The organism is Fructilactobacillus sp. X8R2C1 (assembly GCF_059900955.1).
The window spans coordinates 288,358-346,028 of the sequence record NZ_JBWXVI010000001.1; the positions used below are offsets into that span (position 1 = coordinate 288,358).

The 57,671-nt window shown below is 40.6% G+C and carries 52 protein-coding genes and 2 other annotated features (2 of these 54 only partly in view); of the genes, 23 read left to right on the plus strand and 29 right to left on the minus strand.

All coding sequences use genetic code 11. The annotated features are described in order from the left end of the window. Positions 1 to 644 carry the 5' portion of an LCP family protein gene (locus tag AC6UD6_RS01550; protein WP_500693330.1) on the minus strand. It extends 334 nt beyond the left edge of the window, so only the first 644 of its 978 coding nucleotides appear in the window; it begins with the start codon at positions 642 to 644; the stop codon falls past the left edge of the window. Positions 645 to 838: 194 nt separating this feature from the next. Between AC6UD6_RS01550 and AC6UD6_RS01555 the strand changes: the two genes are divergently transcribed. From AC6UD6_RS01555 to AC6UD6_RS01585, 7 genes are all read left to right on the plus strand, one after another. Next, positions 839 to 1,306, plus strand: coding sequence for a GreA/GreB family elongation factor (locus AC6UD6_RS01555; protein WP_500695416.1), 468 nt, complete (start codon positions 839 to 841; stop codon positions 1,304 to 1,306). A 162-nt stretch (positions 1,307 to 1,468) separates the two neighbouring features. Further along, the gene (locus tag AC6UD6_RS01560) at positions 1,469 to 3,610 is read left to right on the plus strand and encodes an ATP-dependent Clp protease ATP-binding subunit (RefSeq protein WP_500693328.1); all 2,142 of its coding nucleotides are present in this window, start codon (positions 1,469 to 1,471) and stop codon (positions 3,608 to 3,610) included. A gap of 157 nt (positions 3,611 to 3,767) precedes the next feature. Further along, positions 3,768 to 5,684, plus strand: a complete 1,917-nt coding sequence (locus AC6UD6_RS01565; protein ID WP_500695417.1) for an acyltransferase family protein — start codon at positions 3,768 to 3,770, stop codon at positions 5,682 to 5,684. 133 nt (positions 5,685 to 5,817) lie between these two features. Beyond that, entirely contained in the window at positions 5,818 to 6,477 is a 660-nt protein-coding gene (locus AC6UD6_RS01570) for a TVP38/TMEM64 family protein (RefSeq protein WP_500695418.1), read from the plus strand. 80 nt (positions 6,478 to 6,557) lie between these two features. Then, positions 6,558 to 7,646 (plus strand): baeRF3 domain-containing protein, encoded by a 1,089-nt coding sequence (locus tag AC6UD6_RS01575; RefSeq protein WP_500695419.1) that lies wholly within the window; start codon positions 6,558 to 6,560, stop codon positions 7,644 to 7,646. Between the two features lie 87 nt (positions 7,647 to 7,733). Then, the gene (locus AC6UD6_RS01580) at positions 7,734 to 8,402 is read left to right on the plus strand and encodes a type II toxin-antitoxin system death-on-curing family toxin (RefSeq protein ID WP_500695420.1); all 669 of its coding nucleotides are present in this window, start codon (positions 7,734 to 7,736) and stop codon (positions 8,400 to 8,402) included. A 68-nt stretch (positions 8,403 to 8,470) separates the two neighbouring features. Then, complete coding sequence (locus AC6UD6_RS01585) at positions 8,471 to 8,617, plus strand: hypothetical protein (RefSeq protein ID WP_500695421.1); 147 nt, start codon at positions 8,471 to 8,473, stop codon at positions 8,615 to 8,617. Between the two features lie 92 nt (positions 8,618 to 8,709). Here AC6UD6_RS01585 and AC6UD6_RS01590 read toward each other — a convergent pair whose 3' ends face one another. Both AC6UD6_RS01590 and AC6UD6_RS01595 read right to left on the minus strand, forming a co-directional pair. Further along, positions 8,710 to 10,107: an SLC13 family permease gene (locus AC6UD6_RS01590; protein WP_500695422.1), complete on the minus strand. Its 1,398-nt coding sequence runs from the start codon at positions 10,105 to 10,107 to the stop codon at positions 8,710 to 8,712. Positions 10,108 to 10,126: 19 nt separating this feature from the next. Continuing rightward, positions 10,127 to 11,107, minus strand: a complete 981-nt coding sequence (locus AC6UD6_RS01595) for a hydroxyacid dehydrogenase (RefSeq protein WP_500695423.1) — start codon at positions 11,105 to 11,107, stop codon at positions 10,127 to 10,129. 346 nt (positions 11,108 to 11,453) lie between these two features. On the opposite strand from AC6UD6_RS01595, the gene AC6UD6_RS01600 reads away from it, so the two are divergent. Beyond that, the gene (locus AC6UD6_RS01600) at positions 11,454 to 12,671 is read left to right on the plus strand and encodes a mandelate racemase/muconate lactonizing enzyme family protein (RefSeq protein ID WP_500695424.1); all 1,218 of its coding nucleotides are present in this window, start codon (positions 11,454 to 11,456) and stop codon (positions 12,669 to 12,671) included. Between the two features lie 18 nt (positions 12,672 to 12,689). Further along, complete coding sequence (locus AC6UD6_RS01605) at positions 12,690 to 13,817, plus strand: lactonase family protein (protein ID WP_500695425.1); 1,128 nt, start codon at positions 12,690 to 12,692, stop codon at positions 13,815 to 13,817. A 38-nt stretch (positions 13,818 to 13,855) separates the two neighbouring features. Here AC6UD6_RS01605 and AC6UD6_RS01610 read toward each other — a convergent pair whose 3' ends face one another. Then, positions 13,856 to 14,746: a LysR family transcriptional regulator gene (locus AC6UD6_RS01610; RefSeq protein ID WP_500695426.1), complete on the minus strand. Its 891-nt coding sequence runs from the start codon at positions 14,744 to 14,746 to the stop codon at positions 13,856 to 13,858. Positions 14,747 to 14,917: 171 nt separating this feature from the next. Between AC6UD6_RS01610 and AC6UD6_RS01615 the strand changes: the two genes are divergently transcribed. After that, entirely contained in the window at positions 14,918 to 16,246 is a 1,329-nt protein-coding gene (locus tag AC6UD6_RS01615; protein WP_500695427.1) for an enolase C-terminal domain-like protein, read from the plus strand. Between the two features lie 128 nt (positions 16,247 to 16,374). Here the strand turns inward: AC6UD6_RS01615 and AC6UD6_RS01620 are convergent, their stop codons facing one another. The 5 genes from AC6UD6_RS01620 to AC6UD6_RS01640 all read right to left on the minus strand — a co-directional run bounded on the left by AC6UD6_RS01620 (position 16,375) and on the right by AC6UD6_RS01640 (position 21,898). Next, positions 16,375 to 17,520, minus strand: coding sequence for an ArgE/DapE family deacylase (locus AC6UD6_RS01620; RefSeq protein ID WP_500695428.1), 1,146 nt, complete (start codon positions 17,518 to 17,520; stop codon positions 16,375 to 16,377). 31 nt (positions 17,521 to 17,551) lie between these two features. Next, positions 17,552 to 18,256, minus strand: coding sequence for a methionine ABC transporter permease (locus AC6UD6_RS01625; protein ID WP_500695429.1), 705 nt, complete (start codon positions 18,254 to 18,256; stop codon positions 17,552 to 17,554). After that, a complete protein-coding gene (locus tag AC6UD6_RS01630; protein ID WP_500695430.1) occupies positions 18,256 to 19,311 on the minus strand; it encodes a methionine ABC transporter ATP-binding protein in 1,056 nt (351 codons plus the stop codon). The genes AC6UD6_RS01625 and AC6UD6_RS01630 overlap by 1 nt, the downstream gene beginning before the upstream one ends. 9 nt (positions 19,312 to 19,320) lie before the next feature. After that, entirely contained in the window at positions 19,321 to 20,160 is an 840-nt protein-coding gene (locus tag AC6UD6_RS01635) for a MetQ/NlpA family ABC transporter substrate-binding protein (RefSeq protein ID WP_500695431.1), read from the minus strand. A gap of 74 nt (positions 20,161 to 20,234) precedes the next feature. Then, positions 20,235 to 20,491, minus strand: a binding site (T-box leader). A gap of 57 nt (positions 20,492 to 20,548) precedes the next feature. Next, on the minus strand, positions 20,549 to 21,898 hold the full coding sequence (locus tag AC6UD6_RS01640) for a C1 family peptidase (protein WP_500695432.1): 1,350 nt from the start codon (positions 21,896 to 21,898) through the stop codon (positions 20,549 to 20,551). 366 nt (positions 21,899 to 22,264) lie between these two features. Here AC6UD6_RS01640 and AC6UD6_RS01645 point away from each other — a divergent pair, with 366 nt between their 5' ends. The 7 genes from AC6UD6_RS01645 to AC6UD6_RS01675 all read left to right on the plus strand — a co-directional run bounded on the left by AC6UD6_RS01645 (position 22,265) and on the right by AC6UD6_RS01675 (position 29,066). Next, positions 22,265 to 23,905, plus strand: coding sequence for a peptide ABC transporter substrate-binding protein (locus AC6UD6_RS01645; RefSeq protein ID WP_500695512.1), 1,641 nt, complete (start codon positions 22,265 to 22,267; stop codon positions 23,903 to 23,905). A gap of 16 nt (positions 23,906 to 23,921) precedes the next feature. Then, a complete protein-coding gene (gene opp3b / locus AC6UD6_RS01650; protein WP_500693318.1) occupies positions 23,922 to 24,854 on the plus strand; it encodes an oligopeptide ABC transporter permease in 933 nt (310 codons plus the stop codon). Next, positions 24,854 to 25,882, plus strand: coding sequence for an ABC transporter permease (locus tag AC6UD6_RS01655; RefSeq protein ID WP_500693317.1), 1,029 nt, complete (start codon positions 24,854 to 24,856; stop codon positions 25,880 to 25,882). The genes opp3b and AC6UD6_RS01655 overlap by 1 nt, the downstream gene beginning before the upstream one ends. Positions 25,883 to 25,896: 14 nt before the next feature. Beyond that, positions 25,897 to 26,946, plus strand: coding sequence for an ABC transporter ATP-binding protein (locus tag AC6UD6_RS01660; protein ID WP_500695433.1), 1,050 nt, complete (start codon positions 25,897 to 25,899; stop codon positions 26,944 to 26,946). Further along, a complete protein-coding gene (locus AC6UD6_RS01665) occupies positions 26,939 to 27,853 on the plus strand; it encodes an ABC transporter ATP-binding protein (protein ID WP_500695434.1) in 915 nt (304 codons plus the stop codon). Before AC6UD6_RS01660 ends, AC6UD6_RS01665 begins: the two co-directional genes overlap by 8 nt. Positions 27,854 to 27,997: 144 nt before the next feature. Further along, positions 27,998 to 28,390: a zinc-ribbon domain-containing protein gene (locus AC6UD6_RS01670; RefSeq protein ID WP_500695435.1), complete on the plus strand. Its 393-nt coding sequence runs from the start codon at positions 27,998 to 28,000 to the stop codon at positions 28,388 to 28,390. Between the two features lie 169 nt (positions 28,391 to 28,559). After that, on the plus strand, positions 28,560 to 29,066 hold the full coding sequence (locus AC6UD6_RS01675; protein WP_500695436.1) for a hypothetical protein: 507 nt from the start codon (positions 28,560 to 28,562) through the stop codon (positions 29,064 to 29,066). A 45-nt stretch (positions 29,067 to 29,111) separates the two neighbouring features. Here AC6UD6_RS01675 and AC6UD6_RS01680 read toward each other — a convergent pair whose 3' ends face one another. The 11 genes from AC6UD6_RS01680 to AC6UD6_RS01730 all read right to left on the minus strand — a co-directional run bounded on the left by AC6UD6_RS01680 (position 29,112) and on the right by AC6UD6_RS01730 (position 39,814). Further along, positions 29,112 to 29,744, minus strand: coding sequence for a DUF805 domain-containing protein (locus AC6UD6_RS01680; RefSeq protein ID WP_500695437.1), 633 nt, complete (start codon positions 29,742 to 29,744; stop codon positions 29,112 to 29,114). 52 nt (positions 29,745 to 29,796) lie between these two features. After that, positions 29,797 to 30,246, minus strand: a complete 450-nt coding sequence (locus AC6UD6_RS01685; protein WP_500695438.1) for a zinc ribbon domain-containing protein — start codon at positions 30,244 to 30,246, stop codon at positions 29,797 to 29,799. Positions 30,247 to 30,307: 61 nt separating this feature from the next. Beyond that, positions 30,308 to 31,081, minus strand: a complete 774-nt coding sequence (locus AC6UD6_RS01690; protein WP_500695439.1) for a (S)-acetoin forming diacetyl reductase — start codon at positions 31,079 to 31,081, stop codon at positions 30,308 to 30,310. Between the two features lie 181 nt (positions 31,082 to 31,262). After that, positions 31,263 to 32,102, minus strand: coding sequence for a glycosyltransferase family 8 protein (locus tag AC6UD6_RS01695; RefSeq protein ID WP_500695440.1), 840 nt, complete (start codon positions 32,100 to 32,102; stop codon positions 31,263 to 31,265). 107 nt (positions 32,103 to 32,209) lie between these two features. Next, positions 32,210 to 33,613, minus strand: coding sequence for an APC family permease (locus tag AC6UD6_RS01700; RefSeq protein ID WP_500695441.1), 1,404 nt, complete (start codon positions 33,611 to 33,613; stop codon positions 32,210 to 32,212). 133 nt (positions 33,614 to 33,746) lie between these two features. Beyond that, entirely contained in the window at positions 33,747 to 34,682 is a 936-nt protein-coding gene (locus tag AC6UD6_RS01705) for a phosphoglycerate dehydrogenase (protein WP_500695442.1), read from the minus strand. A gap of 19 nt (positions 34,683 to 34,701) precedes the next feature. Beyond that, complete coding sequence (locus AC6UD6_RS01710; protein WP_500695443.1) at positions 34,702 to 35,667, minus strand: sugar kinase; 966 nt, start codon at positions 35,665 to 35,667, stop codon at positions 34,702 to 34,704. 23 nt (positions 35,668 to 35,690) lie between these two features. After that, a complete protein-coding gene (locus tag AC6UD6_RS01715) occupies positions 35,691 to 36,977 on the minus strand; it encodes a Na+/H+ antiporter NhaC family protein (RefSeq protein ID WP_500695444.1) in 1,287 nt (428 codons plus the stop codon). Further along, positions 36,978 to 37,724, minus strand: coding sequence for a sugar phosphate isomerase/epimerase family protein (locus tag AC6UD6_RS01720; RefSeq protein WP_500695445.1), 747 nt, complete (start codon positions 37,722 to 37,724; stop codon positions 36,978 to 36,980). 167 nt (positions 37,725 to 37,891) lie between these two features. Continuing rightward, entirely contained in the window at positions 37,892 to 38,872 is a 981-nt protein-coding gene (locus tag AC6UD6_RS01725) for a LacI family DNA-binding transcriptional regulator (RefSeq protein WP_500695446.1), read from the minus strand. Between the two features lie 99 nt (positions 38,873 to 38,971). Beyond that, the gene (locus AC6UD6_RS01730; protein ID WP_500695447.1) at positions 38,972 to 39,814 is read right to left on the minus strand and encodes a MetQ/NlpA family ABC transporter substrate-binding protein; all 843 of its coding nucleotides are present in this window, start codon (positions 39,812 to 39,814) and stop codon (positions 38,972 to 38,974) included. Between the two features lie 47 nt (positions 39,815 to 39,861). Further along, positions 39,862 to 40,095 (minus strand) — a binding site (T-box leader). A 168-nt stretch (positions 40,096 to 40,263) separates the two neighbouring features. On the opposite strand from AC6UD6_RS01730, the gene AC6UD6_RS01735 reads away from it, so the two are divergent. Beyond that, positions 40,264 to 41,889, plus strand: a complete 1,626-nt coding sequence (locus AC6UD6_RS01735; RefSeq protein ID WP_500695448.1) for a putative glycosyltransferase family protein — start codon at positions 40,264 to 40,266, stop codon at positions 41,887 to 41,889. Positions 41,890 to 41,985: 96 nt separating this feature from the next. Here AC6UD6_RS01735 and AC6UD6_RS01740 read toward each other — a convergent pair whose 3' ends face one another. Next, complete coding sequence (locus AC6UD6_RS01740; RefSeq protein WP_500693299.1) at positions 41,986 to 42,336, minus strand: iron-sulfur cluster biosynthesis family protein; 351 nt, start codon at positions 42,334 to 42,336, stop codon at positions 41,986 to 41,988. Between the two features lie 226 nt (positions 42,337 to 42,562). On the opposite strand from AC6UD6_RS01740, the gene AC6UD6_RS01745 reads away from it, so the two are divergent. Then, on the plus strand, positions 42,563 to 43,348 hold the full coding sequence (locus AC6UD6_RS01745; RefSeq protein WP_500695449.1) for a glucose 1-dehydrogenase: 786 nt from the start codon (positions 42,563 to 42,565) through the stop codon (positions 43,346 to 43,348). 298 nt (positions 43,349 to 43,646) lie between these two features. On the opposite strand, the gene AC6UD6_RS01750 is transcribed toward AC6UD6_RS01745, so the two are convergent. The 4 genes from AC6UD6_RS01750 to AC6UD6_RS01765 all read right to left on the minus strand — a co-directional run bounded on the left by AC6UD6_RS01750 (position 43,647) and on the right by AC6UD6_RS01765 (position 46,748). Beyond that, positions 43,647 to 44,564, minus strand: a complete 918-nt coding sequence (locus AC6UD6_RS01750; protein WP_500695450.1) for an alpha/beta hydrolase — start codon at positions 44,562 to 44,564, stop codon at positions 43,647 to 43,649. 186 nt (positions 44,565 to 44,750) lie between these two features. Continuing rightward, positions 44,751 to 45,470 carry a Panacea domain-containing protein gene (locus AC6UD6_RS01755; protein WP_500695451.1) on the minus strand — a complete coding sequence of 240 codons (720 nt, stop codon included), beginning with the start codon at positions 45,468 to 45,470 and terminating at the stop codon, positions 44,751 to 44,753. 23 nt (positions 45,471 to 45,493) lie between these two features. Beyond that, entirely contained in the window at positions 45,494 to 46,132 is a 639-nt protein-coding gene (locus tag AC6UD6_RS01760; protein ID WP_500695452.1) for a nucleotidyltransferase family protein, read from the minus strand. Between the two features lie 142 nt (positions 46,133 to 46,274). Then, complete coding sequence (locus tag AC6UD6_RS01765) at positions 46,275 to 46,748, minus strand: hypothetical protein (protein ID WP_500695453.1); 474 nt, start codon at positions 46,746 to 46,748, stop codon at positions 46,275 to 46,277. Positions 46,749 to 46,851: 103 nt separating this feature from the next. Between AC6UD6_RS01765 and AC6UD6_RS01770 the strand changes: the two genes are divergently transcribed. After that, on the plus strand, positions 46,852 to 48,408 hold the full coding sequence (locus AC6UD6_RS01770; RefSeq protein WP_500695513.1) for a ClC family H(+)/Cl(-) exchange transporter: 1,557 nt from the start codon (positions 46,852 to 46,854) through the stop codon (positions 48,406 to 48,408). Positions 48,409 to 48,451: 43 nt separating this feature from the next. Here the strand turns inward: AC6UD6_RS01770 and AC6UD6_RS01775 are convergent, their stop codons facing one another. After that, positions 48,452 to 49,813, minus strand: a complete 1,362-nt coding sequence (locus AC6UD6_RS01775; protein WP_500695454.1) for an AbiH family protein — start codon at positions 49,811 to 49,813, stop codon at positions 48,452 to 48,454. Positions 49,814 to 49,988: 175 nt separating this feature from the next. On the opposite strand from AC6UD6_RS01775, the gene xylB reads away from it, so the two are divergent. After that, positions 49,989 to 51,485 carry a xylulokinase gene (xylB, locus tag AC6UD6_RS01780; protein WP_500695514.1) on the plus strand — a complete coding sequence of 499 codons (1,497 nt, stop codon included), beginning with the start codon at positions 49,989 to 49,991 and terminating at the stop codon, positions 51,483 to 51,485. 28 nt (positions 51,486 to 51,513) lie between these two features. Here xylB and AC6UD6_RS01785 read toward each other — a convergent pair whose 3' ends face one another. The 3 genes from AC6UD6_RS01785 to hisS form a co-directional block, all read right to left on the minus strand. Next, positions 51,514 to 52,167 carry a VTT domain-containing protein gene (locus tag AC6UD6_RS01785; protein ID WP_500695455.1) on the minus strand — a complete coding sequence of 218 codons (654 nt, stop codon included), beginning with the start codon at positions 52,165 to 52,167 and terminating at the stop codon, positions 51,514 to 51,516. Between the two features lie 170 nt (positions 52,168 to 52,337). Further along, positions 52,338 to 53,798, minus strand: a complete 1,461-nt coding sequence (locus AC6UD6_RS01790) for an amino acid permease (RefSeq protein ID WP_500695456.1) — start codon at positions 53,796 to 53,798, stop codon at positions 52,338 to 52,340. A 63-nt stretch (positions 53,799 to 53,861) separates the two neighbouring features. After that, on the minus strand, positions 53,862 to 55,052 hold the full coding sequence (hisS, locus tag AC6UD6_RS01795; protein ID WP_500695457.1) for a histidine--tRNA ligase: 1,191 nt from the start codon (positions 55,050 to 55,052) through the stop codon (positions 53,862 to 53,864). A gap of 234 nt (positions 55,053 to 55,286) precedes the next feature. On the opposite strand from hisS, the gene guaB reads away from it, so the two are divergent. Beyond that, a complete protein-coding gene (gene guaB / locus AC6UD6_RS01800) occupies positions 55,287 to 56,429 on the plus strand; it encodes an IMP dehydrogenase (RefSeq protein WP_500693290.1) in 1,143 nt (380 codons plus the stop codon). 10 nt (positions 56,430 to 56,439) lie between these two features. Then, a protein-coding gene (gene guaA / locus AC6UD6_RS01805; protein ID WP_500695458.1) for a glutamine-hydrolyzing GMP synthase crosses the window boundary here: on the plus strand, positions 56,440 to 57,671 show its 5' portion. Its footprint extends 328 nt past the window's final position; 1,232 of the gene's 1,560 nt are visible here — the first part of the coding sequence; its start codon is at positions 56,440 to 56,442; its stop codon lies off the right edge, out of view.

A 57,671-nucleotide genomic window follows, 5' to 3' on the forward strand; every position in this document is an offset into this window, starting at 1 on the left:
GCTGGGTCAGAATATCTCATTCTTGAATAAGAAAGTGCTTCTTTTCCGTCCATCTTAGTTGGTTGACCTTTCTTGAAGTTATAGCCTTCATAACTAAAGGACAACGTTGGTGTGATAGTAACTCCACCTACTTGGTCAACGATTTCCTTTAAGCCACCCATGTTAATTAAGACATAGAAATCAATTGGAACGTTTAACAGTTTTTCAACGGTCTTAATGGCAGTCCCAGCACTTCCGTAAGTGTAAGCAGCATTAATCTTAGATGGTGAATACTGTGGGTATCCGGGAATATTAACGGCAGTATCACGTGGGATACTTGTGAGCGTCATTTTCTTGGTCTCTGGATTAAGGGTGGCAACCATTAAAGTATCGGTTCGACCTTTATAATCACGATCAAGAGCACCCGTATCAGTCCCAAGTAATAGGATTGAAATTGGTTTTTTATGATTTAACAGCGCGTCAGTATCTCGTTGTTTCTTGATTCCTGCACTCTTATAAGCTTTGTTAATTTCATTTGATGCAGATTTATACTTGTAAGCACCATATCCTAAAAACGCTAAAACAATCGCTACGATCACGATCACAACTAGAATAATGATGTTACGAGTCTTATGAGATTTCTTCTCCATGTGACGGCTTCTCATATTATTTCTCCTTAGAATAAAATCGATTTTGAATTAATCATAGTGTAATAATATCATAAGCTGCTAACGATGAAAACTTTATAAGGCAATAAGTTACCTTTTGTTACCATTATTTAAACTACATTATGTTAAAATTTGGGCGAAAAAAAGAAAAAAGACTGAGGTGAACTAAGTTGGCGACATACTTTAATAAAATGACACGCAACGGCTACAAGCAGATTCAAGATGAAATCAAAAAGCTGCAAAAAAATCGTCCGGGAAAAATCCAAGCCTTACACGACGCCGCTGCTCTGGGTGACCGTTCTGAAAACGCGGAGTACAGTACGTCTAAAAGAGAACTCCATCGATTAGAAAGTCGCTTGCGTTATTTTAGAAAACAGGAACAATTTGCTGAGATTGTTAGAAAACCTGATAATGACCGAATCGGCATTGGTAGCGAGGTCAAAGTGCAATTTTTAGAAGACGGTGATTTAGATTCCTTCCTTATTGTGGGGAAACAAGAAGCTGAATTCTCTAAATTAGATGAAAACAAAATTTTTTACGATTCTCCACTTGGAAAATCATTACTAGGTCATCATCTTAATGAAACGATTTCAGTAAAAGCCCCTGAAGTAAACTATAAATTAAAAATCTTGCAAATCGGCACCAGTCAAGGGAAATAGTTTGACCAACGTTGACCAAACCCGGTAGATATGAGCTAATTACTATGCATTCGATTCAAAACTGGTATAATTAGAATTGGAACTTGAGATATGTTCCTATTGTTTATCTTATGTAGTTATAAACTCACCAAGTGGTGAAAATAGGAAAGAGGGAAATTGCACATGGCAGACAATTTTGGAAATGATCCATTCGGAAACGGAATGGACGATTTATTTAATAGTCTAATGAATGGAGGAATGGGTCAAAACCCTAATGCTCGTTACGTTGTTAACGGTCACGAGCTTACTCCTGAAGAAGTTGAAGCAATGAGAAAATCAGGTCAAATTCCTGGTCGTCGTGGTAGAAACGGCGGAGGCAACAACGCCAAGCAACAAAAGAAAGCTGAAAGTTACTTGGATAAAGTTGGTCGAAACCTAACTGATGAAGCTAAACAAGGTTTACTTGACCCAGTTATTGGACGTGACAAAGAAATCCAAGAAACCGCTGAAATTTTGAGTCGTCGTATCAAAAACAACCCAATTTTAGTTGGTGACGCTGGTGTTGGTAAGACTGCCATCGTTGAAGGTTTAGCTCAAAAGATCGTTAAGGGTGATGTCCCTGGCGCAATCAAAGACAAGCAAATCATTTCAATCGATTTATCTTCTCTTGAAGCCGGTACTCAATACCGTGGTTCATACGAAGAAAATATTCAAAAATTAATCAAAGAAGTTGAAGAACGTAAAAACGTTATCCTATTCTTTGATGAAATTCATCAAATCGTCGGTGCCGGTGCTTCTGGTGACGAATCTGGAAGCAAAGGGTTAGCTGACATGATCAAACCAGCTTTGAGCCGTGGTGAAATCTCAGTTATTGGTGCCACTACTCAAGACGAATACAGAAACACCATTATGAAAGACTCTGCACTTGCACGTCGTTTCAATGACGTTACTGTTGACGCTCCAAGTAAAGCTACTACCCTTGAAATCTTGAAGGGCATCAAGAAAGCTTACGAAGACCATCACCAAGTTACCTTACCTGACGATGTTTTAAAAGCTGCCGTTGACTACTCAGTTCAATACATCCCTCAACGTTCATTACCTGACAAGGCCATTGACTTGATCGATATGACCGCTGCTCACTTAGCCGCAAAGCACCCTGTTACTGACAAGGTTACCCTTGAAAGTGAATTAAAGGACGCTAAGAAGGAAAAAGAAGACGCAGCTAAAGCCGAAAAGTACGAAGATGCAGCTAAAGCAAAGACTAAGATCGAAGATATCGAAAAGAAACTTAAGAGTGACGACACTAACACTGACCGTCCTGTTGCAAAGGTATCAGACATTGCTGACTCAGTTGAAAGATTAACTGGTATTCCAGTTTCACAAATGAGTGCTAACGACCTTGAAAGATTGAAAGGTATGGATACTCGTCTTAAGGGCCGTGTCATTGGTCAAGACCAAGCTGTTGACCTAGTTGTTAACGCTATCCGTAGAAACCGTGCCGGTTTTGACGAGGGTAACCGTCCAATTGGTTCATTCTTATTCGTTGGACCTACTGGTGTTGGTAAAACTGAATTAGTTAAGCAATTGGCTAAAGACATGTTCAACGATGAAAACTCAATCATCAGACTTGATATGTCAGAATACCAAGATGTAACTGCTGTATCCAAGATGATTGGTACTTCAGCTGGTTACGTTGGTTACGGTGACAATGGTAATACCCTTACTGAACAAGTAAGAAGAAACCCATACTCAATCGTATTGCTTGATGAAATTGAAAAGGCTAACCCACAAGTAATTACCCTATTACTTCAAGTTATGGACGATGGTCGTTTGACTGATGGTCAAGGTAACGTAGTTGACTTTAAGAACACCGTTATCATTGCTACTTCAAATGCCGGATTCGGAAACGATTCAATGAGCAAGAACAACAAGAAGGACATGTCAATTATGGACCGTTTGGCTCCATACTTCAGACCTGAATTCTTGAACCGATTCAATGCCATTGTTGAGTTCTCACACTTGACTAAGGAAGACTTAAGCAAGATTGTTGATCTTATGATCGGTAACTTAAACGATACCTTAGCTCAAAAAGACATGGAACTTTACGTAACTCCAGATGCTAAGAAATGGTTGATGGACCAAGGTTACGACGAAGCCATGGGTGCTCGTCCATTACGTCGAGTAATCGAACAACAATTAAGAGATAAGATTGCGATGTACTACTTGGATCACCAAGATGTTAAACATCTTAAGGCTGACCTTAGAAAAGACACCATCGAAATCACTAAGAATACTGACAAGACTAAACTTGCTAGTGGTGACTAATTAAGTTAGTTATATTTTTAAAAACATCTACCAATTATGGTAGATGTTTTTTTGTGCCCAAAATCTTTTTCTTAAGATTTGCTGAAAGCCGTATACAGTGCGGTTTTTGCGTGCTAGACTTGCTATTATACAAACTAATAATTAGGGATCCAATAATATGAATAATAAAACTACAAAACGTCGGTTTATTACCGGCTTCACCGGCTTACGGGCACTTGCCGTTATCTGTGTCATCTTATATCACCTGTCACCTAGCGTATTTACTGGAGGATACCTAGGGGTTCCGGTGTTTTTGACGTTGTCAGGATATTTGGTTACCGACCATCTGATTACCGAATACCATGAAACGAACCATTTCCGCTACGGCTACTTTTGGTCAAAACGATTAAAGCGGCTGTATCCCACCCTCATTACGATGTTATTTGCGACCGCTGCATACATAACATTGTTTCAACGTAATCTACTCGCGAATCTATGGCAGAGCGTCGTATCTAACTTAGCTTACGTATATAACTGGTGGGAAATCATGAATGGTCAATCGTACTTCCAGAACTTTGCTGGAAGTGCTTCTCCATTTACCCACCTTTGGACCCTTGCAATTGAAGGACAATTCTACCTAATTTGGCCCCTCATTGCCTACTTCTTACTTAAAAAATTCCACGGGAACAAACACCCCATCTTCTACACTGCCATTTTATTATCAGTTCTTTCAGTCCTTTTAATGGCCGTTCTGTATCATCCCGGTAGTGATCCTAGTCGAGTTTACTACGGGACTGACACCCGAATGTTCTCAATTCTTTTTGGCGCTGCCTTGGCCGTCTTCTGGCCGAGTACCCAGAAACGCGATAATGACAACCAAAAGTCATTTCTACTGGACGTTTTTGGTCTAATCGGAATGGTAGGAATGGGCTGGATCATCGTTACCACTGGTTCACAGTCACCATTTTTGTATCGTGGTGGCATGGCACTGTTCTCGATCTTTACCATAATGGCCATGATGGCGGTTGTTCATCCTAATAGTCACTGGAACCGCATCCTAACCAACAAGTTATTTGATTGGATTGGTTCTAGAAGTTATGAAATCTATGTTTATCAGTTCCCTGTTTTTGTTTTCTTTGCCGACAAATTTAAAGATGTAGCTGATCATCAATGGTTGTACGCTCTTATCGAAATTGCGATTATCATCGTTATCTCAGAATTATCGTACCGCTTCATTGAGGTTCCGCTCGCTAAATACGATTACCATCGGGTCCCTGAGTTTTTCAAGACCCTCTTCAACGTTTACAAGATGAGTCTTGACCAGATTAAAGATTGGCTGACATCGTGCTTTAAAAATCACATGGTCCTAAAGGTCCTAGCAATTATTGTATTAACCATTGGCACGGTTGGTATCTTCCAATCAACCACGGTTAATCCGAAGGCCGCCAATCACACGCAACTGGCCAACCGAATTCAAAAGAACTCTAAGGCGCAAGATAAGCACAACGAAAAACTAGCCAAAGAAATCAAATCCGGTAAAAAATCAAAGAACACGAAAGTCAATAAGAAGCTGGAAAAAGACGGCCTAACCAAGCAACAACTCCAAGAAGCTCAGAACCTCTCTGGAAGTGCCATTGGTGACTCAGTCATGCTGTCTGGACGCGATAATCTGCAAAAGATCTTTCCAAAACTATACATTGACGCTGCCACCTCGCGTCACCCTCAAGATGGAGTTGCCATCATGAAGAGTATGCAACAACAAGGTTTGTTGGGTAAAAACGTCATTATCGGCCTTGGAACTAACGGTGCCATTAGTGATGAGACAATGAAACAGTATATGGAAATTGCGGGAAAGAACCGGCACGTCTTCTGGATTAACACCTACGTTCCGACCCAGCCATGGCAGAACCAGGTTAATTCGTTTCTAAAGAAGGCTCAAAAGAAGTATAAGAACCTGTATGTGATCGACTGGTATGATTATGCTAAGTCACATCCACAGTACCTCTATCAAGACCAGACGCACCCTAACGTGCAAGGAACGCCAAAGTACGCTTCCTTCATTGCCCAAAACGTTTTGAAACACGCCGAAAAATAATCAATAAACCAACCCCTAAACGGTTGGCTTATTTTTTTCGAAAGAATAGACGTGGCTAAGATTTTCTTATAAGATATAGCTATAACATTTGGAGGAGTCTTTTATCATCGTAGAATTCATTAAAGAACATCGCATGGACATTTTAAAATACCTTGGCATTGTCATCGCCGTCCTCTTCTTTTACATCCTATTCATGGATTATTGGCCAGAGATTAAAATGATGTTCAATCCAGCTACCCGCGGCACGGCGATTCAAGAAATCCGTGACCACGGTCTAATTGATGCTGTCTTATTGATCTTCTTGTTGTACATCTTGACCATGATTCCAGGGGCACCAGTCGCAGTTGTCGGCGTTATCACTGGAATTTGTTTTGGAAAATGGCTTGGCATTATCATCAACGTGATTGGACTTTCAGCCGGAAACTTTGGGACGACTAAGATTGTTTCATCATTTAGGGGGATTGCTAGAAAATACGAGAACAATAAGTATGCCAAACACTTTAAACACTTAAAGCATCCCCTCCTCGGTCTGATTATCGGATATTCGATCCCCTTTATCCCGACGTTTCTAGTCAGTTTTCAGGCCAATCAGGATAAGAAACGGTTTCCAGACAAGAAAGTGAAGATTGCGACGATTCTGGGAAGCATTCCCATTTCAATCATCTATTCGCTTGGTGGTGACACGATCTTGCAAGGGAGTTTCAAGAAACTGATGGTGTTAATCGGTATCATCGTCGTTTTTGCCCTCATCGTGTTCTTTTTAATTAAACGACTGGTAACCGATAAACTCTAATCGAGGTACCCGTTTCCAATTGTTTTTAAAAATGGTAATATAGTAGAGTATAGTAACAATTTATTAATGGAGGTTTTACCATGGCTAAGCATGACAAAAAAGATCAAATTAAAAACTTGCTTGACTTGGAATCCGATAACGGTCCAGTTTTAACAATCACTGTACCCTTGGATCCTAAGGAAGACAATACTCGTAGAGACAACACCCAAATCAATAGTTTGGTTGACACTGCTAAAAAAGCATTTCAAAAGCAATATAAACCAGAACTTTGGAACGCCTATGATTTTCAAATTAAGAACTACTTAAAGACTTTACAACCTAAGGCAACCATTGCTAAGGGGATCATCATGTACGTAACTAACGATTCCATCGAAGTTGCTCAATTGAACTACGCCCCACAAACAGCATTCTCATTCTCAGACAGACTCCAAATCTTACCAATCGTAAGACAATACCAATTCGTTCCTGACTTTGACATGTTGTTCTTACAACGTGACGACTTCAAAGTATTCCACGTTAACGACTTGAGCGTTGTTGATGACGATACCGATACTCCAGATCCATTTGACTCAGACAAGACCGAGACTGAGACTCAAGACGATCCTAGAAAGAACGGAGCTAAGTGGGACACTCACGAATACTACGAATTGGTTGACAAATATGTTCAAAAGCATGTTTCAAACAAGGACCACAATCCATTAGTAGTTGTTGCAAACGCTGAAGACGAAGGTCGTTTCAACCGTGCTACTCACAACCCATACGTGGTTGAAGACAAACACGTTGAAATGGATGCTGCCGTTAAAAACGCTGGCGAAAACGTTCAAGAAGTTGCTCAAACCATCCATGATAACTTCGTTTCAGATGGTGAGAAATCAATGAAAGACGTCTATGACAAAGCCGACGGTGCTAAGAAGACCACTGATGACTACGATGAAATCTTGAAGGCTGCCATTGACGACCGAATTGCTAACCTAATTATCCAACAAGATGCTTACGTTCAAAGCAAGGACAACGGTGAGGACGTTGAAGTTAACGCCGAAGGTTCACGTCCATCTAATGAATTAAACTCATTAGCATTGACGGTTCTTGGCCTTGATGGTGATGTTACTGTATTGCCTGCTGACGATATGCCAACTGACAAGAAAGTTGCAGCTATTTTAAGATGGTAATTTTAAAAAAGAGCTTGGTAACCAAGCTCTTTTTTTATGCGCAAATTTAATATATTTTTAGCGTATGTATATTAAGGGAATTTAAATATGTCAATAGATAAACAGCTAAATAGGGAATTACCTCAAGCCTTAATAATCACAAACTATCAAAACAGTAAAACAGAACAGATTAATGAGTATAAAAAATTACTCAAAAAAACACTTAATATAAAAGAAATAATAAAAATTAATCTCCATTTTTACAAATCAATAACCAATGAAAAAAACGCACTTAAATTATCAGTTTTTAACGTCCATAATCATTTAACTGACAGATTAGTCTTAACTTTGCCACAATTTAATTTATGTGTACCTGAAATGAAAAATATCAATAAACAAGCCGAAATCCTAATTAAAGAAAAAACTATCTACGGTTTAAAGGATCAGGCAGGTTTAGAACGAATTTTGGGCCAAATTAACCAATATTTATTTAACAAAGACCTTCATCCTACCATTATTGATAAGGCAACTTATATTTGGTATTCCATAGCAAGCTACCAATTTTTTACGAATGGTAACAAAAGAACAGCCATGTTAGCTGCTCTCACCTTTCTTAGTAATAATTATTATACATTTGATATATATGATGACATGGCTCTCTATACGATTTCCGTTGCAATTGCTCAAAAAAGCATGTCACAAGCTGAATTAAAAGAGTATGTTACCTTTCATTGTTATTTAGACTTAGATTTAATGCAATCTACACTTGGCGTTTGACAAAACTAAATTTATAAAATAGCATGTATTGAAAGCATAGATAGTGGTTTAAGAAAGGAGAAATTAATATGAATATAACCGATAAAGAGCTGAACCAATTATTCGATAAATTAATGGATCCCAAAAACCGTAAAAGAATTAATGAAGAAGCTAATAAGAAAGTAACAGATAACCCTAAGGTAATAAAAGCACTCAAGATGCTTTCTAAGATATAAAATTGGTAATAGTTTTTAATAATAAAAAGAAGTCTCGAAGGAGGCTTCTTTTTTATGCTTTCATGCTATCATTTTTAACTTACAAATTTAATTTACACTAATCCCATGAATTGCCAAACTGGAACACAAGCAAGCATTCCAATAATATTAATAACCATGTATCCAAGTGAAGATTTGGCTAAAGAAGATCGAGATGCCATTCCATCTTGAACAGCAGCCGAACCAGTCAAAAATGGCGCATTCATATAACTAAGTAACCATACATTGACACTTGTTGTAACAATAATAACAATCAGAGCTGGACTAAAACCCATCTGTGTAACAAAGGGAAGCAATGCAAGTGTAACAAGGGTCCCTGTTGAAATTAGAGAAACAACTACAAACTTGATCAGATAAATCACGATTGGCAAAATAATGACGGCAATCCAAATATTACCAATGATCGGCCCAATAACTGGCTTTAAAATGTATCTTAACCAAGTAGTCAGTCCAACAGTTTGCATAACATTCCCTAAAGCCATAACTGTACCAATAAAAATAATAGTAGACCAATCTAATCTTGTCTTAAAATCTTTGGGGGTTAATACCCCCATAGCAACTAATAAACTGACCCAGATTATAGCAGTAACCGCAGATGGAATACCTATAACTGGCTCAAAGATCCACATGATGATGGCAAGTAAGATAGAAATTGCAGTAATTTTTTCTGCTTTCGACATTGGTCCTAATTTTGTTAATCGAGAATTAATGAATTCTTTGGATATTGGAGTATCATTTTTTGGTTTAAATAGAAATGTCAATAAAAAATAACCTACTACCAATATAATAATGGTCCAAGGAATCATCATAACAAACCAATTTCCCCATGAAAGAACAGATTGATATTTTGTTGGCAAAAGCCCCTTAAAAGCATAATTTTGGGCAGTTGCGCTTAAAAAACTACCTTCAGTTACGAAAAATCCCCACATTGCTGCCAAAAAAAGACCAGAACTTGCAGCACTTTTAGGTTTATATCCTAAAGCATCACTAATCCCCTTAGCAATTGGCGTACTCATTGCTGCCTTTGGATGAGCACTCGGAATCATCGGAGCAACAATTGTTCCCGAAAGAAACAACGCCACCGTTTGACCCCTAAAGTTCGCTGGGAAATAAGACATAATCTTATAAGCGATTCGTGTTATTAAACCTGTCTTAGTTGCTGCGGCTCCTAATGCAAGTCCACCAATAATGATCCACATCGTGGTCGATGAGAATATAGCAAACGAAGTTTCAAACGGCACCGCTTTAAAAACTACCCAAGCAGATAACATTAGTAACCCAGTTGCAAAACTAGGAATAACATTAAAAATCCAAAAAATATTAGCCGTTACAAGGGTGGCCAAAACAACCATTGCAGCATGAGTTAATCCGTGTGGCACCGGAATAAAGAATGCAATAATAATTCCTAATACTAAACCGATAATACCTGCAACTAACTTTCCATACTTCATCACTCAACACCTCCTCTAATTAACGTTTAAAAACTCCTGGATTTACAGTAAACTCGGGCATTTTTCCATTTGCAAAATCAATAATTGCTTGTGCTGCCCCTTTCCCAAGTGCACGGTTAGCTTCTACTGTTGTCCCTGCCATATGAGAAGTCATGAATACATTCTTTGCATTATATAAAGGGTTATCAGGCTTTGGAGGTTCTGGCAAAAACGAATCCAAGGCTGCCCCAGCAATTTCTCCATTGTTTAACGCTCGGGCCAAATCCGCTTCATTAATAATTCCACCTCGAGCTGAATTAATGATAAACGCTGATTTTTTCATTATTTTTAATTGTTTATACCCAATAGTATTGGCAGTTTCTTTAGTGTATGGCATATGAATAGAAACAAAATCAGCTTTTGGTAAAACATCTTCCAAACTTTTGTACATCGTTATTGGATCATCTTTAATGTGTGGATCATATCCAATAATATTCATTTCAAATGCTTCTGCGAATTTGGCTAACTGACGTCCAATTCTTCCAACACCAAGAATCGCCAATGTCTTTCCACGTAATTCGTTTCCATTAAGTCCCATTTCATTAGAAAAATTAGGCATGGATCCGTATCTACTTAATTTATCCTTATTATCGTGAACCGCTTTATCATCAGCTACAATCTTTCGGGTTAACATCAGCATGGTAGCAATAGCATATTCAGCAACTGCAAAAGCATTGGCACCATTTACTTTTGCCACCAAAACACCGTGTTTGGTAGCACTTGCCACGTCCACGTTATTAATTCCAGTTCCATTTCTTGAAATGATTTTTAATTTTTTGCCCGCTGCGATCATTTCACCTGACAAACGTGATGAACGCATTATAACAGCATAAGCATCTTTAATTTCTTCTTTCATCGTATCTAAATCAGTATCTGGTGAAATTACCACTCGAAAGCCATTGTCTCTAAGTAATTTGATACCCGCATCATCAATTTTTTCACTTATGAGTACTTTCTTCATAAAAGTAACCTCCTAATAAATAATCAGTTTAAAATAACAATTTGTTACTTTAAACTGATTATAAGTGACATAATTCACTATTATAAAGGTACCAACACGTCTCCAGGCGAACTAATAGTAGCTGTAGTAATAATTAGACCAAATTAAAATAGCAAAAAATATCACAACCAATTACGCTGAATCCTTTTTGCTGATTGATTTCAAATGTATGTATTCTGATTTTTTACAAAATTCTTTCATAATAAACGTGAATCATAAGTAAGTGATTGGAACCAAAAGTATCTGTTAGCCAAATAAAAATATAACTATTATCAGCATAGGAATTATATTTTTAAGGAGGTTAATTATGAAAATCACTAGTATTGATATTATGCAAATCCCTAGTAAAGACCCAAGTTTTAGTGGAAATGGATCTGGTAGTCAAGAGGCTTGGAGTCCCTTGGTAATTCGCATCAACACCGATAAAGGCATTTCGGGATTTGGTGAAGCTGGGCTAGCATACGGAAAAGGATATCGTGGTGGATTTGGAATGCTACAAGACTTTAGTCACGTTATTCTTGGAGAAAATCCTCTAAACATTGAAAAGATTTGGAATAAACTCCTAACAACCACCTATTGGGGGATTGCTGGAGGAGTTATTGTTGATGCCGCAATTAGTGCTATTGATATTGCTCTGTGGGATATCAAAGGCAAATATTATCACACTCCTGTTTATCAATTGTTGGGTGGCAAAACGAATGATCACTTACGTTCTTATGCTAGCCAATTACAATACAACTGGGGTGAAAATATCAAAAAACTAAAACTTTATACTCCAGATGAATATGCTGAGGTTACAAAACGAGTTATGGCAGAAGGTTACGATGCCATGAAATTCGATCCAATTCTACTTAGTAATGATCCTAGTGGACGTGAAGATTTTAATACTCGCGGGACCATTTCTAGGCATGTATTGAATGTTGCTTATAACCGGGTTAAAGCAGTAAGAAAAGCTGGTGGAAATAATTTGGGCATAATAATTGATATGCATGCTAATTCTGATACCACCTCAGCAATAAAAATCGGTCAAGCCATCGAAGACCTAGATATCTTATATTATGAAGAACCCGTTCAAACATTAAATCCTGACAACACAAAGGAAGTCTCAGAAAAAGTTAATATTCCAATTGCAACTGGAGAACGACTCTTTACTCGATTTGGATTTAAACCATTCTTTGAAAATCGGTCAATCAAAATTGCTCAGCCTGACATATGCCTTTGTGGTGGTATCACTGAAGCTAAAAAAATTTGTGATATGGCTTATACGTACGATGTTAATGCCCAAGTACACGTTTGTGGAAGTCCAATTGCAGTTGCGGCTGCCCTTCAAGTTGAGGCAGTTATTCCTAACTTTTTAATTCACGAAGTTTATCAACGCGCTAGAAACATTAAAGACCGTTCAACCTGTAAGTACGACGACTTTCAAGCAGTCGATGGTCGCATAAACATCCCCAATCGTCCAGGAATTGGTCAAGAATTAACTGATGAAACAATTGCTTCAAGCAAAATGATAACCGTTAAATAACGAGGAGGGTGAACCAACATGATCGATAAATTTATTTTAGGTGGATACACAAGTGATAATTACACTAAGAACAACCAGTCAAAGGGACTTTACGTAGCAACTTTGGATACTGATAAAGAAAAAATAACTGACATTTCACTATTTGCTAAAGTTGAAAATCCAGCCTTTTTTAACTTTTCCAACAAAGATCAAAAAATCGCTACCGTTTTAACAAAAAACGAAAATGAAGGTGGGGTCGCCATTATTGATGCTTTAACAGGTCAAATCACTTCTGAGAACTATTTACCAAAACAACATGGATCTTATGAAGCGTATGATGCTACAAAAAACTTATACTTTTGGAATGAACTGACATATACCGTTCCATCCTATATTTCAATTGATACTAATCACAAGATCTTATTTGCAGCAAACTACAATACCAATGCTATTCACACTTATAAAATGGATAATAATTATCAAATCCTATCTCGTAATACCTATCCAATCAAGGGAAACGGGCCCAAAGTCGAACAGGATCACGCCCATATTCACTATGCTCGACTACTACCAGACGGTCGATTAATCGTTTGTGGTTTGGGATGTGACAAGCTGTTCGTTTTTGACGTTGATACTAGAAACGCCAAGCTTAAACTAGTTTACGAATTAAAAATGCAACCAGGATTTGGTCCTAGACAAATCGCTATGTCTAGCAAAACCAACTATATTTATGTATTAGGAGAATTAGCTAGTAAAGTTGCTGTCGTCGAATACGATACCAAAACTGGTAAACTAGCTTTTATCGAAGACTATTCCAATATTCCAGAAGGGTACGACGGCCATAATGGATCTGCTGCAATTCGCCTCTCTTCTGATGAAAATCATTTGTATATTTCCAACAGAGGCCACAATTCTTTGACAATGTATCGCGTTCTAGATAGCGGAAGACGTCTAGAAAAAAACCAACAAATTAAAACTGAGGGTGTTTTTCCACGAGATTTCGGAATAAGCAAAGATGGCAATTTTATTCTTTGTGCAAACCAAAATACTAATGATTTAATTTTATTTAAACGTGATATAGAAAGTGGATTTCTACACGTAGTTCAACACCATATTAAACATGATGCTTGTGTTCGAGTGGTAGAGGCCACGGATTTCCTAGCTTAAAAATCAAAACGTGAAGCTTTAAAAAGCTTCACGTTTTTTTATTTAATATATTTTAAAAAATCACGAACTACAGGATTTTCTTCTTTTTTGTTATAAAGTAGTACAGAAGCATAATAAGAGCTTTCCTTAGCACTTATTTTTAAGAAATTAATCATTGGATTTCGTACATTTTCAACTGATATCAATGGTTCTGGATAAAACCCAATTCCTTTATTAGTAGCGACCATCATATCACGTTGCTCAATTGAAGACACTCGTATAATATTGCCCCTGGGAAAAATCTTATTATATTTTGAGAAGAAAATATCTCTCAAATACGTTGATTGAACATTACTATAATAAAATACATATCTATTACTTAGATTACTCAAATCAATTGTTGCCTGGTTAGACAATGGATCCAATCGACTAATTCCAACAACCATATTGCCAACTATAAGTCGTTTTACCCCAATATTGTCTCCATAAGTCAAATTCGGATAATATTCAGGAGTGACAGCTAGGTGAATTTGACCGTCTTTAACCAGACTAAGCAACTGTTGCCCACTTTCTTCTCGAAGTTCGAGTTGGATATCATCTTTTTTCGCCAAAACATTAGAAAATTTTCTTTGCATAATAGTAGCTTGATTAGGTGACGAAAATCCCACAATGACTTTGCGATCATCATGCGTATTTTCTAACTGAATTTTATTATATGCATCCATGTAACTATTAAAAATATCAGTCGCTGTGACAATAAATTCACGCCCGATTGTCGTTAAACTAGTGTTATTCTTCTGTCGGGTAAAAAGTTTAACCTTCAACTCATTTTCAATTTGATCCATTTGTTTAGATACTGCACGTGGTGACAAGTAAAGTTTCTCAGCTGCCGCTCTAAAACTCCCGTACTTAGCAATCGTCAAAAAAGTATGCAATTTATTAATATCCATTAGCTAAACCTCCACTTTATCATTGTAGCTCATGTGACATTATTAACTAATATAATACATATGTACTTTTGGTTCCCATACTGACATTTTTGTGACTGTTTCATCATTATTATGACTATTACAATACAATTATGTGAATGATAAATAAATAACAAAGGAAGCATATTTAAAATGAAAACACCAATAATTGTAAAAATGGAGATATATCCAGTAGCAGGTTATGACAGCATGCTATTGAATTTAAGCGGCGCTCATGGTCCTTACTTTACTCGTAACTTAGTTATTTTAACAACTAATAATGGACTTACTGGTGTAAGCGAAGTGCCAGGAGGTCATTCAATTACCAACACTTTAAATGACACAAAAGATATTGTTTTAGGTAGTTCTATTGGAAACTATAAACATGTGCTTCAAGAAATACAAAAAAAGTATGGTTACCGCGATGCAAGTGGTCGTGGAACACAAACTTTTGATTTACGTACGACGATTCATGTTATTACTGCTGTAGAAACTGCCTTTTTAGACATAATGGGTAAATACCTTCACGTTCCCGTTGCTGCATTATTAGGTGACGGCCAACAACGTGAAAATGTTGGTATTTTAGGTTATTTATTTTTTATTGGTGATCCTTCAAAGACAGATTTACCCTATATTAAAGACGATGATAATTCTGATGAATGGGGTAAATTACGTCGTAAACCTGCTATGGATGCTAAATCAATAGTTAAATTAGCAAGAGCTGCAAAGGATCGCTATGGTTTTAAAACCTTTAAATTAAAGGGTGGAGTTATGGACGGTGAAAAAGAAGTTGAAGTAATGAAGGCTCTCCATAAAGCATTCCCCACTGCAAAACTCGATCTAGATCCAAATGGCAGCTGGTCATTGAAAGAAGCTTTAAAGTATGCTGGTGAACTTAAAGGTGTTCTGCATTATATTGAAGATCCTTGTGGTGCTGAAGATGGATTTTCTGGACGTGAAATTCTTTCAGAATTCTTGAAAAAAACTCATATGCCAACCGCAACTAATATGGTGGATACGGACTGGCGTCAAATGTCTCATGCCATTGCATTAAACGCAGTTTCAATCCCACTAGCCGATCCTCATTTCTGGACAATGGAAGGTGCTGTTCGAGTTGCACAATTATGTGAAGCATTCGATTTAAATTGGGGCATTCATTCCAACAATCATTTCGATATCTCGTTAGCAATGGCCGTTAATACTGCAGCAGCTGCACCGGGAAATGTCTACGATATCGATACTCATTGGATTTGGCAAGATGGTCAAAACTTAACTAAGAATCCATATAAAATTGAAAATGGGAAAATCACTGTGCCACACACAAACGAAGGCCTTGGAATAGAACTTGATATGGATGCTGTTAAAGCCGCAAATAAACTTTACATTGACAAAGGACTTGGTGCACGTGACGATGCAAAGGCAATGCAATATCTGATCCCAGGTTGGAAGTTTGATCCAAAACGACCTGCCTTAGTTCGTTAATATAAACAATTCACGCAAAGCAACAAATTACTGTATTCAACAATTGTAGATATATTAAAATGCTTTCTAAAATATAACTAACCACACAAAAAGGCCTTGAACTCCACAGTTCAAGGCCTTTATTTTTACTACTTTTCAAAGAAATCGTTCGCAATATCCTGATAAGCATTAATCGTATCGAGATAACTCGATAGTGTCGTGTACTCGTTAATCTGGTGTGACGTGTTGTTCTTATCGGGACCTAACAAGATCACGGCCATTTTGTCGTTTTCCTGAACGTAAACACTCGCATCAGTTGCACCGTTATTGACAATCAACTCTGGTTTACGATTTTGATAATCCTTTTTAGTAACCTCGTAAGCATCCTGGACGAACTGATTGTCCTTATCGGTTTCAATTGGATAAAAGTTGTGAACCAACTTAAATTCGAGGTGATATGGCGTCTCGTCGTTCACTTTATCAACGATTGATTGAATCAATTCAATCACGTTGTCGTTATTAAATGAAGGGGTCGGACGGACATTTCCAAGCAAACTAGCCGAACCAGGAATGATATTAACCTGTTCTCCACCGTTAATGACGGTGATACTGTGCTGGACTTTGCCAAGCACTGGATCAACTGGTAAATCGTTGAAGAAATCCGGCTCAGCCTGAATGTATTTAACCAAACCAGTAATGGCGTTCAATCCCAAGTCAGGAGTCGAACTGTGCGCTGGTTTTCCGGTACTCGTGATCTGATAGTTCAAACTTCCAGAGTGGGCATAGGTGACATCCCCATCAGAGGGTTCACCGACAATCATAGCGTCCACATCGTCAATATACTTTGGTTCAATCTTATAAGCACCAGGAGCACCGAATTCTTCTCCTGAAGTCGCAATCAAACGAATCTTCCCATCAGGAACTTCGCCCTTATCAGCTAACTCACAGAGCGCAATCACCTCGGCCGCTAGCCCACTCTTCATGTCAGCGGCACCACGACCGTAGATCTTGTCACCCACGATTTCACCCTTAAACGGATCATGCTTCCAATTTTCCGGATGAGCAACTGCCACCGTGTCTTGGTGTCCCTCTAAAGCCAGTACTTTCCCAGATTCACCAGTTCCAAGTTCAGCAATCAAGTTGGCGCGGCCGTCGCCAAACGGAAAAATCTTACTGTCAATGCCGTGCTTTTTCAGCAGCTTCGACAAGTACTCTGAGATCTCAATTTCATTACCGTTGACGGACTTAATCTGAATTAGATCCTGTAAAATTTTGATTTTCTCTGCTTTTTCCATTCTTAAACACCCTTCTTTAAATTCTTATTTATTAACCGCGATCGGCGTGGTTAGCAAACTTGGCCCAGACGTCACCAACAACTTGAATAATCAGAACCATGATGACAACTAGGATCGTTGCGACCAAGGTCGTGTCGTTTGCGAAGCGGTTGTACCCGTATGAGATGGCCATGTTACCAAGACCACCAGCACCAATGGCACCGGCCATAGCGGTTAAACCAACTAAACTAATCAAAGTTACGGTTGATACTCGAATCAACTCTGAACGCGCTTCACTGAGGTACACACCGAAAATCAAGTCCCAGTTCGTGGCCCCTAGTGATTCCGCCGATTCAATGATGCCATGATCGACACTCTCCAGGGCGACTTGGACCTGCCGCGCATAAAACGGAAAGACTCCGACTGATAGAGGTACTAAAGCGGCCGTCGTTCCGATTTGGGTTCCAACGATCTTCTGCGTAACTGGGGCAATGAAGGCCAGCAAGATGATAAATGGAACGGCTCGGAATAGCGAAACAACTTTGTCGATGATCCAGAACAGTGGATGACATGGCATAATCCCGTTATCCGCAAAAATCACTAAACAAACTCCAAAAATGATTCCTGCAATCCCACCAAAGATTGCGGACCAAAACGTCATGTAAATTGTCTGATTAACGGCTGTGATCCAGCCTTCTTCACCATTTAATCCCTGTGAAACCACGTTGGGAAAATGAGTTGCAAACCAAGCTCCCATTATTCTGCCTCCTTCAATTCAGTGACCTTGATGTCTTGACCATTAAGGTACTTAACCGCTGCTTCTTGATCCTCTTGACTTCCAAGTAAATCAACAATCAACGTTCCAACGACCTGCTCACCCAATTTTTCAATATTACTGTAGATGATACTTGCCGAAATATGGAACTTCTCGTACAAGCTCACGATGATTGGATCGCTAATGTCATCTGATAGATACGTCAACTGAACTAGATTTCGCTTGTTAACGTCAATGTTCATCGACTTCAAGATTTCAAGTGCGTTGAAACTGTTTCCAACAATCTTTCTGGTAGTTGGATTCTTCGAATCAACGAAGATATCAAGTAGATTACCAACATCAACCACTTTTCCTTGACTCATGATGGCAACTTCCTGACAAATCCGTTTGATGGCTTCCATTTCATGGGTGATCAGAATAATCGTTAAGCCATATTTCTCGTTCAATTCTTTCAGTAAATCCAAGATTTGATCGGTATTTTTAGGGTCAAGTGCGGAAGTAGCTTCGTCAGAAATCAAAATCTTAGGGTCGTTAGCGAGCGCTCTAGCAATCGCAACTCGTTGCTGTTGACCACCAGAGAGTTGGGATGGATAGGCTTTTAAGTAATCACCCAAACCAACAATGTCGAGCATCTTCTTGGCTTTCGCTTCACGTTCCTTTTCCTTTAGACCACTGTGTTTTAATCCGAACTCAACGTTGCGTTGGACGTTTTGTTCTTCTAGCAGATTAAAATGCTGAAAAATCATTCCAATTTGGCGCCGTTCGTCACGCAACTCTTTCGTATTAATTGAAGAAACTTGGTCGCCTTCTTTTTTATAGAAGGTTTTCCCAAACACATCGACTTCCCCGTCGGTTGGTTTTTGTAGCAGGTTAATGGTTCGAACTAACGTCGATTTACCGGCACCGGAGTAGCCAGCAATTCCGAAGATTTCACCTTTGGGAATTTTCAACGATACGTCTGAAACGGCGTGAATCACATTCTTTTTTTGTTTGAACGTAACTGAGACGTCCTTGAATTGCACAATATTATTACTCATTAGTTCCTCCTAAAATTTACGATTCCAAGCAGGAATTTCGGTGTTTCCATAATATTTCTTGACCAGTTGCTCGGTCTTCTTGGTCTGGAATGATTTTACAACGTCTTTGTAGTTCTTGTTATTCTTCTGGTCCTTGTTAGCAGCAATCAAATTGATCCACTGTTTCGAATCATTGTTGAGTGGTTCGGTAAAGATCGTTTCCTTATCACCTAAGTGAGCGGGAACGGCGTAAGTGTTATTAATAACGGCACCATCGACACTGTTTAGTACTCGTGGGGTTTGTGATGCGTCCACTTCCTTGAAATTCAAGTGCTTGGGATTACTCTGAATGGCGTTTAATCCTAAAAAGCCCTTCTGGTTTTTCAAAGTGATAAGTCCCGCGTTCTTAAGGAGGTAAAGCGAACGACTCTCATTGGAAGTATCGTTTGGAACGGCAATCGTCCCACCATCCGGAATGTCCTTAACGTTCTTGTACTTCTTTGAATAAAGTCTGATAGGAGCGATATAGGTGTTACCAACGGAAACAATGTCAGAATGATTTTGCTTATTCCAGTTATCTAAGAAGGCATAATGTTGAAATGAGTTCAAATCAATCTCGTGTTGAGTCAAAGCCTTGTTCGGTTGCGTGTAATCAGTGAAGTGGGTGAACTTAATGTTAACCCCATACTTCTTCTTAGCAGTCTCAGCGACTGACTTCCAAATCTCATCGTCTGATTTAGAGCCGCTCATTAGACCGACGTTAACGGTCTTTTTACTTTCAGCAGAGTGTCTGGCAAAACTAAACCAACCTAACCCAACGATCACAACCACAATGATAATTCCAATAATCCACTTAATACTTCTCCTCATGATGTCCACTTCCTAATTTTTATTTGATTGCTTAATTCATTAAATTAAATAAAAAAAGCATCCGCCCTTTAATTAAAAAGGACGAATGCTTTCGTGTTACCACCTTAGTTTACAGTTACCCTTTCAAGTAACTGCCTCAAAGACTACTCTAGTCGACGTCTGAACTAGAAGAGCCTTGCGATGATATCGGTAGCAACCCCGTCGCTGGTTCGAAATTCTTGCCAGTAAATGATTAAAAGTCCATATTCCCCGAATTCATCTCATCCCTTCACACCGACCAGAGACTCTCTTAGAAAATTCAACGGGTACTCAGCTTTTCCATCTCGTTTATTTAATTTGTTGTAAGTATACTAATCCGTCGACCAATATCTGTCAACAAAAATTTTAATTATTTTTTAAAACTAGCTAGTGAACCCATTGGGTCCCAAGGTTCAAGCATCTTAGGTGCCTGTTTTTGTTCCTCAAGTTGCTTGTCAGACATGTACTTCTTGTTGATAACGGTCTGGTAAACAAATTCGTTGAACCAGTCGTCACTCATGACGAAGTAACCTTTTTCACCGACCTTTTCACCCCAGCTGTTTTCAACCTTCCACTTGGTTGGTTGATCATCAACTAGGTCAACGCCAGTAATTACCATGGCGTGGGTCATCATGCTTTCCTTGTAGTCAAGTCTTGCACCCTTACTCATCTTCAGGTCAGTGCTGAACAAAGCATCCTTGTGGTACAAGTGCGTATCCATGATGCCCTTTTTACGGTCAGAATCTTGGACAACGTCACAGCCGAACCAAACGGCCTCGCCGTTCTTTAGCTGTTTTACAGCTAAGTCTTTCAATTCATCAATCTTCAGGTTTAAATGCTTAACCTGTCTGCCACAAACCACGTTGCCTAACATTTCAATCGTGTAGGTCTGGTCAAAGGGCTTGTCACCAGTTGGTGAGTTAATCAATGAAACGTAGTCTTCCAGGTTGATGTTGACGTACTTATCAAAGAACTCTTTCGGAGTCAGGTCTTTATCAATGTGGTACTTATTGTCAGTATCACGGTATTCAAAATCAAAGCGCTTCGTTGGGCGACCCAGAGAATATGCCAAGATGCGGTAAACATCGTTTAACATCTCACTCTTAGTTGATTCAAGTTTTTCTTCGGTCGCACCGTCCTTCACCATTTGACGCAAAACTTCGGCATCACGTCTTAGTTTCAGGTTTAAAGTCTGATTCAATTCGTCAGAACGATTACTATTGTAAGTTTCAACCATGGTTGAACTTGGAACAACTCCGTACTTTTCAATGATGGCGCACAACATGTCCCACTGGCCCCCATCTTGTTGTGGGGTTTCCATTAAGAAGTCGATCTTGCGTGAACCTAATGGTTGATCAGCGGTTTTAATCACGTTTTCTAAGAAATAGTTGGACTTTTCAAACTTATCCCAGAAGTTAACGTAGTTTTGTGATAATTCAAATTTTGGTGAAACCTTGTAGTTTTCGGCAATCTTAAAACGCATGGTGTTAAGTGCTGAAAACATCCAGCACCTTCCACTTTGCTTCTGATCAGCAACGTGTTGTTCGGGAACTTCGACCGAGAAAACTCGTTTCATTTTTTCATCAGCCTTGTAATCAGCAGCACTGTTGTTAATGCCATTATGAGAGACGGCCCGTTCTAAGACCAGACTGTCGTCTTTGTCTTCATAACTTTTTTCATACCATTCCAGGTCTTGCGGATTAATTGCTTTCTTATCCAAAATGATCACTCCTTAATATTTTTCTTGTCAGTATTGTATCACTTGTCCTCTCCTTTGAGACACTTTTAACTTGACCAATCCTAATCAAATCTCAATTTCAATCGTTAATCAAAAACTTGCATAACTAAACCCCTTCACAAAGGGATTCTCATCCGCTAAAAGTTACATAATCAAAGATGTGTATCATTTTCATTATTTAGCTCCCATTACCCATGTCACAAGTTTTGTAACGTCAAGTAAAAACGTTGATATAACGTCACTTGCTTTAAAAATTTATTAAGATTCTTAAGAAAAATATAAAAAACGTATTTACTTTTGTGAAACACGCGCGTATATTCGACAAAAAGCAAAACAGCAAACATGGAGGTGTTTCATTTGAACCATAAGAAGATATTTTCAGTAGCATTCATTGGTGCCGCTTTAGCACTGATGCTTACTGGTTGTTCTTCTGGAAGTAGTAAATCGGGGAGTAAGGACATGGCAGTCAACTCCAGCGATATTATTTCTACGATGGACTCAAGTATGGTAACGGATAGTATTGGAGCGCAAAACCTAAACAACACGATGGAAGGTCTTTATCGCTACAATAACCGCAAGATTGAACCTGGCATTGCGACCAAAGTCGTTACCCCAACCAAGGGTGGAACTCAGTATAATTTCGATCTGAGAAACGCCAAATGGTCAAATGGAGACCCCGTGACCGCGTATGACTTTGTCTACGCATGGAGAAGAATCGTTGATCCAAAGACGGCTTCTCAATACTCCTACATTTTCGAGGGAGTTAAAAACGCTGACAAAATTACCAACGGGAAGGCTTCACCAACGACTTTAGGAGTTAAGGCCATTGGTCCCCATAAGTTACAAGTTAATCTGTCGCAACCAATTCCCTACTTCAATTCTCTCTTAACTGGTGCGTCATACTTGCCACTTAATCAGAAGGTCGTTGAAAAAGCGGGAAGTCAGTATGGATTAAACAGTAAGGACATGGTATTCGATGGACCATTCAAGTTAGATAAATGGCAGGTTGGAAACACCGCCTGGACCGAGAGTAAGAACCACTCGTACTGGAACCAAAAGAACATTAGATTGAACGCCGTTAAATACTACGTTGTTAAAGATCCCAATACCGGACTTAACTTGTACTCTAGTCACGTAATTGACCAGTACAACGGCCTAACCGGCGATTCAGCTAACCAACTGAAAAACGAAAAAGACTTCTCAACGAAACCAACTTCAAGTACTTTCTACATTGAGATGAACGAGAAGAAGGATCCGTTCTTCAAGAACACCAAGATTAGACAGGCCATTGGGCATTCAATCAATCGGCAACTCCTCTCTAACCAAGTGTTAGGTAAGACTGCTACACCGGATTCAAGTGTCGTTCCAGCTAAGATGAGTTGGAACAAACAAACGGGAGTCGACTTTAAAGACGAAAGTCAAAGTAAACAGGATGCAAATTATAACGACTACAATCCTAAGTTAGCTAAAAAGCTTTGGACTGAGGGTCTAAAGGAGACCGGAAAGAAAAATCTCAACTTAACCTTATTAGGTGACGATACCGATTCTTCCTTAAAACAATCCGAATTCTTGCAGGCTGAACTCCAGAAATTGCCTGGACTAAAAGTGACCCTTTCAAACGTGCCATTTAAGAACCGACTTCAACGTTCTTCTAGTGGGGACTTCGACATGGTTGTCTCAGCTTGGAACGCCGACTTCCCAGATCCAGTGACCTTCTTGAACCTCTTTGAAACCGGTGGCGCTATGAACGATGGTCACTGGTCCAATAAAGAGTTTGACCAACAAATCAAACAAGCATCTGATAAAAACGCCGGCAACTATCAAGCCCGCTGGCAGAACCTCCTGAACGCTCAGACCATCTTGACTAAGCAAGAAGGAGTCGTTCCACTTTACCAGCAAAACACCGCTGCTCTTACCAGAAGCGACGTTCACAATTACAACCTGTCACCAAACGGGAATTTCAATCTCGCGGCTACCTACAAGAAATAAAGAGAGGTAAATTAAAATGACTAAATACATCATCCGTCGAATTTTCTACCTAGTCCTCACTTTATTCATTGTTGCTTCGGTTACCTTCTTCCTGATGAAATTTTTACCCGGTACGCCTTACTCAAACCAGGCAAAACTCCAGCCAAGTCAAATCGCAATAATGAACCAAAAGTACGGATTAAACAAATCACTTTGGGATCAGTACTTAATCTACATGGGAAATTTACTCCACGGAAATCTAGGTACTTCATTTCAATTTAACAACCAACCAGTTACTCAATTGATTGCCCATGACATTGGTCCTTCAATGCAGATTGGTACCCAAGCCATGGTTGTTGGTTCTGTTCTTGGAATCATCCTTGGTGCCGTTGCCGCCATCAAGAAAAATACCTGGGTTGATTCAAGTGCCACCTTCATCTCAATCCTTGGAATCTCAATCCCAAGTTTCGTTTTAGCCGTTCTGCTTCAGTACTACTTCGGCTACAAACTGCAATGGTTCCCAGTTGCCCTCTGGCAGAACTTCAGTTCCAGTATCCTACCGACGCTAGCGTTAGCCGCATTTCCACTTGCAAACGTCGCCCGGTTCATGAGAACTGAAATGGTTGATGTCTTAGACAGTGACTACATTGAACTGGCAAAAGCCAAGGGTGATTCGGAAAGAAAGACGATTACGCATCATGCGCTAAGAAACTCACTGATTCCCGTTATCACCATCGTTGGTCCCATGGCCGTTTCAATCATGACCGGTTCACTGGTGGTTGAAAACATCTTCTCAATTCCTGGAATTGGTAATCAATTCGTTCAGTCCATTCTGACGAACGATTACCCCACCATCATGGGACTCACAATTTTCTACTCATTCTTATTAGTTGTCATTATCTTAGTTGTCGATATTCTCTATGGAATCATCGATCCACGAATCAGACTAGGAAACGGAGGTAAAGAATAATGGCCGAAAACTTACCACCACTTGAAGATCAGTTCCAGTTCGCAAGTGACGATCTTTCAAACTTGGACACTGAATCGGAATCAATTAACACCCCATCTTTAACGTACTTTCAAGACGTTAAACGAAGACTAGTTCGAAATAAAGTTGCCATGACTTCTTTGATTCTATTAGTCATTATCGCCCTAGTCGCAATCTTCGCCCCGATTCTTTCACCACACGATCCAAACGCTCAAAACGTCCTGTATGCGAACTTACCACCAAAGTGGGGTTCACTTAACATCCCCGGTCTAAATGGGATTCACGAAGCCGGTGGCCACATGGTCAACGCATATCAAGCAGAACACGTTCCAAAGGGAACCTACTACATCATGGGGACCGACTACCTTGGTCGTGACCTCTTCTCAAGAATTCTCTACGGGACCCGGTTATCACTGTTTATCGCGGTCGTTGCGACAGCCGTCGACCTCTTAGTCGGTGTTCCTTACGGTTTAATCTCGGGTTGGGTCGGTGGTGCCGTTGACACCTTCATGCAGAGAATCGTTGAAATCCTTTCATCAATTCCTAACCTAATCGTCGTTGTTTTATTACTACTAATCCTTAAACCCGGAATCACTTCAATCATCATCGCCATTGCCTTTACCGGATGGATCACCATGTCACGTTTAGTTCGTGCTCAGACCTTTAAACTAAAGGAATCCGAATACGTCCTAGCCGCCAGAACCCTTGGTGAATCACCATTCAAGATTGCGATGAAACACCTGATTCCAAACCTCAGTTCTACTATCATTATTCAAACCATGTTTACCATTCCATCGGCCATCTTCTTTGAAGCCTTCCTAAGTTTCATTGGAATCGGGATTCCAGCACCAAACGCATCCCTTGGTACACTTCTAAACGATGGTCAGAAGGCCTTTCATTTCTTGCCATATCAAATGTGGGTTCCAGCAATCGTACTGTCTGTCATTATGATTACGACCAACCTGCTTGGAGATGGATTAAGAGATGCGTTCGATCCAAAATCTAAGTAAAGGAGACAGATAAGATGGCTCAAAAAGTTTTAGACGTTAAAAACCTGTCAATTGATTTTGCTACCCTAAACGGAACTGTGAAGGCCATTCGTGACGTTAGCTTCCACCTTGATAAGGGAGAAACGCTCGCCCTTGTTGGTGAATCTGGTTCAGGGAAATCAATCACCGTGAGAACTATCATGCGTCTTCTAGCTGATAACGAAACCATCACCAACGGTACAATTGATTTTGAAGGCAAAGATATTTTAAAAGAATCCAAAAAACAAATGGACAAGATTCGTGGTGGCAAGATTGCCATGATTTCTCAGGATCCCATGACCTCACTGGACCCCACCATGAACATCGGTAATCAAGTGGCTGAACCACTCCGAGTTCACGAGGGAATGTCCAAAGGAAAAGCCTTAAAGCGGGCGGCCGAGGTACTAGAAGAAGTCGGCATTCCCAACGCGAGAGAACGGATGCGCGACTATCCCCACCAATTTTCTGGTGGTCAAAGACAAAGAATCGTGATTGCGATGGCTATTATTGACCATCCTGATGTTCTAATCGCCGACGAACCGACTACCGCATTGGACGTTACGGTTCAAGCTCAAATCATTAAGCTACTAAGAGAGTTAAAGGACAGAATTGGAACGTCGATTATCTTCATCACTCATGACTTAGGAGTGGTTGCCAACATCGCCGATCGAGTAGCCGTCATGTACGCCGGTAAGATTGTCGAGTATGGAACCGTTGACGACATTTTCTACAATCCACAACATCCCTACACGTGGGGACTACTTGATTCCATGCCAACTTTATCCATGAAGAGTGATCGATTAAACACGATTCCGGGTACCCCACCCAACTTGATTAACCCACCAAAGGGTGACGCTTTCTACGCTCGAAACAAGTACGCTTTAAAGATTGACCATGAACAACAACCACCCTTCTTCAAGGTAAGTGACAGCCATTACGCCGCCACCTGGTTGTTAGACAAGCGAGCTCCAAAGGTTACCCCACCGGAATCAATTCAAAAGCGTCAGGCTGAATTTAAGAAACGAGGTGAAAACGACCATGACTAAAAAGGACCCAATTGTTTCAGTTAAACATTTAAAACAATACTTTAACGTCGGAAAGCCCGACGAAGTTAAGGCCGTTGACGACATCTCATTCAACATTTATCCCGGTGAAACGCTGGGACTGGTTGGTGAATCTGGTTCTGGTAAAAGTACGACTGGAAGAGACATCATTCGTTTATACGACCCAACTGATGGTGAAATTGACTTTGAGGGGCAAAACATCTCGAAGCTAAAACGCAAACAGATGAAAAACCTCCGAAGTCAGATGCAGATGATCTTTCAGGATCCGTATGCCTCACTGAACCCACGAATGAAAGTGGAGGACATCATCGCCGAAGGCCTTGATATCAATCATTTGGTTAAAAATTCCGATGAACGAGATAACCGAGTTCGAGAGCTCCTTCACCTTGTTAACCTAAACGAAGAACATGCCAGTCGTTACCCTTACGAGTTCTCCGGTGGCCAGAGACAACGAATTGGAATCGCAAGAGCCCTAGCGGTTAAGCCTAAGTTCATCATCGCTGATGAACCAATTTCCGCCCTGGACGTTTCCGTTCAGGCTCAGGTCGTAAACCTAATGCAGGACATTCAAGAAAAAGAGGGTCTAACGTACCTATTCATCGCTCATGACCTTTCAATGGTGAAGTACATTAGTGACCGAATCGCCGTTATGTACGCTGGTAAAATCGTGGAAATGGCTGATACCGATGAGTTATACAACCATCCACTTCACAAGTACACCCAGAGCTTGTTGTCAGCAGTGCCAGTCCCTGACCCTCACTCAGAGAAACAGCACAAGATTATCAAGTTCGACCACAGTCAACCATTTAAAGAAGACCAATACCTTCAGGAAGTCCGTCCTGGTCACTGGCTGTACTGCAGTGATGAGGAAGCCCAACAATACAAATAACCGTTTCAAAAACGTTCGATTGAAAATAAATTCAGTCGAACGTTTTTTATTTCTCTCAATTCACCCTTCAATTGCGGGAGTGACAAGGGAATGGTACTATTAGTGTGAATAATGAATTCAATCACAAGATGGAGGTTTATCTCAATGAATAACACTAACGAAAAATTCTGCGTTAAATGCGGCAAGAAGATTCCCAAAGAAACGAAGTTTTGTCAATATTGTGGTGCCAAACAGCCAGAAATCAATTCGACCCCGCATAATGAGTCACAACCAAGTCCAGCAAGTATGCAACCTAAGACTACTAGCAATCAGGGCAATCCCGAAACCATCAGTACCCTTCTACTGGTGTTCGGTTGGATTTCCGCCGTTTTATCGACCCTCTTTATCCCCATCGTGTTTGGAATTATCGGAATTGTCCTTGGCGCAATCGAACTTAAGTATCACCAAAACGCTGGAATTATTTTGATAATTGCGTCGGTCGTTTTGATGATCATTGGAATTATTTTCGGGATGGTCATGGGTTCACAAGTATTTTGAAAGTAGGATGAAATCTAATGAATAATACAAAGTTTTGTGTCAACTGTGGTAAAAGATCAAAAAAGACGCGAGCTTTTGTCCGTATTGTGGAGTTGAGCAGCCACAGACAACCAAGCAACAACCCAAAACCAGTCCGACTGAAAATCATCCCCAAAACAATAAAAGTAACTTGAAGAAACTGCTAGGTGGGATTGGAACCATTGTCCTTGCCGTTATTTTCGGTTTGAACTTCTACTTTAGGGCACGTCATGTTTTCCCTAATCAGGATACGAATGCTAGTAGCGTGATTAAGTCGATTAATCATACAGCACGTCCTGATAATGATGCACCTAATGGAGCTTCATTAAGTGATGAGCTTAGTGAAGCACATGCCACGTTAATGTACAATACGAAAGACAAATCATATAAATTTTACATAAAGCATCCAAACGATAAAAAGAATGCAAATTATGGTAGCTTCTACTTGATCAAGGCCAAATTACCACACCAAAATCAGTCATTTTACATGTATAAAGTTCTAAACAATGACGATTCTAACGAAGATCCTAAAAAACTCCCCTTACAATTAGCTAGTAGTCTCACTGATACTTTCCACCTAACTAAAACCGCTATTAATATAAATTGGGGAAATAATATGAAATCGGGAAAACACTTTGTTATGGGTCCACAACAATAATAGTTAGTAAAAAAACACTGCCCATTAAGCAGTGTTTTTTACTAACTATTTTAATTTCTTCAAGTAGCTAACATCTGGTCCACCAAAGCGATTGCCTTCGTCCACAGAACTAAACAGCATGAAAATGAAAACGATGATACTTCCAACAAATGGAATCAGTTGTAACCACCAGAAACCAGCTGAATAATTGATGTCATGAAATCTACGACAGGTAGAAGTGATTTGTGCAATACCCGCGGCAACACCAAAAACAAGAAATGCAATTTCAATCAATATTGTAATCGCGTATGCCACCGAAGAATCTATACTACCGAACACAAACATCAAGAAATAAAAAGCAACTGTAATTAAACATACATCTAAGTATGACCACCAATACGACGCCCTGCTCATTCTTCCAGAAATATGAAACATGTTCCCAAATAAATCCTTAAACGATGTAATCATGTTAGGTGATGAATATTCAGAACGAATATCCACTCCATTATCAGATTCTGGACGATAAGTCTGCTGCTCATTATTAGTTTCTTGATAACCATAATTAGCCTGTTGATTATCAGTGCTTTGATTACTTTGGGCATCAGCCATCTCGGGTTGAGCTTGACCGCAATAAGGACAGAATTTAACATCCGCCTTTAACAACTTGCCACAATTGGGACAGTGCTTGGTGTCATCCATCGTAAAACCTCCATAGTATGTATTTAAATCGATGCTAATGTAACATCTACTTTTATTTTACACTATTTGCCATGTCAAAATAGGCGAAAATGAACATTTTTGAACTATCTCCGTCAATTTGAGTCTGAATTGCCAAGTTAAAGGCACCATCACAATTATTTTCTTTCACAATATCTCTAATTTTATTAAAAGCTTCCTGTTGAAAATCCCGCAAAATCTGATCATCATCTGGAATATAGTGGTCACTTAATGCCACTGACCCGTTTTGATTGAATTCATATCCCTCAGGAATCGCACCAGCTGAAACAGGAATCACAATTTCAGGTTGACCATCGTCTTGTTTTTCATTTGAGCCAACTTCAACCGTAGTTGTCTCCTCTTCCTGATTCATTTCTTCCAACTCATCAATAGTAGGTTGTTTGTACCCACATTTCGTACAGAACTTCACGTCAACTGGAATTTCAGCTCCACAGTTAGGACAAAATCTTGTTTTTAAAGTCATTTTAATCTCTCCTTTTAATATGTACTAAAAGAACTCTGACACCTTGCCAGAGTCCCATTATTTAGTTAAATACCATTCCACCATCAATCAAAAGTGACTGACCAGTCATGTAGTTAGAGTCAGGACCAGCTAAAAATGAAACACAGCCAGCCACGTCTTCAGGTTTTGAAAGTCGTTTCAAGGCAATGTTTTTTGCAAACTGTTCCATTCCCCATTCAAATGGTTTCCCGGCTTCATCAGCCACATTTTGGGCAATATCATTCATCATGGGAGTGACCACGATGCCAGGGCAGTATGCATTAACGGTAATCCCGTCATCGGCAAGTTCCTTGGCGGTTGTTTCAGTAATTCCTCTGATAGCGAACTTAGTTGAACCATAAACGGTCAAGTTCTCATTACCGGTCATCCCAGCTTGAGATGAAGCATTAATAATCTTACCGCCATGCCCAAGTTCTTTGAACTTCTTAGCGGCAGCCTGGATTCCCCAAATAGTACCACCCACGTTAATTTTTTCGGCTTGTTCCAGGACCTCTGGAGTAACGGCCTGGATTGGTGTGGTTGGCGCAATTCCAGCGTTGTTCACAATCACGTTGAAGTCACCAAAATGTTTGGCAGCCTTTTCAACGGCTGCAAAAACTTCGTCACGATTGGCAACATCGGTTTTAATGGCAATGGCGTCCCCATTGTCACTTTGAATCCCTTTAGCAACCTCTTCCATCTTATCCAAATGACGACCAACCAGTGCCACGGAAAAGCCATCTTTACTCAATCGTTTGGTAATAGCCTCTCCGATTCCTTGTCCAGCACCTGTCACTAGAGCCACTTTCTTATCCATCGTTCAATTTCCTCACTTACTATAATAATCAATCTTTATGTTAATTTTATCACAGCTAAATGCTTCTAAGATATAAAAAACGGAAAACTATTCTTAGTTTTCCATTCTTACTTATTTAATTTAAATGCCAGTTCAAAAATAAATCATGATTAACCAGTATATAATCTATATATTTTGTATTTTAATTTAATTGATTGGTAACAATTTGTTGGTAATTAAGCCAAAGTGCTGTATATGGAGAATTACTATTAAGCTGCCATGGTTTGGGTTTACCACAGAAATGAATTATAACCGTATTTTTCATAACCCAATCAAGGTCTTCTTTTCCCCCACTACGAGTTAAATAATTTAAGGATTGACGCGCATCAAAATTCCAGATATCTTCAGAGATTTCCTTGGTATCATTGCCATATAAATAATTTAGAATATCTTGATCTGGTAAAATTAGATAATCATTGTACTTTTTAATAGTATCAATAATGTCTTGAAGCCTAATTTTTTTACGCATTTGATCCAAATCCATTACCATAACTCCTGAATTATAATAACCCCCATCGGTATCAAGACGTAGATTATTAATAGATCTCATAATGTCAGTAAGCCCTTTATGAACTGCAGCCGCAAACATTTTTCCATCTAGGGGGAGATTCCAAAGAGGTTGAATGTCGTTAATAGCTAAAAGATCAGGATCCAAATAAATTACTTTTTTTAAATCTTTTGGTAGAACATTACCACATAATAATCTAAAATACATTTCTTTTGGATAATGATAAACACTTAAAAAAGAATCTGGAATTTTTAAATTTTGACCCGTTTGGATTGATTGAAGTTCCATATGCAGTTCACCAGCATAATTAATAAGTTGTTGATCATTTTCTGGTGTAAAATCAGCTTGTAAAACCCAAATTCTAAAATTAACATCTGGATTGTTAAGTTTAAGTGAATATAACATAATTTTTAATGGATTAATGTACCCTTGATTGATAGTTACAAGAATTTCAATTGGTTGTTTTGTAGTCATATTTTACTCCCATAATTTATTTGATATTATTTCACCACATTTGAATATATTTCTCAACAATTATGTATAAATAATGGGAAGCCATCTCACGGCTTCCCATTTATCAATTATTCTTCATTTTGCAGTCTAGAATGATGAATCCCGTAAACAAAGTAGATCACAATTCCCAGTGCTAACCAACCAATTACCGCAATCTTGGTCACGTTCGGTAACATGATGATGAAGTAGATACTCATCAGTCCGGCTAGGATTGGCAGGTAGGGGTAAAGTGGCATCTTGTAACCAGTATTCTTGATGTCCTTTCTTCGTCTCAATGGAATAATTCCAAATGAGATAAAGGCAAACGCAACCAAAGTTCCAGCGTTAATCAATGAAACTAGTTGGGTCAAAGGAACGACCCCGGCAAAGATGGCCTGAATGATGACGGCTAACCAAACCGCGTAGGTTGGAATTCCAGTCTTGTGGTTAATCTTCCCCATTTTCTTAGAAATTAGTCCATCACGTCCAAGCGAGTAAACCAGTCGGGAACTCCCGATGACCATGGTAACCATAGCGGTGAAAATCCCAAACAGTGCTCCAATCGTGATGGCCTTGTTCATAAAGTTCAGGTGCACCATGGAGAATGCCAAAGCGGCCGGATCGTCAACGTTTAGTAGTGAGTAATGAACCATTCCGGTCAGGACCAAAGAGAACCCGACGTATAGGACGGCCGCAATCAGAACGGTTCCAAGGATTCCCTTGGCCATATTCTTATTAGGATTAATGGTTTCAGCCGAATTTGATGCCAACGCGTCAAAGCCCATGAAAGCAAAAAAGACGGTGGCAGCGGCGGTTGAGATTCCCCCTAAACCAAACGGTGGAGTGTGAAATTGTTTCGGGTAAAACGGAACGTAGTTGCTTGACTTGATGTAAAAAACACCCACAACGATAAACAAAACAATGATGCCAATCTTGACCAGCACGGCAACGTTCTCAATCTTCTTGGAAAAATTAGTTCCCATTAAAGCGAGTAATCCAACTAACAGGGTAATGACAACGGCACTGATGTTGACAATTCCACCTTCCATCGGTCCACTTTGAAGAAACTTCGGAATGTTAATCCCAATGGCGGCTAAAATATTGTTATTAAAGTACGAAGCAAATCCAGTGGCCTCAGCGGAGACTGCCAAGAAGTACTCTAAGATTAGTCCCCAACCAAGAATCCACCCGATGATCTCGCCGTAAACGACGCTTCCAAAGGAGTATGCTGAACCAGCAACGGGCATTGCCGACGAAAACTCGGCATACGCCATGCCCACGACCCCAGCTAAGATGGCAGCAAGCAAGAATGCCAGTGCGACTGCTGGTCCTGCGTGTAAAGCTGCTTCGTGTCCTGGAAGAATAAAGATCCCAGTTCCGACAACGGCTCCGACGCCCAGACCGATTAGATCTTTAGCGGTCAGTGTTCGCTTTAAGCCGGCATCGGCTTTGACGAAACTAGCAACCGATTCTCTCTTGAACATATTATGCATATGCATCACTCCTTTTCATTTGTATTGCATTGAATTGTACCGTGAAAAAAAGATGATGACAATTACTTTTTAAAGATTTTCTTAAATAAAAAAAGAACTGGGATGCAATGGTCTCAGTTCTTAGTTAATTTTTTTACTTTTTAACCGCCCACTGTGGTTGTTCACCATTTAGGACTTTTACAATTTCACTGGCAGCGTCATGCGCCATCCGGTTCATGCATTCCACCGTGTTAGAGGCAATGTGCGGTGTTAACAAGACGTTATCCAGCTTGTAGAGTGGACTGTCCATTGGTAGCGGTTCAGAATCAAACACGTCCAGGGCAGCGGCCTTAATTTCGTGACTCTTTAAAGCGTCGATTAGATCATCTGTATTAATGAGTGCTCCACGAGCCAAATTAATGAGAACCGCCGAGTTGTCCATCATCTCAAATTCACGTTTACCAACGCTTTGTTTAGTAGAGGGTAGCACTGGCATGTGTAAAGTGACGATATCTGAATCAGTAAAGATGGCATCGCGATTAACCGCTTTCCCGTATTCAGAGTCTTCAGCATGGGGTGAATTGTAGATGACATTCATCCCCAGTCCACTCACCTTCTTAGCGACCATCTTACCAATCCGGCCGTAACCGAGAATTCCGAGGACTTTGCCCTCTAAATCAAAACCCATATGATCTTTCTTGTAGTTCCAGTTCCCCTTACGCATCTCGTGCGAATCATTGGTAACGTTCTTTGATACGTCAAAGATTTCGGCTAACGTCGTCTCCGCAACCGTTGAGGCATTGGCGAGTGGCGTAATTGTTACATATATGCCATGTTGTACCATAAAGGGAACGTCGATGTTGTCATAACCCACACCGTTTCTAGCAATGATCTTTAAGTTTGGCATCTTTTCAATGGTGTCATTTGGAAACGGGGTCGTGCCAATCAGGATGCCATAAGCATCGGCGGCCATATCAAGCAACGTTGAAATCTTCTTGTCAGGTAATTCCACAACATCAAAGCCACTGTCTTTCAGTAGCTGTTTTCCATCTGAAGCCAAACTTGCTTGTACTGCAACTTTTTTAGCCATCATAATCTCTCCCATCTACTTACGATTCACTAACGTGTTCTTTTTTATAAAATTCATTTAATTCACTTGGAGTAGGATAGCCGTCGTTATCACCGGGCGTCTGAACCTGAAGCGCCCCAACGGCATTTCCACGCATGACCGCACTCTTTAGATTTTTGCCCTCTAATAGTGCGGTAATTACCCCGAGTGCAAACCCATCACCGGCACCAACCGTATCAACAACGTGGTCAACCTTGAAACCAGCTACCGTATACGAATCACCGTTTTTGATCTTCACATACGCACCATCCGATCCCAACTTAATGAGCACCGCGTTCGTGCGTTCACCATTTTGGAGGTAAAAGTCAGCAATTTTTTCTGGGTCATCACTTCCCATGAGGACCTTGCCTTCGTTTACACCTGGCATCACAATGTCAGCGTTTTTAGCCAATTCGTTAATCGTTTTAATCATTCGATCATGATCACCCCACAGTCTGGGACGCAGGTTTGGATCAAACGTTATCTTGATTTCATTATTAATCAATCGGTCCATTAATGCACGATATGAGCCTTCCGCTTCAGCTGACAAAGCCGGGAAGATCCCCGTTAGATGAGCCATTTTGACGTCGTCAAGATTAATCTCGTCAATGACTCCCCGTTTTAAATGCGAAGCAGCCGATCCCGTGCGATAGTTGAACGTCTGGGGATCACCGTGAGTCACCATCTGTTTTAATTGATGACCCGTCCAATGATTGGGATCGTCTTTAACATAGTCAATGCCAACGCCGTGGTCGATAATCACGTCTTTGGCGTATTTACCCAGCGGATCGGTTCCTACTTGAGACACATACTCAGCGGAATGTCCCAGTCGTTTAGCACCAATGGCCACGTTTAGTTCTGCCCCTCCGAGGATTTTTAGATAGTGGGTCGAATCAGCTAAAGTAGCGTCAGGATCGGTTGAGGCGAACGTTACCACTGGTTCACCAATTGTCAGAAATTCACTCATAATTTTCACCTTTCTTTAATCATCTATCCGAAGAATAAGTACACTAATATTTCGTTTAAAATGGAGACAATCCACATGACCGGAACTCCCAGTTTCAACAGTTGCTGAGGACGAACCTTCATGTAGTCAAGACCCCAGACGTTCCATGACTGAGTGATATCAGTTGAAACCGCCATCAGGGTTGGAACGTACATTAATGGTAACAAGAACATGTCGTTAAACATTCCGGTGGCGGAAAGGACGGCGGCCGTCGCTGCACCAGCACCCCAAACCTGAAGTGGACCTCTAAATAATGCTAAGGGAGCTAAGACTCCGATTCCAAGTGCTAGCAGTAAGTGACTATTTGGCAGGATGGCGCTGAAGATTCCCTTGAAACGACCAGCGTTTAACTGAGCCGCCCCGGCAAACATAACCAGTGCCATCAAGAACATGATTAAGCCCGAAATGTCGTTAATGGACTGTTTAATCGTGGCATTAAGAAACGTTTTGAATTTTTTATAACCATTCATCTTACCAGTTACAAGCATCGCTAGGATACTAGAAAGGATCAAGGCCGGAATGGCATCCCAGCCGAGCGCCATGTTCAAAATAACGGGAACAACTGGGATGGCGTACGCAATGTACGGAATCTTGTCGACGTCTCCTGGATCAGTTGCCCCGATTTTCTTCAGGTTGGCCTCGGCATTCTTTGGATTGAACGTGTGGCGTTTCATCACTAGAAACAAGATCACAGCGATTAGTTGCACCGCCATAGCGGCCCATCCAAACTCGAGGTAGTGCAGATTGTACTGAGCTTTGGGAAAGAAGGCCTTGATTTGGTTGAACAACACGACGTTAACGTACATGGCCGAGCCAATCGACAAGGCAAACGTCGTTAGGGCCACGTCTCGAGGAATCCCCAACGATAAAAGGATTGGTAACAAAATGACACCGATGGCAATGACCGAACCCACTCCGTAGGAACTAACAAACAACAGCGCCGTAACTAAGACAATCAGGATGGCAGCCAGTAAGGGATGCGATTTCCCAACCTTATTCGTTTTCTGTGAAATTGATGGCGCAATGCCACTGTCAACCAGCACCCGTCCAAACCACGAACCAAAGACAATGTAGATAATCGTCGAACCATACTTCAGAGCGGGTGTTGAGAAGACCGCCGTCAAAGCGGTGTGATATGGGATCAGGCCGATGACGGTCCAAAGAATCGCCATGACGAAGAACCCAATGGTCAGGTCTCCACCTTTAACAATGTAAAAGATAAAGCCAGCAAAGGTAATTAGTAACAGAATCGCAATAATGGTATTCATCAACTACATCACCTCATCTCTCAGCAACTTGACCTGACATTCAACGTGTTCGTCGTCTTCCATCGGAAATTCAAGCGCCAAATCCGCCGTTTTCGGTAACTCGTTCAGGATGTTTTTCCAATCAAACATGCCGTCGTTTAGATCGTCCGCGGTCTGTAAGTCATCTTCGTCAAACTGGTTGACGTTCTTTAGATGAATGTAATCGGTATACTGGTACAAAGAATCAGCCGCATAGTCCGCACTTTGATGGGTAAACGCCCAGTTGCCAAGGTCGTACACGTACTTAATGGGCAGCCCATTCTTTTTCGCTTGGTTTAAAAAGTGTTTAACATTAGCCATTTTGCCACTAACCTCGGTTTGATCGTTTTCCACGTTCATTTGAATCTGATCGAGTGGTAAACCGTCAAAAGCATGGGACAAATCACCGTCAAACGCCCGAAAGTTTCCCACGTTAAACTTGATTTTGGTAATTCCCATTCGTTGTCCCTCGTTGAAGTACTGCTTCAATTTAGGATTAACCGAACCATCCTTTAAAAACAGCTCATCGGGGACACTGTAATTAACTAGTAATCCCGTTCTCAATCTGGCATTATCAATCTCATCCAGTTCCTTTGAAAAATCCTTGATGTATTCTCGTCGAACCTCAATTCCGTCAACGTTCATTTGTTTCACGCGTGGGAATAACGCTGCCTGACTCGTACCGGCTTCGATGTCATTTACAAAGATCCATGTATTTAAAAACAATCGCATCAGTATTCACTCCTTTTTTAATTTGATACCGCTTTCATATTGATACTTATGGTAAACGTTTACATAAAAGTAGTCAATACTATTTGGTAATCTTTTTTCTAAAAATATGTAATCGTTTTCCGTGACACCATAAAAAAAGACCAGCCGCACTGGCTAGTCTTATTATTTTAAAATTGGGCTGGAATCTCAATTTTTTTCGCAATTGGTTGGGAATCACTCTCAATCCCCTCAATCAGGATCTGAGCTGCACTAACCCCAATCTGAAACGGATCCTGATTAATAACCTTGATTCCTGGATCAATATTATCTACCAGTGAAGTGTCAGAAAATCCCGTCATGTGCACCCCATCGGACTTCCGAATTACCCCATCCCGAATCAACTTGGGCAAAAACTTCAAGAGCCACCGTTCCTTTAAAGCAAAAATCAGCCCCCCATTTGTTTCTTCCAGGGCCTTTTTTAGTTTGGCGTATGCCTGATGAAATGAAGCCTCATCGTTTCCCGGTTGAATGATCGTGACGTGGTTCCCATAGACTGCTTTAATCCCGTTCAATCGTTGTTCTCGGGTAGAAACGTTTTTTACGTTATTTGTAATCACAAAGACGTGGCTTAATCCCTGGTCTTTAAAGTATCGCGCCGCTTTCTTACTGACCTCATAGTTATTGGTAACCACACTCGGCCACGGACTGCCCTTAATCTGCCGATCTAACATGACCACCGGTACATTTGTGGGAATTGAGCTTTGAAAGGCGTCCAGGTCGTTACTTAACGGCTGAATCAAGACGCCACCAAACATTTGTTGGTTAAGTGAATCCAAGGTTCCAAGTTCTCGTTGCTCATCACTATCGGAATCCATCAAGACCGCGATGAAGTTGTTCTTTTTTAAAACCGAATTAACACCCTTAAAAATCTCCGTGGAAAAGTAATCATCAACATCCGCCGCAATGACCGCCACCAATCGACTTTGCTTGGTAATGAGCTGTCTGGCGGATTCGTTTGGCACGTAGTTCAACTTCTTGATCGCTTCGGTGACCCGCTTCGCAGTAGCATCGGACATGTGGTTGGTTTTTCCGTTTAAGTAGCGTGAGATGGTGGCAGTTGACACTCCTGCTTCTGACGCAACGTCTCTGATCGTAGCTACTGAACCCATTTGGATCACTCCCATCGTTTTTTTCATTCTACCATTTATTAAACCATTGTTTCAGACCAATAAAAGAATTCATCAATTAATTGATGAATTCTTATTGAGTTACTTAAATTTAAGGTTCCAAGCCGCCTGTTGATTAATCCCGGACTCTTTCTTAATCAGTTTAGCGGTTTTTTCGGTCTGATAGGCTTTCACTAATTTCTTGATTTTCTTGCTATGCTTGTCGCGCTTCTTTGCGGCAATGAAGTTGACCCACTTATGCGAATCCTTGGTAAATGGTGCCGTATAAATGGCCTTCTTCGGACTCAGGTTCGAACTCTCAGCGAAGTTCCCGTTCACAACGGAAGCTCCCGCTGAATTCAGTAATCGTGGCGTTTGCGAGGCGTCAACTTCCTTAATCTTCAGGTTCTTCGGATTACTTGTGATGTCTTTAACAGTAGTGAATGCCTTCTTCGGATTTAATTTAATCAGTCCCGCACTCTGGAGGACGTGTAAAGCCCGCGATTCGTTGTTAGTGTCGTTTGGCACTGCGATTGACGTTCCACTGGAAATTTCATTAACCGACTTAAACTGATTAGAGTAAATCCTCATCGGTTCAATCACGGTATCCCCAACCGGAACAATATCAGTGTGGTGAACTTCATTCCAATTGTCCAAAAATGGGTAGTTTTGGTAGGCATTCACGTCGATGTCTCCGTTAGTCAGAGCGTTGTTAGGCTGTGAATAATCGGTAAACGTCTGAAACTGAACGTTTAGGCCGTACTTATCCTTGGCGTCTTTAGCCACTTCGTTCCAGATGGCCTGTTCCTGTTTGGATCCGGCCATGATGCCAACGGTAATGGTGTTCGCTTCAGCTTCTGATTGGTGGAAAAAGCTGAAGTATCCGGCGATTCCAATAAACAATATAATTCCAATCCAAATTAAGTATTTAACCCATCTTCTCATCTGCGTTCCTCCCATTTATTAACCAAACAAAAAAGCATCCATCCTGTAAAAAGGACGAATGCTTCCGCGGTACCACCTTAGTTCATAGCCGTCTCACAACGACTACCTCAACGGTTACTTGTAAAAATAACCGGGCCATGATATCGGCGGCATCCCGTCACCAGCTCACGATTTACTGGTGAAAACTCCAAGTCCATCTTCAACAGCGCCAACTCATCTCATCGCACCAGCCTGAGACTCTCTTTGAGTTTCTTCTGCCTACTCAACTTTTCCGTTTAGTTAATTTATTGTTTTTAATGGTCGTTACTTTACATGCTTTAAAACTCAATGTCAATCATTTTTAAGAAAAAATAGAATAACTTTTAAAGTTATTCTATAATAATGATATTAAATCACAAGGGGGAATTACCATCTCGAAGTTCATACATAAGCATTTTACGCTATTTTCAATGATTTTATTTTTAATTCTAAGCGTGGTAATCGTCAGTCCGTATTTCTTTGGCAATCCAATCCTACCACGCGAGGACATGCGTTTTCATCTGGCCCGGGCGTACGAGAGTTACATCCAGGTTCAACACGGTGGCATCTTACATATGATTCCAGGAATGATGACGAAAACTTTTGTCAAAGTTGGCTATCCGCTAAACGGGTTCTATCCGATCTTTGCCGTCTTACCCGAGGCCATGATTCATCTGGCCATTAAAAATCCGTACACATCCTACTTACTTTACCTAATCCTAATCAATTTTCTGGTATTTATCTCCATGTATCTAGCGACCTGGAAAATTACCAATCGGAAACTGACTGGGCTCGCATCCGCCATCATCTACGGTTTATCGACGTATCTAACGTTCGACCTCTTTGTCCGCTTTGATGTAGCTGAAGGAATGGCGTTTGTCTTTCTGCCAGTGGTTCTCTACGGAATTTATCAAGTATGTATCAAAAACTATCGTCAGTGGTGGGTCTTAAGTGTTGGATTAACCCTGCTGGTATTAATCCACCTCTTGTCGTTTTTGATTGCCGGTACATTTGCCGCCATGACGATCATTATTATCATGGTAAATCATGATTCATTGAAACTTAAGATGAAGCGGGTCATAGCCCTAGTCGCCGCTGCCGGCGGGACTTTCTTCTTATCCGCTTTCTTCTTACTACCACTAATTCAGAATTACCACTACGACCAAGAAATTTCCATCATGAAGTGTCGCCTCCAAGACATGAGTATCCCGGTCACCAATCTGTTTTTTGGTCCCACTCCGAACGGACCGTGGCAGTATGGCGCTGGCATTGGCATTGTCGGACTAATGATCATCATTTTGCTGTTTTTCTTCTGGCATCGAATCGACCTGTTCTCTAGATCAATGACGGTCCTCTCACTGCTCTTTCTGCTTTTTAGTTCGAATCTTTTTCCGTGGGACCTTTTGCAAAAGTGGGTGGGAATGATCCAATTCCCATTCCGTTTTCTGATCATCACCACCGTTCTATTAGCGTTTTTAGGCGGAGAAATCATCACCAAGATTTTTGCCAAAAACAATTCTACGGGAGCTCTCTTGCTTTTAGGCGTCTTAGGACTTAGCCTGTGTTCATCACTTGCCACCAATTTGCAGCTCAAATCGTGGGAACCTCAGGCTTCTTCACCACAGGAATTTGAAAAGGTGGGAAAATCGGCCGTTTATTGGGACTACCTCCCTCATGCTTCCGATTCACTAGAACCGCTACTCAAAGAACACTCTATTTTAAAAATGAATCCAAATCAGAAGGGCTTAAAACAAAAGCAACGGACTACCTCGTACAATCAAATTGAGTACCAGTTAGACGCTGAAAGTGCCACCAGGGTTCGTTTGCCAAATGTTTACTTCCCTGGCTACGTAGTGACCGTTAACAATCAGGCCGTTCCAATTAAAGTAGACCAAAAGCGTGCCATCCACATTCCCGTCAAAAAGGGAGCAAACACCATCAAATTGACGTATCACCGCACCCGCGTTCACATCATTGGGATTTGGATCAGCGTTATTTCTTGGTTACTTTTACTGGGATACCTTGGGCTGGCATTTTACAAAAAACATTTTAAATAAACGAAAATGGGACTCACGTGACGTGAATCCCATTTTTTAATAAAAAAGAACCGAAGCAATTACTCCGGTTCTTCCCTGGCTTATTAATCTCTTATTCTATTTTTCAACTTGATTGTTGGTCGTAACTTGACCATCAATCATTTCACCGTCATCTTTTAACTGTAAGAAGTTATTCTTGAAATCAAGTTTTAGACCTGGTCCGAAGAAAGTCATATCGTTCTTGCTGGTTAAAACGTCAGCACCTTGATTGTTTTCAAGTTTAACATCATAGTCTGATGGTGCTTTTGAAACACCAACAACTTGAAAGGCATCTCCAACGGTGCAAGCACCACCGGCACCTTCAGAGAAGTTATTTGATCCGTCATTTGCGGCCAACAGGTATGCGTTAGCACCTGCTAATCTTTTCTTCATGTAGGCCATTGCGTCATCAGTAATTGTTAGTTTCATATTTATAACCTCCTATAAGTGATTCAGAAATGAACCTCTTCAAATCTTCACTATTTATGATAGCAGGAATTCACCATAACGCAAGTAAAATGTACACAACTTAATTTTAAAGGGTCAATCAGTTCTTTCCCCTTTATATTAGTCTCTTAATGGGTTATTATAGTGTCAGAAACAAGTCCAATCCGCTTAACAGGATTAGAAATGTAGAGGTGTATATTATATGGTTATGTATAAAGATCTTGAAGGCAAGACGGCCGTAATCACTGGAGGAGACTCAGGGATTGGTGCTGCCATTGCTGAACGTTTGGGTCAAGAACACATGAACGTGGTTATTAACTACCACAAAAACGAAGATGCGGCTAACCAAGTTGTTGAAATCGTTGAAAAAAACGGTGGCCACGCCGTTACTAAGCAAGGCGACATTGGCGATGATGCTGGTGCTGAATCATTAGTACAAGCCGCTGTTGATTCCTTTGGTGATTTGGACGTTTGGTTCAACAACGCTGGGATGGAAAAGAAGACCCCTACAAACGAAGTTACCCTTGAAGAATGGGAAGCAGTCGTTAACGTTGATTTGACTGGTACTTTCTTGGGTACTAAAGCTGCTTTAAACTACTTCTTAAAGCACAACAAGAATGGTAGTATCGTTCAAACTTCATCAGTTCACCAACAAATCCCATGGCCGACATTTGCAAGTTACGCTGCAAGTAAGGGTGGCGTTAAATTATTCACCGAAACTGCCGCAATGGAATTTGCTCAACAAAACATTCGAATTAACTCGATTTGTCCTGGTGCCATTAACACCCCAATCAACGCCAAGAAGTTCGCTAATCCTAAGACTTACGAATCAACTGTTAACATGGTTCCAATGCACCGGATTGGTAAACCTTCCGAAGTTGCAGCTGCTGCCGTTTGGTTAGCTTCTGACCAAGCTAGCTACGTTACTGGAATCTCACTTTACGTTGATGGTGGAATGACATTATACCCATCATTTCAAAATGGTAACGGTTAAAATTACCAACCAAAAAGACTACGAATTCAAATTCGTAGTCTTTTTTTGGTCTAAAATACCTTTAAAATTCTTTTGATTAACTCATTAATTCCGTGCCATCCAAACAGGACGCATGCAGCAACTAATCCAACTCCTTCAAAAAAGAGGACCAATCGTTCTCTTTGATCCAGGATAAAATATGCAGCAATTACCCCGATTACAAGTAAACACGCAACTGTTAGTCTGATTTTGGCTTTGATTGGTCCTCATCTCCTCAGAATTCCTGTTTTAATTTTACCAATCATTTCACTAAATTCAACTACTTAAAATACTGCTGAGAAAAGTTGACGACTTTTTGCGTATACGTATCTGGATCCTGACTACGACCTTCAATATGGCCAGCACCCTTAATGATCCAGATTTGTTTTGGACCAGCATCGTTCTTGTAGTTCTCATAGGCATTTTTAACGGGGACAAACTTGTCAACGTCACCGTGAATGATAAACAACGGAATCTGGTTGTGCTTCAGGGTCTTCTTCGTGTTCCCATCATTCATGTTATACTTCGCAAACATTCGTACATAGAGATTAACGGTCGGAACCAGTGGAAAACTCGGAATGTTAAATAGCCGCTTCAATTGGCCACCCAACTCCCCTTCGACACTGGCATAACCACTGTCTTCAATCGCAAACTTCACGTTACTTGGCATTTTTGGTAAAGAGTACATGACGGCCGACGCCCCCATGCTTGTCCCAAATAACCCTAATTCGCCATCGGGGTGGTCATAATTGAGCACTCTGGCCCATTTTTCCAGGTTAGTGGCGTCTTTGACACCGTACCCGATGTATTTACCACCACTGCCGCCAAACGACTGGTTATCCGGTGCAAGAACGTTATAACCGGCATCATGAAAGATTTTTATAAAGGATTCCATCTCTTCACTATTACTACCGTATCCGTGAACGACAATCATCGTCTTGTTGGTTGGTTTTTCCGATGGGACGTATCTAGCAACTAGATTGGTCCCATCACTCGCCTTTTCGTGTAGAACCTGTGCGTGATTATCACTAAACCACTCGGTATCGGGCGTCCCAGCATTTTCGTTGTACAAGCTGGCTAGTCCCGTCTTCCCAAAGGCAAAGTTAAACAGGAGATAGCCAACCGCCAAATCAAGGATGACTGCGAAAATGACAAAGAAGAAAGCCGTCACTCCAGTCCATTTCAGTATTCTTTTCATTGGCCTTGCTCCTTTCTAATTGATTTTCACTTTTAAAAATGATTTTAATAAGTCTATGTACTATCTTAGTGGAGGTCAGACACAATGACACAAAAAAGGTTCAGTTTAGTGAAAAATTAATGAAAATAAAATACACCTATGAAAACCATAGGTGTATTTGTGCTTGTATAAGGATAAAATGATTAATTAAGCTTTTTCAATGTAATGATAATTCAATATATCTTCATCAGTTATACTTTCATCATTACCATCGCGATCACGAGCTCTAGACCATGGTGTGTTTGCTTTATGCGTCAAGTTTTTGTCATCAGACTTCCATGCACCATCATTATAGTAAGGTGCATACTTAATTTTCTCAAAATCTACAAAACTAATTAAATCAACTCGATTTGAACAGTCAGAAATCTTTTGTTCAAATCCAATACTTTTCAACAATTTTTGATGATCATACTTATACTTTGCATACACATCATGCTCCACTGGACCGTGACCCCATGCTTCAAATCTCGCCACAAAAAGTGGCTCTTTAAATTGTTCTAAATAATCTGCATACACATAATACAGAACTTTTTGAAGAGGAAAACTTTTTAAATTAAATTTACGCAACAAATAACTTCCAACATCAAGTGCTGTTAATTTAGAAGAATAATTTAAATTCTTAAAGAAAGACGATATATCAGTGAAAACTTCTGAATCTTTAAAATAAGGATCTAATTTTACAACTGATTCAAATGAACTTTCATCAGTTTGTAAAGTATGCATACTAAAGTCGTAATCATCAAATTTTTCTGCATTTTCAAGAATGGTTTCTCTAATTTTAGATAGTTGTTTTACATCTTTTGTCGCAAAATGGTAAACAAACTTTTTTTCATCAATTCTTGAATAGACAATTAAATGAATATACATATTATTTCCTCCTTTAAAAACAATTACTGTAGTTTTTCTCTTTCATGTCGTCCATGTTCAGATCTATTTTCTCGCGCATCTGATTCGTCCCAAATTTGCAGTTCCCATGTTAGATGTCGATTATCTAATTGTAAATAACAATGAATTCCACGGTAGTTACCATCATATCTCGCATAATATCTACTTATAATTCCCTTGTCTTTTAATTCATCAAGAACACCAAAAATATCAAAAATAATATTATCGATTCCTGATAATACGATTCTGGCACCAAATAAATCATTTAGACACTTATATACATAAAAATCCTGATTACACGCTTTTGATTTGCGATAATAAGAAGAAAGTTTATTAAGCATTGAGTCCTTTGCTTTCACTCTTCGTTCCACAAGTATACCATCACTTAATTTAAACTCGTCAAGATATGGATCAATTTTATGAGACTCAAAATCAATTAATCTTTTTCTATATTCTGGCAAAAACCTAATTTTAAATTCATCATCATCAAAAGCAGCAACAATAGAACGTTTTTTTAAATTTACGTTTTTCTGTGCACTTTGATCTGGATAATAATTATTAGAAAAATCAGTATAAAAATCACTTAAATGAAAGATAAGTTCATTTATTATCTCAATTTGATTATTACCATCTTTATCATCCATATACTACTATTTCTGGGATAGATAAATAATTTAAACCCATATAGCTATTATAACTATGCAACACTACTATCCCCTCCTATTACTTTAATAAAGTATAACAACTTTTTATGCTTTATTAAATAGGATAATGTGTTTATTTTAATTATTTATTAGAATTTTTATCATTTGAACCTTGCTGGCTCGAATCCTGCTTCTCAGAATCTGGGGTAACGTCCTTCCAATCACCCTTAGCTCCATCATCGTTAATCAAGTTCGTCTTAAGCGTACTAATGTTAGTAAATACCTGCCACATGATAATGGCCATCACAATGTGTGAAATCCATCCCACAATTGGAATGACCGCGATTATCGACAAGACAATCCCAACGATAAATCTTGGTTTGATGTTATCCATCTCAGCCTTAACTTTATCATCACTGAGTGAGCTCACCATCTGCGAACTGATGATGAAACAAGTAATGTAGAGACCTAATAGCACCAGTAGTGGAACCCAAAGCATGCTAACAATGATGATCCCACCAAGAATTGGAAACAACAAAACCGTTTCAATAATTGAAATTACTAGGGTTAGGACATACAAGAAGTCTAACTTTTGAACAATATCTGATTTCTTCATAAATTCCTCCAATTAAATCTTTTCTATATTATTATTTTACCCTAAAATCGAATTCATTTGGGGAAATTAATCGTGATACAATTGGTGTAATTGCTTAATGGAGATGAACAACTTGCCGAAACGCACACACCACATTGATTTTTCAGACATTCGATACGTTCTCTTTGCAACCATTATTGGAACGCTGACGGGTGCCGTAATTGCGTCTTTTCGTTACCTAATCCAGGTCGCTTTAAAATGGTCGCTTACAATTTATCATGGACTTGACCACAATCTCAATCTTCTGTGGTTGGTAATTCCCACTTTCTTACTCATCTCAATCGTGACCGGTCTTATCATGAAGGGCGATCCTGACGTTAAAGGCTCCGGGATTCCACAGGTTGAAGCTCAACTTGCGGGAAACATTGAAACTAATTGGGTCTCTGTCTTATGGCGGAAATTTGTCACTGGTGTCCTAACCGTTGGAACTGGAATTTTTGTTGGACGAGAAGGACCCTCCGTTCAGTTAGGTGGTGCCATTGGTCAAGGAATTGCCCAGGGCTTTAAAGAAGGCGGTTCTGAGCGACGATTGATGATTGCGACCGGAGCAGCCTCAGGACTGTCGGCCACCTTTAGTGCACCACTAGCAGGGACGTTCTTCGTCATGGAGGGCGTTTACCGCAATTTCTCCCCCGCCGTTTGGCTTTCGTCACTCACGGGGTCAATCTGTGCAAACTTTGTTTCCTTAAAAGTTTTCGGCTTAAAACCCATTCTGCCCATTTTCTACAGTCACATTTTTCAACTGCAGAACTACTGGCAACTGATTATCCTAGGTATTATTCTGGGTGTCCTAGGCTACGTCTATAACCTAGGTCTACTGGACCTGCCAAAGTGGTTCGCTAAGATTAAAATTATTCCATGGTACTTTATGTGTGCGATTCCGATTTTACTGGTTATTCCCGTTGGAATGTTCTTTCCGACCACCATCGGAAGTGGTAGTCGGGTCATTATGACCGTTGCTACCCACAACGTGCCCTTAACCGCCATCTTTGTCTTCTTAATCGTCCGGTTTGTCTTCGGATTAATTACGTATGGTGCTGGAATTCCAGGTGGCTTCTTCATGCCGGTCTTAGCAGTTGGATCACTGATTGGTGCCGCTTACGGTGGCTTTATGTCACAGACTGGACTACTCGGTGCCGGGTACGTTAACAACTTGTTAATTTTCGGGATGGCTGGATATTTTGCAGCCGTCAGTAAGGCACCTTTTACCTCCATCATGTTAATCACCGAACTGGTCGGTAACACCAAGAACTTCATGGCGTTAGCGCTCGTGGTCCTCATTTCCTACGTCGTGGTCGACATGCTGGGTGGTCAACCAATCTATCAAGCCTTAGCGGAACGATTGACAGCCATTAAGACGTATTTCAACGCTGACAGCAAGACGGACAAGATTCAGGTCCCGGTCTACGAATTCAGTTCAATTGAAAACAAATTAGTCAAAAACATCCACTGGCCGAACCACTCCATTCTCATCACGATTAGTCGGGGTAATCTGCACATCATTCCCAATGGCAACACCCAAATTAAAGCCGGTGACACACTGATCGTCCTCGCCCACCGAGATAACATCGGACCGGTTAAGAAGCAGCTGGTGAAAATGGCGATGGAAATTGACGAATAAAAAATAAGCATTACGTAAATAAATATGTAATGCGTGTTTTTTATTACTTAGTTTTAACTTCTTCAGGTTCAATAGCTTTTAAATCAGTTGTGTCAATTTCTTTTAAAACAAGGCGCCCTTCAAGAATCATTTTATGAAGTATATTCCGTCCCTTTTGGGTTCCTGTTGATTTACCATAAGTATTCATAAGTTTGTATACTTCTTCAAAATAATTAGATTTAATCTCGTTTTCTTTTCTTTGATCATAAACTGAATAACAAAATACTAACTTGATTGAACTATTATAAATATCATAATGATCAAAAATTGTTTGAAAGTATGAATAATCAGCAGGAGCTAGTGAGTGACCATAAAAATAAATATTTTTTGGTATTCCTGGCAACACTGATTCATCGTTAATATTAGACCTTGTCATAATTCGATAAGTCTTAGTAAATTTATATAATTCAGAATTCTTCTCAATTGCTTTAGTATCTATACCAATTATTGGATCTTTAACGGTACCATGTATATTTTTAGTTTTAATATTGTTAAATGGGTTTGTATAATTAAAGTTTAATATATTAAAATCATTTTTACCTATTTTTTTTAATAATTCACCAGTATTATACTCATAAATGCTTTTTGTGTTTTCAGATATATCTTTTATATAATTTCCAAGATTATGTTCAAATTGTTGTAATTGTTCAAGTATAAAATCAATAAAATAATTATTATATTTTTTATTTTCATTACTATCCTTAACAAGTTTCATCTTAATAGGGTAATTAAATGCAATAATAATGACAAAAAGTAACAACCATGATTCATCATCGTAACTGTCACTAAATTCCCTCTCAATTGCATCAATTTTGTTTTCTTTTTTACTGTGAAGTAATGAGTTTCTATATCCATTATTAATAAATTTGTTTAAATGATCCATAGTCCTTACAAACAAACTTTGTTTACCTTTTATTAACTTCCCTAGCGTTTTCTCAACATCAGACCAATTGTCTTGTAAAATTTTATTAGTATCCTGATTTCCTTTGTCATTCAACTTAGACTTTGTTAAAAAGTAAATATCAAAAATTGAAGGCTTAAATAAATTATCTTTAAGTGAAATATCAAGAGACCATTTACTATGTTTATTTTTAGAAGTTGATGGGGCAAAATAATTAGTAAACAACTTTGACATTGTACTAGTTTTGATAGATTTTTGATTGGTATGATAGTCTTTATTATTCTTAACATCATTATTCAATTCAATTAATTCCTTAGAATAATTATCATAAGTTTCGTCGTTTCCTGTCAATGATTGCTTCTTAACAAATTCAAAATAATCAGAAAATTTTGTTTTTAATCCACAAGCCAAATCAAAACCATTTCCTAATACTAATAAGTCATTTAAATCATTTTTATTTGACATATTAATTATTCTCCTCCATTTAATAATGTGAATAGTTTAACTTTGTTTTATTAAAATGTCTATACAAAATATCAAACACAAACTAATATATTGGCATTGAAAACGATTACATAACCTGCTAGTCTTAAATTAAGAGTTGTAACTACAAGGTATATTTATGAAAGTTGGTGCACACATGGAAAAAAACGTTTTAGGAATCGACCTCGGCACGGGATCGGTCAAAGTCACTGCTGTCAATAAGCTGGGTGACATTGTGGGACAAGAATCAACGGAGTATCCGAATCCGCATCCCAAACCAGGTTGGAGTGAACAAAATCCCAATGACTGGGTGAATGGTACGATTGCGGCCATCAGAAAACTAGTCAATGATGACAATGTTGATCCAGAGTCCATTAGTGGAGCTAGTTTCTCAGGTCAAATGCATGGACTAGTCTTGTTGGACAAAGATAATCAGGTCATAAGACCAGCTATCTTGTGGAACGACACTAGAACCACTAAACAACGCAAAGAGATTGAGGATAAACTGGGCAAACGATTCGTTGAAATCACTGGTAATCAACCACTGGAGGGTTTTACCATTACCAAACTCCTTTGGGTCAAAGAAAACGAACCGGAGAACTGGGCGAAAGTAAAAACCTTCCTCCTACCAAAAGATTACCTGCGCTTCAAAATGACCGGTAACATTGCGGTCGACTTTTCTGACGCTACCGGAACCACCCTCTTAGACATTCACGATAACAAGTGGAGCCTCGAAATCTGTAAGGCTTTGGGAATTCCCGAGAAAATCCTGCCGCCACTAATTCAGTCCATTGACTACGCTGGAAACGTCATTCCCGACTTCGCCGATCAAGCCGATATGTCAACCATTACCAAGGTCTATGGTGGAGCCGCCGACAACTCCGCTGGCGCGGTTGGAGCGGGCATCATGTCACCCAATAACGCGCTAGTCAGTGTCGGAACCTCGGGCGTAGTCCTACATCACGAGATCGATCTCTCAACCGACTATGGTGGCCGCCTGCAAATGGAAGACCATTCCATTCCTGATACCTACTATTCAATGGGTGTCACGCTGGCCGCGGGTGATTCATTAACATGGTACAAGAACACTTTCGTCAAGGACGAAGACTTTACCGAGATGACTAATGAAGCCGGTAAATCTCCGATTGGAGCCAACGGACTCTTATTCACTCCGTACATTGCAGGAGAACGAATGCCCCACGCTGATTCGCAAATTCGCGGGAGCTTCATTGGCATTGACCGGACCCAGGTCCGACGCGACTTCACTAGAGCCGTGATGGAAGGGATCACCTTTAGTCTCAATGATATCTTAGCCATCTACGACCAAATGGGTGCGACCATTGATCACGTTACTTCCATTGGTGGCGGCGCTAAAAGTTCCGTTTGGACCCAAATGCAGGCGGACATCTTTAATAAACCCATTATCACCCTCGCAAACGAACAGGGACCCGGCATTGGAGCGGCCATGATTGCGGCTGTCGGACTTGGTTGGTTCACCGGCTTTCCCGCCTGTGCCGATCAGTTCATCAAGTTCGGTAAGACTTACGAACCAATTGCCGCTAACGCAGCTAAATACGCCAAGATTTTTAAAATTTATCAACAAATTTATCCCCAAACAAAAAAAATTAGTCATGAATTACAGGATTTACGTTAATTCAAACTCCAAAATAAAAGGACGCAGTCTAAGCTGCGTCCTTTTTGCTAGTGAAACGAGTTTTAATTAATCCGATCAGAGCCGGAAGTAACGTAATCAAGATAATTGATAAAATCACGGCCGAAAAGTGTTCCTTAACGAACGGAATGTTGCCAAAGAAGTATCCGCCACCACAACATAGTGCGACCCATGCCACACATGCGGTAATGTCATACTTCACGAACTTTTGGTAACTGTAGTCACTGCTGGCAGCGACGAACGGAACGAACGTCCGCACAATCGGCATGAAGCGACCAAGTAGGATGGCCCATGAACCATACTTATCAAAGAACTGATGAGCTTTCTCAAAATCCTTGGGCTTAATGAACCGGCTCAAATGCCTATTGTCAGTAATGGCTAGGCCAACTTTTCTTCCCAAGAAGAAATCTAGTGAGTCCCCCAAGGCGGACGCCAGAAAGAACAAAATCACAAAAATCCAAACGTTTAAATCATTGGTACTCGCTGCGGCCGAGGCAGCGGCCGCAAACAACAGTGAATCACCCGGCAGAAATGGCATGATCACGGCGCCGGTTTCGATGAAGATAACCGCAAACAGGATCAGATAGGTCCAATTGCCAAACATGTTGACGAGTGTGACTAGGTGGTGGTCAATGTGAAGCACAAAATCGACTAAAAAACTCATATAATTAATCCCCACTTAAATTTATTTATTTTCTAATTTTACCAAAATGCCGCTAGTAAGGATAGCCACGGAGCACCTATCGGCTTCTATTTAAACTAAAATTAATGAATATCAAAAAGACGACTGAACTATCTGAAAGTTCAATCGTCTTTTAATTTTTCCAAATTTAATTACAATTTCGGTTGAATCAGTAAGATAACCCCGATGACCGCTACCACCAAGATGGCAATCGCAAAGTAGCGTTCGTACTTACCAAAGATTGGTTTACCCGGTGCGTACTGTTTTCGAGCGTACATAAACAGTGGAATCCCTAAGGCATAAATCACGAAAGCAATCGTCAGGTACTCCAGTCCAGCCGCGTATCCCATGAAGATGGTTCCTAAAATTGCGAGCGCTGAAACCAAATAGGCACTCTTTCTAGAAACGGATAGCTTGTGCCCTTCAGGATTGAACGTTTTCTCATTGCGACTAATCTTGAACAGGTACATCATCGAAATCAGGTACGGTGGCACCGTCATCGTTCCCACGATCGTCAGCGTGAAATTAAAGGCCCGCCCCGCAAAATGGGTAAAGATAATGATTAATTGAATGACGATAACCGTCATGAACAGCGAGTGAATCGGAACGTTGTTCTTGCCCATCTTTCTAAAGAACTTCGGGAAGGTCCCGTCCATGGAGGCAGCTCGTGGCATCTCAGACAGAACTAAGACCCACGTCAACCAACTGGATAAGACGGCAACAATGACGCCAAAGGTGATGATTAAGCGTCCCAGTGGTCCCAAAACAATCTGCATCAAAGCCCCAGTTGACGGACTTTGTAAGTTGGCCAATTGACCGTAACTTCTCAAACCAAGGGGGAGAATTGAAACCAACGCGTACAGTACCAAACAAATCAAGAAACCGTATTTAGTGGCCTGACGCACGTCCTTTTGACTCTTGGCGTTACTTGACAGTACCACGGCTCCTTCAACCCCAGAAAAGACCCACATTGTGGTCATCATGGCATTTCGGACTTGGGAAAACAAACTCCCCATGGCCTTGTCATTAACCTTTGGTAACGTCTGAGACGCAAACATGTTGGTGGAAAAAGCGTGCCAGTTAAACACCACAATCATGGTAATGATGAAGATGGCCACAATCGTCAACATGCAGATCGTCCCAAAGATATCGACGTGGCTGGTAACCCGGATGCCCTTTAAAATTAGGTATGTCATCAGCCATAACACGATGGTGCCACCAATAATTGAAATCCAGTTATTGCCACCGGTAAACGTTCCAGGCCAAAACGCGTTTAAAGTCGACATCAAGAGGACCGAATACGCGGCAACGGCAAACGACTGACAGATCCAGTACCCCCAACTTACAAAGAAGGCGGTAAAGTTGCCAAAGCCAGCGTGGGCATAGTGATACAACCCGGTGGTGTACTGTGGTCGAACCTCCGATAGGGTCATAAACGAACGCACAATAAACCAGATAATTAATCCCGATAGCACCCAAGCGATGATTTGGGCAATTGCGCCGGCATGGAGTGCCATGTTTTGTGGCAAATCGTAGATTCCACCACCAACCATCGCTGATAGTACAAACGCGGTCAGACCAATAGTTCCGACCTTTTCTTTTTTACTACTCAAATCCTCACTTCTTTCATCTTGAATTAAAAGAAAAAGGCGATATTATTCGCCCCATCTTCATAATTAATCCATTCTCATAATGTTTTTACTATTTAATTTCTTAGCTTCTTTAATCTGACTCTTCATGCTTCGACTCTGAAAGTTGACTTCAACGGAATTCCCGTCGTTACGCAAGTCTTCAGCGGTTTTTAGGGCCTTATCAAGAATCTGATTCTTAACGTCAGCTTCCTTATCTTTCACGTCGGTCGCAATGAAGTAGTCAATCGAATCACTGTCATCGTTAGAGTTCACGATGGTTGCCAACCGTTCTTCACCAAAGGCAAAGCCAACGCCTCCGGTATCTTCTGGTCCACCAAACTCTTCTACCATGTGGTTGTAACGACCACCAGCACAAATCGTGGTGTAATCGTCCCCGAAGCTTGGATCCTTGGCCATGATTTCAAATACCGTATCGGTGTAATAATCAAGACCCCGAACCAACCGATCATCAACGGTGTACGGAATGTCTAAAGCATCAAGGGCCGATAAAACATCATTAAAGTACTGCTTGGATTCATCCGTTAAACTGTCTTCTAATTTCGGAGCGTCAGCGACCAACTGCTGGTCCCCCTTGTCCTTACTGTCCAAAATCCGGAGTGGATTCTGTTTTAAGCGCCGTTTGGAGTCTTCACTTAATTGGTCCTCATACTTTGAGAAGTAAGCTACTAGGACGTCATGGTAACGTTTCCGACTCTCTTCGTCACCCAACGTGTTGATTTCAACCTTTAAATCGTTGATATCCACGCCCTTGAAGATGTCTAGGGCTAACGCAATCGTTTCAGCATCAATCTGGGGACTGGTAGCTCCGATTGATTCACACCCAATCTGATGAAATTCCCGATTATGAGTGGCCCCCGGACGTTCGTATCTAAACATCGCTCCCATGTAGAAAACTTTAACGGGCTTGGGATGTTCTGGTCCAAAGAGTTTATTTTCAACGAAGGAACGGACCACTCCAGCGGTCCCTTCCGGTCTTAGTGAGATATCTCGTCCACTTTTATCCTGGAAACTGTACATCTGCTTGGTGACGATATCCGAACTATCACCAGAAGTTCTGGTAAAGACGGGGGTTTTCTCAACTAGCGGAGTGCGCATTTCATGAAAGTCGTATCGAGCGAAAACGTCCCGCGCCGTATCTTCGATTCGTTGCCAAACACTGGTCTCATCAGGCAAAATGTCTGACATCCCTCGCACTTTCTTAAATTTGTCATCCATAATATTCCCATCTTTCTATTAATTGTTTAATTAAAATTCTGTCAAATAGATATACGTAGATTTTACCATTATTGAATTACTCTGTCTTGTCCGTCTTTATAAATCAGTCAAGCGCCAACTACATATGATTAAAGTTAACCAAAGAAAAATTGTTCGAGTTGTCATTGATGTTGCAACGTTTTTTATGGTATTCTATTAACAATTTATATAAAACTGAACAATAGGAGGAGTACGATGAAGGATTGGAATTATAAATTCGGGAAACAAGGATTAACATTTGACGATGTTCTCTTAATTCCTGCAGCAAGTGACGTGTTACCAAACCAAGTTGACTTAAGAACAACCTTAGGTAAGAACTTAAAGTTAAACTTACCCGTTCTAAGCGCAAGTATGGACACTGTCACAGAGGCACCTTTAGCGATTGCGATGGCTCAAAACGGTGGACTCGGCGTAGTTCACAAAAACATGAGCGCCAAAAAACAAGCAGCTGAAGTTAAAACGGTTAAAAATGCTGAAGTTACCGGTGCCAATGCTGCGGTTGATGACAATGGTCATCTATTAGTAGCGGGGGCCGTTGGGGTAACTAACGATACCTTCGATCGAACTCAATTATTATTTGATGCCGGGGCAGACGCCGTCATCATCGATACCGCCCACGGTCATTCCAAGGGTGTATTAGAAAAAATCGCTGAAATCAGAAACAAGTTTCCAGACAAAACTTTGATTGCCGGAAACATTGCGACTGGTGCTGGTGCCAAAGCCCTCTTTGATGCTGGTGTTGACATTGCCAAAGTCGGCATTGGACCCGGTTCCATCTGTACCACCCGGATCGTGGCTGGTGTAGGAGTTCCCCAAATCACCGCTGCCTTTGACGCCGCCCAAGTTGCCGCCGATTACGGCAAGCAAATCATCGTTGACGGTGGGATGCAGTACACCGGAGACATCGTTAAGGCGCTCGCAGCGGGCGGCAGTGCCGTCATGCTAGGAAGTATGCTGGCAGGTACGACAGAAGCTCCTGGAGACGTTTATACGGGTGCTGACGGTAAAAAATATAAAGCTTACCGTGGCATGGGCTCACTGGCAGCCATGGAAAATGGTTCTTCTGACCGATACTTTCAGGGCAAGGTCAAAGAAGAAAAGAAACTCGTCCCAGAAGGAATTGAGGGTCAAACCCCATACAAGGGTGACGTCTCAACCGTTCTCTTTCAGATTGCGGGTGGCCTTCGTTCTGGAATGGGTTACACCGGCTCTCACACCATTTCCGACTTAATTAATAACGCTCAATTTGTTAGAATTACTAATGCAGGACTACGCGAATCACATCCCCACGATGTGCAAATCACCAAATCCGCACCAAACTATTCAATCGATAAATAGGAGGAATTTGATGGCAACTGGTACAAAAAAACGTGATTATGATGAGATTTTAGTGCTCGACTTTGGGAGTCAATACAACCAATTAATCACCCGTCGCATTCGTGACATGGGCGTTTATTCAGAACTAAAACCACACACCATCACTGCCAAAGAAGTAAGGGAAATCGCACCGAAGGGCATCATCTTTTCTGGCGGTCCCAACAGTGTCAACGGCAAAGACGCTTTAGACGTCGACCCCGAGATTTTAAACATGGGCATTCCGATTCTGGGAATCTGTTACGGCATGCAACTATTGGCCCACGACCTAAAGGGTGGTCAAACCACCACCGCTGACGACAGTCAGTACGGTCCCGCTCAAATCAAGGTCACAAGTAATGACTCCGGTACCTTTAAAGGACTGGACCCCGATCAAACCGTTTTAATGAGTCACGGAGACTTTGTGACCAAAGTGCCAGACGGTTTCAAAGTAACTGCCACTAGTGAACAGTGTGCCATTTCTGCCATGGAAGACCATGACAAAGACATCTATGCCGTCCAATTTCATCCCGAAGTTAACCTCACAAAACAGGGGAACCAAATGCTACACAACTTCGTCTTTGATATTGCCCACGCTAAGGATAACTGGTCAATGGACGACTTCATTGAAGATGCCATTACAAACATCAAGGAAGAAGTTGGCGACAAACGCGTCTTACTGGGTCTCTCTGGCGGAGTTGATTCCAGTGTGGTCGCCGTTCTCTTACACCGGGCAATTGGGGACCAACTCATCTCCGTCTTCGTTGACCACGGTCTGTTGCGAAAGAATGAAGCCCAACAGGTCTTACACACTTTGGGCGATGAATTTGGCTTAAACATTGACTTTGTCGATGCTAGTGACGAATTCTTATCCAAACTAAAAGGCGTCACCGATCCCGAAAAGAAACGTAAAATCATCGGGAAAGAATTCGTCGACACCTTCTCAAAGGAAGCCCGCAAATTCAAGGACGTTGATTTCTTGGCACAGGGTACTTTATACACTGATGTGATTGAATCCGGAACGGATACCGCCCAAACGATTAAGTCTCACCATAACGTTGGTGGACTACCTAAAGACCTCAAGTTCAAGTTAATTGAACCATTAAACAAACTCTTCAAGGATGAGGTCAGAGAAATCGGTGAAAAACTGGGAATGCCAGACGAGATGGTTTGGCGGCAACCCTTCCCCGGTCCCGGTCTTGCCATTCGCATTATCGGTGACGTGAC

Coding starts and splice junctions, on each gene's coding strand:
- guaB (WP_500693290.1), top strand. CDS start 55,287: ATGAAGGATTGGAATTATAAATTCGGGAAACAAGGATTAACATTTGAC.
- AC6UD6_RS01735 (WP_500695448.1), top strand. CDS start 40,264: ATGATTTTATTTTTAATTCTAAGCGTGGTAATCGTCAGTCCGTATTTC.
- AC6UD6_RS01585 (WP_500695421.1), top strand. CDS start 8,471: ATGAATATAACCGATAAAGAGCTGAACCAATTATTCGATAAATTAATG.
- AC6UD6_RS01670 (WP_500695435.1), top strand. CDS start 27,998: ATGAATAACACTAACGAAAAATTCTGCGTTAAATGCGGCAAGAAGATT.
- AC6UD6_RS01660 (WP_500695433.1), top strand. CDS start 25,897: ATGGCTCAAAAAGTTTTAGACGTTAAAAACCTGTCAATTGATTTTGCT.
- AC6UD6_RS01745 (WP_500695449.1), top strand. CDS start 42,563: ATGTATAAAGATCTTGAAGGCAAGACGGCCGTAATCACTGGAGGAGAC.
- hisS (WP_500695457.1), bottom strand. CDS start 55,052: ATGGATGACAAATTTAAGAAAGTGCGAGGGATGTCAGACATTTTGCCT.
- AC6UD6_RS01785 (WP_500695455.1), bottom strand. CDS start 52,167: ATGAGTTTTTTAGTCGATTTTGTGCTTCACATTGACCACCACCTAGTC.
- AC6UD6_RS01765 (WP_500695453.1), bottom strand. CDS start 46,748: ATGAAGAAATCAGATATTGTTCAAAAGTTAGACTTCTTGTATGTCCTA.
- AC6UD6_RS01725 (WP_500695446.1), bottom strand. CDS start 38,872: ATGGGTTCAGTAGCTACGATCAGAGACGTTGCGTCAGAAGCAGGAGTG.
- AC6UD6_RS01555 (WP_500695416.1), top strand. CDS start 839: ATGACACGCAACGGCTACAAGCAGATTCAAGATGAAATCAAAAAGCTG.
- AC6UD6_RS01590 (WP_500695422.1), bottom strand. CDS start 10,107: ATGAAGTATGGAAAGTTAGTTGCAGGTATTATCGGTTTAGTATTAGGA.
- AC6UD6_RS01565 (WP_500695417.1), top strand. CDS start 3,768: ATGAATAATAAAACTACAAAACGTCGGTTTATTACCGGCTTCACCGGC.
- AC6UD6_RS01630 (WP_500695430.1), bottom strand. CDS start 19,311: ATGAGTAATAATATTGTGCAATTCAAGGACGTCTCAGTTACGTTCAAA.
- AC6UD6_RS01600 (WP_500695424.1), top strand. CDS start 11,454: ATGAAAATCACTAGTATTGATATTATGCAAATCCCTAGTAAAGACCCA.
- AC6UD6_RS01700 (WP_500695441.1), bottom strand. CDS start 33,613: ATGCATAATATGTTCAAGAGAGAATCGGTTGCTAGTTTCGTCAAAGCC.
- AC6UD6_RS01560 (WP_500693328.1), top strand. CDS start 1,469: ATGGCAGACAATTTTGGAAATGATCCATTCGGAAACGGAATGGACGAT.
- AC6UD6_RS01580 (WP_500695420.1), top strand. CDS start 7,734: ATGTCAATAGATAAACAGCTAAATAGGGAATTACCTCAAGCCTTAATA.
- AC6UD6_RS01665 (WP_500695434.1), top strand. CDS start 26,939: ATGACTAAAAAGGACCCAATTGTTTCAGTTAAACATTTAAAACAATAC.
- AC6UD6_RS01750 (WP_500695450.1), bottom strand. CDS start 44,564: ATGAAAAGAATACTGAAATGGACTGGAGTGACGGCTTTCTTCTTTGTC.
- AC6UD6_RS01710 (WP_500695443.1), bottom strand. CDS start 35,667: ATGAGTGAATTTCTGACAATTGGTGAACCAGTGGTAACGTTCGCCTCA.
- AC6UD6_RS01680 (WP_500695437.1), bottom strand. CDS start 29,744: ATGGATGACACCAAGCACTGTCCCAATTGTGGCAAGTTGTTAAAGGCG.
- AC6UD6_RS01620 (WP_500695428.1), bottom strand. CDS start 17,520: ATGGAAAAAGCAGAGAAAATCAAAATTTTACAGGATCTAATTCAGATT.
- AC6UD6_RS01575 (WP_500695419.1), top strand. CDS start 6,558: ATGGCTAAGCATGACAAAAAAGATCAAATTAAAAACTTGCTTGACTTG.
- AC6UD6_RS01635 (WP_500695431.1), bottom strand. CDS start 20,160: ATGAGGAGAAGTATTAAGTGGATTATTGGAATTATCATTGTGGTTGTG.
- AC6UD6_RS01740 (WP_500693299.1), bottom strand. CDS start 42,336: ATGAAACTAACAATTACTGATGACGCAATGGCCTACATGAAGAAAAGA.
- AC6UD6_RS01690 (WP_500695439.1), bottom strand. CDS start 31,081: ATGGATAAGAAAGTGGCTCTAGTGACAGGTGCTGGACAAGGAATCGGA.
- AC6UD6_RS01705 (WP_500695442.1), bottom strand. CDS start 34,682: ATGGCTAAAAAAGTTGCAGTACAAGCAAGTTTGGCTTCAGATGGAAAA.
- AC6UD6_RS01610 (WP_500695426.1), bottom strand. CDS start 14,746: ATGGATATTAATAAATTGCATACTTTTTTGACGATTGCTAAGTACGGG.
- AC6UD6_RS01775 (WP_500695454.1), bottom strand. CDS start 49,813: ATGTCAAATAAAAATGATTTAAATGACTTATTAGTATTAGGAAATGGT.
- AC6UD6_RS01770 (WP_500695513.1), top strand. CDS start 46,852: ATGAACAACTTGCCGAAACGCACACACCACATTGATTTTTCAGACATT.
- AC6UD6_RS01685 (WP_500695438.1), bottom strand. CDS start 30,246: ATGACTTTAAAAACAAGATTTTGTCCTAACTGTGGAGCTGAAATTCCA.
- AC6UD6_RS01625 (WP_500695429.1), bottom strand. CDS start 18,256: ATGGGAGCTTGGTTTGCAACTCATTTTCCCAACGTGGTTTCACAGGGA.
- AC6UD6_RS01755 (WP_500695451.1), bottom strand. CDS start 45,470: ATGTATATTCATTTAATTGTCTATTCAAGAATTGATGAAAAAAAGTTT.
- opp3b (WP_500693318.1), top strand. CDS start 23,922: ATGACTAAATACATCATCCGTCGAATTTTCTACCTAGTCCTCACTTTA.
- AC6UD6_RS01695 (WP_500695440.1), bottom strand. CDS start 32,102: ATGACTACAAAACAACCAATTGAAATTCTTGTAACTATCAATCAAGGG.
- AC6UD6_RS01655 (WP_500693317.1), top strand. CDS start 24,854: ATGGCCGAAAACTTACCACCACTTGAAGATCAGTTCCAGTTCGCAAGT.
- AC6UD6_RS01730 (WP_500695447.1), bottom strand. CDS start 39,814: ATGAGAAGATGGGTTAAATACTTAATTTGGATTGGAATTATATTGTTT.
- AC6UD6_RS01760 (WP_500695452.1), bottom strand. CDS start 46,132: ATGGATGATAAAGATGGTAATAATCAAATTGAGATAATAAATGAACTT.
- xylB (WP_500695514.1), top strand. CDS start 49,989: ATGGAAAAAAACGTTTTAGGAATCGACCTCGGCACGGGATCGGTCAAA.
- AC6UD6_RS01595 (WP_500695423.1), bottom strand. CDS start 11,107: ATGAAGAAAGTACTCATAAGTGAAAAAATTGATGATGCGGGTATCAAA.
- AC6UD6_RS01615 (WP_500695427.1), top strand. CDS start 14,918: ATGAAAACACCAATAATTGTAAAAATGGAGATATATCCAGTAGCAGGT.
- AC6UD6_RS01720 (WP_500695445.1), bottom strand. CDS start 37,724: ATGCGATTGTTTTTAAATACATGGATCTTTGTAAATGACATCGAAGCC.
- AC6UD6_RS01605 (WP_500695425.1), top strand. CDS start 12,690: ATGATCGATAAATTTATTTTAGGTGGATACACAAGTGATAATTACACT.
- AC6UD6_RS01570 (WP_500695418.1), top strand. CDS start 5,818: ATGGACATTTTAAAATACCTTGGCATTGTCATCGCCGTCCTCTTCTTT.